The sequence below is a fragment of the Flavobacterium sp. UBA2787 genome, assembly GCA_002352205.1.
GTDB lineage: Bacteria > Bacteroidota > Bacteroidia > Flavobacteriales > Flavobacteriaceae > Flavobacterium.
In genome coordinates this window covers 1-57671 of sequence record DEHZ01000010.1, presented here as the reverse complement: position 1 = coordinate 57671, position 57671 = coordinate 1, and the positions used below count along the sequence as shown (strand labels likewise).

41 protein-coding genes (1 of these 41 running past the window's edge) are annotated in these 57671 nt (G+C 34.2%); 5 read left to right on the top strand and 36 right to left on the bottom strand.

The window, feature by feature from the left end:
- The 32 genes from B4N66_RS06900 to B4N66_RS06745 form a co-directional block, all read right to left on the bottom strand.
- A protein-coding gene (locus tag B4N66_RS06900; RefSeq protein WP_291093412.1) for a DegT/DnrJ/EryC1/StrS family aminotransferase crosses the window boundary here: on the bottom strand, positions 1 to 724 show its 5' portion. 416 nt of this gene lie to the left of the window's left edge; 724 of the gene's 1140 nt are visible here — the first part of the coding sequence; its start codon is at positions 722 to 724; the stop codon falls past the left edge of the window.
- The gene (locus B4N66_RS06895; RefSeq protein WP_291093411.1) at positions 717 to 1337 is read right to left on the bottom strand and encodes an acetyltransferase; all 621 of its coding nucleotides are present in this window, start codon (positions 1335 to 1337) and stop codon (positions 717 to 719) included. Before B4N66_RS06895 ends, B4N66_RS06900 begins: the two co-directional genes overlap by 8 nt.
- Entirely contained in the window at positions 1327 to 1929 is a 603-nt protein-coding gene (locus B4N66_RS06890) for a sugar transferase (RefSeq protein WP_291093410.1), read from the bottom strand. The genes B4N66_RS06895 and B4N66_RS06890 overlap by 11 nt, the downstream gene beginning before the upstream one ends.
- Positions 1930 to 2001: 72 nt before the next feature.
- Positions 2002 to 3153: a glycosyltransferase family 4 protein gene (locus tag B4N66_RS06885; RefSeq protein WP_291093408.1), complete on the bottom strand. Its 1152-nt coding sequence runs from the start codon at positions 3151 to 3153 to the stop codon at positions 2002 to 2004.
- Positions 3146 to 3724, bottom strand: a complete 579-nt coding sequence (locus tag B4N66_RS06880) for an acyltransferase (RefSeq protein ID WP_291093406.1) — start codon at positions 3722 to 3724, stop codon at positions 3146 to 3148. Before B4N66_RS06880 ends, B4N66_RS06885 begins: the two co-directional genes overlap by 8 nt.
- A 2-nt stretch (positions 3725 to 3726) precedes the next feature.
- Positions 3727 to 4620: a glycosyltransferase family 2 protein gene (locus B4N66_RS06875; protein ID WP_291093404.1), complete on the bottom strand. Its 894-nt coding sequence runs from the start codon at positions 4618 to 4620 to the stop codon at positions 3727 to 3729.
- 5 nt (positions 4621 to 4625) lie between these two features.
- Positions 4626 to 5729: an EpsG family protein gene (locus B4N66_RS06870; protein ID WP_291093403.1), complete on the bottom strand. Its 1104-nt coding sequence runs from the start codon at positions 5727 to 5729 to the stop codon at positions 4626 to 4628.
- Between the two features lie 9 nt (positions 5730 to 5738).
- The gene (locus B4N66_RS06865; protein ID WP_291093402.1) at positions 5739 to 6947 is read right to left on the bottom strand and encodes a glycosyltransferase; all 1209 of its coding nucleotides are present in this window, start codon (positions 6945 to 6947) and stop codon (positions 5739 to 5741) included.
- Between the two features lie 5 nt (positions 6948 to 6952).
- On the bottom strand, positions 6953 to 8056 hold the full coding sequence (locus tag B4N66_RS06860; RefSeq protein WP_291093401.1) for a glycosyltransferase family 4 protein: 1104 nt from the start codon (positions 8054 to 8056) through the stop codon (positions 6953 to 6955).
- Positions 8056 to 9606, bottom strand: coding sequence for a lipopolysaccharide biosynthesis protein (locus B4N66_RS06855; RefSeq protein WP_291093399.1), 1551 nt, complete (start codon positions 9604 to 9606; stop codon positions 8056 to 8058). Before B4N66_RS06855 ends, B4N66_RS06860 begins: the two co-directional genes overlap by 1 nt.
- Before the next feature lie 61 nt (positions 9607 to 9667).
- Complete coding sequence (locus tag B4N66_RS06850; protein ID WP_291093397.1) at positions 9668 to 10861, bottom strand: glycoside hydrolase family 88 protein; 1194 nt, start codon at positions 10859 to 10861, stop codon at positions 9668 to 9670.
- Positions 10861 to 11457: an acyltransferase gene (locus tag B4N66_RS06845; protein ID WP_291093395.1), complete on the bottom strand. Its 597-nt coding sequence runs from the start codon at positions 11455 to 11457 to the stop codon at positions 10861 to 10863. The genes B4N66_RS06850 and B4N66_RS06845 overlap by 1 nt, the downstream gene beginning before the upstream one ends.
- Positions 11458 to 11462: 5 nt before the next feature.
- Positions 11463 to 12491 carry an ATP-grasp domain-containing protein gene (locus tag B4N66_RS06840; RefSeq protein ID WP_291093393.1) on the bottom strand — a complete coding sequence of 343 codons (1029 nt, stop codon included), beginning with the start codon at positions 12489 to 12491 and terminating at the stop codon, positions 11463 to 11465.
- Positions 12492 to 12589: 98 nt separating this feature from the next.
- On the bottom strand, positions 12590 to 13165 hold the full coding sequence (locus B4N66_RS06835) for an acyltransferase (RefSeq protein ID WP_291093392.1): 576 nt from the start codon (positions 13163 to 13165) through the stop codon (positions 12590 to 12592).
- Positions 13155 to 14348, bottom strand: a complete 1194-nt coding sequence (locus B4N66_RS06830; RefSeq protein ID WP_291093391.1) for a glycosyltransferase — start codon at positions 14346 to 14348, stop codon at positions 13155 to 13157. Before B4N66_RS06830 ends, B4N66_RS06835 begins: the two co-directional genes overlap by 11 nt.
- On the bottom strand, positions 14341 to 15525 hold the full coding sequence (locus tag B4N66_RS06825) for a glycosyltransferase (RefSeq protein ID WP_291093389.1): 1185 nt from the start codon (positions 15523 to 15525) through the stop codon (positions 14341 to 14343). The genes B4N66_RS06830 and B4N66_RS06825 overlap by 8 nt, the downstream gene beginning before the upstream one ends.
- A gap of 1 nt (position 15526) precedes the next feature.
- Positions 15527 to 16684 carry a polysaccharide pyruvyl transferase family protein gene (locus B4N66_RS06820; protein WP_291093388.1) on the bottom strand — a complete coding sequence of 386 codons (1158 nt, stop codon included), beginning with the start codon at positions 16682 to 16684 and terminating at the stop codon, positions 15527 to 15529.
- Complete coding sequence (locus tag B4N66_RS06815; RefSeq protein ID WP_291093387.1) at positions 16681 to 17685, bottom strand: glycosyltransferase family 2 protein; 1005 nt, start codon at positions 17683 to 17685, stop codon at positions 16681 to 16683. The genes B4N66_RS06820 and B4N66_RS06815 overlap by 4 nt, the downstream gene beginning before the upstream one ends.
- A 4-nt stretch (positions 17686 to 17689) precedes the next feature.
- Complete coding sequence (locus B4N66_RS06810) at positions 17690 to 18709, bottom strand: NAD-dependent epimerase (RefSeq protein ID WP_291093386.1); 1020 nt, start codon at positions 18707 to 18709, stop codon at positions 17690 to 17692.
- A 12-nt stretch (positions 18710 to 18721) separates the two neighbouring features.
- Entirely contained in the window at positions 18722 to 19768 is a 1047-nt protein-coding gene (rfbB, locus tag B4N66_RS06805) for a dTDP-glucose 4,6-dehydratase (RefSeq protein WP_291093384.1), read from the bottom strand.
- Position 19769: 1 nt separating this feature from the next.
- On the bottom strand, positions 19770 to 21047 hold the full coding sequence (locus B4N66_RS06800; protein WP_291093383.1) for a nucleotide sugar dehydrogenase: 1278 nt from the start codon (positions 21045 to 21047) through the stop codon (positions 19770 to 19772).
- A 9-nt stretch (positions 21048 to 21056) separates the two neighbouring features.
- On the bottom strand, positions 21057 to 22448 hold the full coding sequence (locus B4N66_RS06795; protein WP_291093382.1) for a UDP-glucose 6-dehydrogenase: 1392 nt from the start codon (positions 22446 to 22448) through the stop codon (positions 21057 to 21059).
- A 13-nt stretch (positions 22449 to 22461) separates the two neighbouring features.
- Positions 22462 to 23445 (bottom strand): SDR family oxidoreductase, encoded by a 984-nt coding sequence (locus tag B4N66_RS06790; RefSeq protein ID WP_291093381.1) that lies wholly within the window; start codon positions 23443 to 23445, stop codon positions 22462 to 22464.
- Positions 23445 to 25916, bottom strand: coding sequence for an exopolysaccharide transport family protein (locus B4N66_RS06785; RefSeq protein ID WP_291093380.1), 2472 nt, complete (start codon positions 25914 to 25916; stop codon positions 23445 to 23447). The genes B4N66_RS06790 and B4N66_RS06785 overlap by 1 nt, the downstream gene beginning before the upstream one ends.
- Positions 25917 to 25928: 12 nt before the next feature.
- Positions 25929 to 26720 (bottom strand): polysaccharide biosynthesis/export family protein, encoded by a 792-nt coding sequence (locus B4N66_RS06780; RefSeq protein ID WP_291093378.1) that lies wholly within the window; start codon positions 26718 to 26720, stop codon positions 25929 to 25931.
- A gap of 64 nt (positions 26721 to 26784) precedes the next feature.
- Complete coding sequence (gene recR, locus B4N66_RS06775) at positions 26785 to 27405, bottom strand: recombination mediator RecR (RefSeq protein ID WP_291093376.1); 621 nt, start codon at positions 27403 to 27405, stop codon at positions 26785 to 26787.
- 198 nt (positions 27406 to 27603) lie between these two features.
- On the bottom strand, positions 27604 to 29400 hold the full coding sequence (typA, locus tag B4N66_RS06770) for a translational GTPase TypA (RefSeq protein WP_291093374.1): 1797 nt from the start codon (positions 29398 to 29400) through the stop codon (positions 27604 to 27606).
- Positions 29401 to 29790: 390 nt separating this feature from the next.
- Positions 29791 to 30183 (bottom strand): helix-turn-helix domain-containing protein, encoded by a 393-nt coding sequence (locus tag B4N66_RS06765; RefSeq protein ID WP_291093372.1) that lies wholly within the window; start codon positions 30181 to 30183, stop codon positions 29791 to 29793.
- A gap of 326 nt (positions 30184 to 30509) precedes the next feature.
- Complete coding sequence (locus B4N66_RS06760) at positions 30510 to 30878, bottom strand: GreA/GreB family elongation factor (protein WP_291093370.1); 369 nt, start codon at positions 30876 to 30878, stop codon at positions 30510 to 30512.
- Positions 30879 to 31564: 686 nt separating this feature from the next.
- The gene (locus B4N66_RS06755) at positions 31565 to 32389 is read right to left on the bottom strand and encodes a hypothetical protein (RefSeq protein ID WP_291093368.1); all 825 of its coding nucleotides are present in this window, start codon (positions 32387 to 32389) and stop codon (positions 31565 to 31567) included.
- 94 nt (positions 32390 to 32483) lie between these two features.
- Positions 32484 to 32888 (bottom strand): response regulator, encoded by a 405-nt coding sequence (locus B4N66_RS06750; RefSeq protein ID WP_291093367.1) that lies wholly within the window; start codon positions 32886 to 32888, stop codon positions 32484 to 32486.
- Positions 32889 to 32899: 11 nt separating this feature from the next.
- A complete protein-coding gene (locus B4N66_RS06745) occupies positions 32900 to 37081 on the bottom strand; it encodes a PAS domain S-box protein (protein ID WP_291093365.1) in 4182 nt (1393 codons plus the stop codon).
- Between the two features lie 837 nt (positions 37082 to 37918).
- Here B4N66_RS06745 and B4N66_RS06740 point away from each other — a divergent pair.
- The 3 genes from B4N66_RS06740 to B4N66_RS06730 all read left to right on the top strand — a co-directional run bounded on the left by B4N66_RS06740 (position 37919) and on the right by B4N66_RS06730 (position 46832).
- Entirely contained in the window at positions 37919 to 44866 is a 6948-nt protein-coding gene (locus tag B4N66_RS06740; RefSeq protein WP_291093363.1) for a hypothetical protein, read from the top strand.
- Between the two features lie 242 nt (positions 44867 to 45108).
- Positions 45109 to 46194, top strand: a complete 1086-nt coding sequence (gene dnaX / locus B4N66_RS06735; protein WP_291093362.1) for a DNA polymerase III subunit gamma/tau — start codon at positions 45109 to 45111, stop codon at positions 46192 to 46194.
- 41 nt (positions 46195 to 46235) lie between these two features.
- Positions 46236 to 46832, top strand: coding sequence for a DNA polymerase III subunit gamma/tau (locus B4N66_RS06730; protein WP_291093360.1), 597 nt, complete (start codon positions 46236 to 46238; stop codon positions 46830 to 46832).
- 205 nt (positions 46833 to 47037) lie between these two features.
- Here the strand turns inward: B4N66_RS06730 and B4N66_RS06725 are convergent, their stop codons facing one another.
- The 4 genes from B4N66_RS06725 to B4N66_RS06710 are packed head-to-tail and all read right to left on the bottom strand — an operon-like array spanning position 47038 to position 51565.
- Positions 47038 to 48042: a hypothetical protein gene (locus B4N66_RS06725; RefSeq protein ID WP_291093358.1), complete on the bottom strand. Its 1005-nt coding sequence runs from the start codon at positions 48040 to 48042 to the stop codon at positions 47038 to 47040.
- Between the two features lie 2 nt (positions 48043 to 48044).
- Positions 48045 to 48935, bottom strand: a complete 891-nt coding sequence (locus tag B4N66_RS06720; protein WP_291093355.1) for a Ppx/GppA phosphatase family protein — start codon at positions 48933 to 48935, stop codon at positions 48045 to 48047.
- 22 nt (positions 48936 to 48957) lie between these two features.
- Entirely contained in the window at positions 48958 to 51081 is a 2124-nt protein-coding gene (gene ppk1 / locus B4N66_RS06715) for a polyphosphate kinase 1 (protein WP_291093352.1), read from the bottom strand.
- Complete coding sequence (locus B4N66_RS06710; RefSeq protein ID WP_291093350.1) at positions 51074 to 51565, bottom strand: SixA phosphatase family protein; 492 nt, start codon at positions 51563 to 51565, stop codon at positions 51074 to 51076. Before B4N66_RS06710 ends, ppk1 begins: the two co-directional genes overlap by 8 nt.
- Before the next feature lie 611 nt (positions 51566 to 52176).
- Between B4N66_RS06710 and B4N66_RS06705 the strand changes: the two genes are divergently transcribed.
- Positions 52177 to 52728 carry a hypothetical protein gene (locus tag B4N66_RS06705; RefSeq protein ID WP_291093347.1) on the top strand — a complete coding sequence of 184 codons (552 nt, stop codon included), beginning with the start codon at positions 52177 to 52179 and terminating at the stop codon, positions 52726 to 52728.
- 40 nt (positions 52729 to 52768) lie between these two features.
- Positions 52769 to 57454, top strand: a complete 4686-nt coding sequence (locus B4N66_RS06700; RefSeq protein ID WP_291093345.1) for a hypothetical protein — start codon at positions 52769 to 52771, stop codon at positions 57452 to 57454.
- The last annotated feature ends 217 nt before the right edge of the window (positions 57455 to 57671 follow it).

Here is a 57671-nt window from a genome sequence, read left to right as displayed (position 1 = left end):
AAATATTACTCAATCGGTAGTTATAGCCAATTTCAGAATGTTGATAATGAGGAGCCGCATCGCGAGCTTGCGTAGCCAAAAAAACTGCTTTTTCTTTCAATTCTTTTGTTTTGGCAACCAAGGCACCTCCACCGGAAGTAGTAATGATTTTATTTCCGTTAAACGATAAAACACCAACAGCACCAAACGTTCCACATTTTTTTCCTTTATACGTACTTCCCAAAGCCTCTGCACTATCCTCCAAAACCGGAATGTCATAACGGTGAGCAATTTCAAGAATTGAATCAACCTGAAACGGCATACCATACAAATGCACAGCGATAATAGCTTTTGGTTTTTTTCCTTTACTCATTCGGTCTTTAATGGCCTCTTCTAGAGCATTTGGACAAATATTCCATGTTTGCGATTCACTATCCACAAAAATCGGGGTTGCTCCAAGATAGGCAATTGGATTGGCTGAGGCTGAAAACGTCATACTCTGGCAAATAACCTCATCACCGGGTTGCACACCTAAAAGCACTAATCCCAAATGGATGGCGGCTGTACCGGAACTCAAAGCTCCAACAAACACATTGTTATTTAAATACTTTTCTAAGTCGGTTTCAAAGCCAGTCACATTGGGTCCAAGTGGTGCTACCCAATTCGCATCAAAAGCTTCGTTAACAAACTTTTGCTCATTACCACCCATGTGTGGCGAAGAAAGCCATATTTTTGGTTTATTCATTTGCTGAATTATATTTTATTATTTTTCCGGGATTGCCAACCACCACTGCATAATCGGGCACATCTTTCAAAATAACTGCCCCTGCTCCTATGGTTGACCATTTTCCTATTTTTACTCCTTGAATTATACTTGCTCCAATACCTACATGTGCTCCTTCGGAAACCAGAACATTTCCGGCCAACGAAACATTAGGGGAGATATGCACAAAATCTTCGATAACACAATCATGTTCAATAACTGCTCCGGTATTAATGATGCAATGTTTACCAACAATTGTGTCCGGATTGATAACTACCCCAGCCATGACAACTGTTCCTTCATTCACTTTAGAATGATTTGAGATGATTGCTGTGGGATGAATGGCTTTTGCAAAAGCACAATTTATTTTTGCAGCAAGCATCTTTCTGATTTTATTATTTCCGATTGAAAATATTAAATTAGTATAGGCGTTATCCACAGTACTATTTGGTTTTACAGTAGGATAACTTAATAGTTCAGTGATGTTTGGATTGTCATCCAAAATAGATGCTATAGCAATACCTTGTGATTCAAGAATATCAATAATCACTTTTCCATGCCCACTGGCTCCGTATAAGGTAACTTTATTGTCCATCAAACGGTTCTATTGTAGCTGCATCGGCAGCATTGATTCCTTCACTTTTAACAACTTTCATAACTGTTTTCAGCAGTATTTTTATATCCAACCAAAATGATAGATGATCAACATACCAAACATCATACTCAAATTTTTTATCCCATGAAATAGCATTTCTTCCGTTTACTTGTGCCCATCCGGTGATGCCGGGTTTCACTTCATGACGACGGTTTTGAAAATCATTATATAAATGGAGGTAATGTGTTAACAAAGGTCTTGGTCCTATTAAACTCATATCGCCAAGCAACACATTGAGTAATTGCGGAATCTCGTCAAGTGATGTTTTGCGAACAAACGAACCTACTTTGGTTAATCGATCGGCATCGGGTAACAAATTGCCTGTTGCATCTTTTTTATCGTTCATGGTTTTGAACTTGATAATCTTGAAAATCTTCCCGTTTTTACCCGGCCGTTGTTGAAAAAAAAAGGGTTTACCTTGATTGGAAAAATATAAAAAAACTGTAATACTTATAAAAATGGGAGATAACAGCAGTAAACCTACAAGAGCTGCAACAAAATCCAAGAAAGGTTTGAGACCATTTTTATACATGAAAAACAACTATTACGAATTGCAAAAGTAAACAATATTTGTTAGAAGAAATGGATAAGCAAGATTAAGAAATTATTTCATTTTTTGATATTCCCCTAATAAAGCCCGCCAGACTACATTTTGCTCATAACGTTCAACAATCATGCCACGAGAATTGTTTTTCATTTTAAGTCGTAATGCTTCATCGTCTAAAATCAACTGTAGGGCATCCAAAAGTTGTTGTTCGGATTTGGGAGGAATAATAAGGCCGTTCTTATTTTGAATAATAATTTCATTACAACCATTGATATCGGAAACAATCGAAGGAAGTTCCATTGCACCGGCTTGCATCACCACATTCGGAAAGCCTTCTCGATAGCTGGGAAAAACCAAACAATCGGAAATAGCTAAATAAGGACGAACATCTTGTTGGTATCCAACCGAAATAATACCTGTACAATGATTAATTGCCTCCAATGTTTCAACATCCAGCGGATCTAATTCGCTTTCTAACGGACCCACCAACAAAAATTTAGCGTGCGGATAAGTTATTCTAATCTTTTTAAACGCACTAACCGCTTCGTTAATGCCTTTATCTGAAACCAATCTCCCTACAAAAACAAACACAAAATCAGTTTCGGCAATTTGCAACGATTCTTTTAAAGCGGTTTTTTGTGCAAAGGAAAAATGTTCTTTGGAAAAATAGTTTGTATCAATTCCGTTAGAACTTCCGTTAGCCAACACCATTATTTTATGAGGTGTGGTAAATTTAAGATCCAGTATAATTTTTTTTAGTCCAAAAGAGTTAGGTAAAACATGAGTAGCACACCGGTAAGTCAATTTTTCAACAATATCGAGTAGTTTTCTCTTTTTTCCTTCAGCTTCTAAAAGCGGTAATCCGGCAACTGTGTGAAGACGATATGGAACTCCGGCTAATTTAGCAGCTAACATGCCAACGATTCCGGCTTTGGGTGTGTGCGTATGCACAATATGGGGTTTAGTCTTTATAAAATAAAGCCACAACTTTAGTAATGCCCAAATATCTTTGTGTGGTGTAATTTTTCGCGTCATTTCAAGATGATGTGTGGCAACACCCTCTCGTTCGCCTATTCTTTCAAGGTATTCTTTCTCGGAAGAAACGGCTGTAACCTCAAAATAATCCCGCATAAAACGCAACTGACCTGACAATAACTTATCGAGAGAAAGTGGAATGGTGGTGATACGGATGAGTTTTGGTTTACTCATTTATTTTCTTGATTAATTTTGCAGGAATTCCTCCATAAACACTATGTGACTCAACATTTGTTGTTACTACTGCACCTGCTGCAATAACGGAACGTTGATGTAGTGTTACTCCGGCTAAAATTCTACATCCACATCCAATCCAAACATCATTTTCAATGGTAACTTTACTGAATGTTTCTTTGTTGTATTTTATGGGAACTGTCACATCGTTCCAAGTATGATTAGTGGATAAAATGGATGAAGAATGAGCAATAGAAACATCATTTCCGATTTCAATTTCTCCGGCACCATCTATGTAACACATGGGATGGATGCTAACATTATTTCCAAATTTAATTAAATGAATATTGAAAAGAAAAACATTAGGTTGAATAGAAACATTATCACCGCACGATTTAGCTAGATTACGAAGCAATAAATACCTTATCAACAATCCGCTTTTACCATTCATATTTCTAAAAAAAGTAAATAAAAAGCGAAGAATAAAGCGGGGTAACAGCGAAAAAAAGGCTGATAAAAAATTAATTATTCGATTGAATTTTCTAAACTTATCTCTTCCTGATTCTGCCATAATTATTTCATAACACCCGTTTTGGTAGTATAACGAACATACAAATGTAAAGCTATTCCAAATGGAATTGCAAAAAAAGTAAGCAATTTATTTGTTGAATCACTCAGAAATGAGGCGTTTTTAATAAAAATAGAACATGAAACATAATGTATTGAATTCATAAAACGTTCTTTTAAAGTAGAAGAATATTTCATTCTTATTTTTCGTTCAAATGCAAAACCTTTTGGATTTTTTCTATACTGTTTAAAAATATTTTTACTTGATCCATCTGGCATATATTCGACAATGCACAAAACGTTGTGTATCACACCAAGATTATAATCTTGATCAATTAAAAGGTATTTATATCCGAGCGGAACAAAACGCTCATCAGAAAAAACAGGGTATTCTGGGTATTTTTTTATCACATCAGTACGATAAACAAACTTTTTATCACCTACTACATTATACCTAGATTTCAATTCAAAATATTTACATTCTTTCATATCGGGCGGAAAAGGTGTGCCTACAATTTCTCCGTTTTTAAAAGCGTCTAACCCAATCATTCCTGCCAAACTTTCACTTTTATTTTCCTTCCAATAGTTCAATATAATATCAATAGAATCCGACGGAAGAAAATCGTCTGAATCAATACAAACATTTAACTCAGTAGTAATATGAGCATAAGCAACATTATGTCCTGTGTGCATACCTCCATTCTCTTTATAAATGTATTCAATGTCAATTTTATTTTCCTTTTGCCAAGCATCAATTAATTCTTTTGTATTATCTATAGAACCATCATCGATAACCAACCAAATAAAATCTTTGTTAGTTTGGTTAACTAAACTCTCATACAATTGATGTAAGCAATAGGCTCTATTGTAAGTCGGTGTAAATACAGTAATACTTTTCATAATTTTTATTTGCCTAACACAAAATTTAAAACATAAGTGAACATAAAATAAATAAATAGAATTTTTCCAATCAACAAATGTTGTTTTTTAAACATTGATACTTTCAGTAGCGGATAAATGACTAGCAAACCTAATAAAAACCATGACAAATAGGCAAATCGATTGGAGAAATTAGCTCTAATAACTAATATCCAAAGAGCATTACACATCAGATAAATGGCGAATAAACGGTTATAGAAAACATCTTCAAAATGTTTTTTATAGATGTAATAATAACCTGCAAATACTCCAATGGCACTATAGAGTAGAAAATCCCAACGAAAACCAACTTTAATTTCTACAATTTTATCTAAATAAGCATCATCGTCTGAAAAATAACCGATTACGCGATCTTGCTCTATAAAACCTAGATTTAAAAAGAAATTTTCCCAAAACCCCCCAAGTGCCAGCGATAAAGGAATGGCAACAAACCACGCTAACAAATACGTTTTCAAATTTTTATAAAATAATGAAATTGTATAGGCAATAGTAGGTATAATCAACGAAGTATGAATTGATACCGAAAGAGCGATAAAAGCTATAGTAGCTGCCTTTTTGTCTCTAGAAAGAGCATAAATAAAAATACTGGTAGCCAAACCATTACGAATTCCGTTGGTGCCATAGGCCCAAAATGAGAAAGAAATAACTAAAATAAAAAAAGAGTAAAACCAGTATTCTTTAAATATTTTTTTAGAAGCCAAATAGAGCGGAATCACATATAAAAAAGCACAGAGTAAGAAGAACATTTCAGCAGTCATGATACCCGAACAAAACTTCATAAATGTTCCAAAAAAAATCTCTTTATTAGTATTTAAAGGTGCTCCGTTGGCATAGTCTTTAAATTCTAAGGCATACACAGCCATGTCTGCAAAGGTAAAACTGATAGGTCGAGTACCCATGTATAAAACAATTAGCCAAAGAAAAAAGTTTCCAAGACTATTTTTACTACTTAAGTTATTTTTATCAAAAATCTCAGTGTTATTGGATTGTATAAAAACAAGTAAAACTATTAACAATAAAATATTGTAATAGAGAGAAGAATAATATTCTAATGGTATAATTGTATTCAATTCAATTTTTTAATCAATTTCTTGTAAATAATTCTCTGACACTTTCTTCAAATCAAATTTACTTAATAAATCAGATTTATTTTGATTTAAAATGATTTTATAATTTTCATTAGTCAATACTTCCAATAATGAATTACTAAAGACAACTTCCTTTTTAGTTATATCATAGGTACTTGGTAACCCCAATGAACCTTCAAAAAAATTAGGTGTGATGATTCCACTTTCAGTATAAATTAACTCATCACCTCCCGAAAAATCTTTATTAGACATCAATTCTATTATACCGTCTGTGCAATTAGAAACAACCATGGGAACTCCTAAAGCAATCGATTCTACAATAACATTGGGTGTTCCTTCATAATGAGATGATAAAGCTAAAACAGTAGCCTTGGTAAGGTACTTATAAGGATTGGCTTTTCTTCCTAAAAAAACTACTCGTTCATCTAATGCATAATTATGAATTAATTCTTTGCAATAGTTTTCAACCAAAGGATCACCATCTCCAACAAAAAGTAAAGAGATGTCTTTATTTTTAGTTGCTAATAATGAAAACGCCTTTATTAAATGCCATGGAGCTTTTTGCAAAGATAAACGGCCAAGAAATAAAATAGTTTTATTTCTAAAATAAATTAATTCATGATCATCAATTTCTTCTGTGCTTTTATCCAGAATTAGATTTATATTGTGAGGATTGTAAATTACTTCTAATTTATTCTTAAACTTAAATTCACAGTTTTCAATCAAATCTTTTTTTATCGCTTTACTAATACAAACCACTTTATCAAAGTAAAAGTAAGAAGATTTGAATCCAAGCTTAAAAAGCTTATTTAAATATGTTTTGTTTGAAAATTCAACACTTTTGAGAGCATGAATACTGGCGATTTTAAATTCGTTTGTAAAAGTTAAAGATGAAAACATATTGGCCATGTCGCCAAAAGCAATAGAATGAGTAATTTTATTTGCCTTTATTATTTTTCTAAGTAAAATGGGTGCTTTAAGATAAAATAATGCTCTATTATACTTTGTCATTTGAGCAAAATCAAGCCTGCTCATAAACAATTCATCTTCACCAAAATTAATAATATCTGTGGGTAATTTAATTATTTTAACTGCTTTCACCGTATAACCAATACTTTTGTAATAATCATAAAAAGTTAAGGCTAATCGCTCCATTCCTCCAACACTGCCATAAGGCATAATCAACAAAATATTTTTCATTTGTTTTAATCTTTAAAAAGTGCATCCCACTGGGGCATAACGACCTCAGGCAAATAGCGTTTCACATTTTGTTTAGCTGCTTTTCCCATTACCATACGTTGTTCTTCATCTTCTATGAGTTGACTAATAGCATTGGCAAAAGGTTGGATTGCATCATTGGGAACTACTATGCCATCTTGTTGATGCGTTACAATATCAGCCGGGCCATACGGGCAATCAAAGGTAACACAAGGAACACCACAAGCCATCGCTTCAATCAGAACCATACCAAAACCTTCAAATCGAGACGACAAAACAAAAATAGAGCTATCGAGGTATTTGGACTGAATGTCTGCTACCGGCGGAAAAAAAGTGACTGTTTTATCTACTTGTAATGTGCGGGAAAGGTCAGCAAGTCGATATTTCTCATCAATTTTACCGTAAATTTCCAATTGCCAATCGGGATGGGCTTTTTGTACGGTGACCCAACTTTGCAACAATCGATCATAGCCTTTTTGCAAACTATGCTTGCCCACTGCAATTACTTTTTTTTGGGTTAGCGTAGAAGAGTCCGTGGGATAAAAAGATAGGGGATTAGGAATCACCATCACATTATGCATTGGCCACTCTTTGGTATTATCAGGTGTCAATACGATAAATTTGTCAAAGGTTTTGCCGAGTTGTTTCATTAAATAAAACTTGGCTCCTACTTTTACTTTTTTTAGAAATGATGGTTTTTCACCTAACTCAACGACTTTGGAAACATGACGTTCATAAAACATCGGACACGGTTTTTGAAGTAAAAGCGGTAGAAAAAATCCTTTTAAACCATCATCACAAACTAAAATAATGTCAGGTTGAATGGTTTTTATTTTTGATTTTAATCCGCCAAGGTAACTTTTGAAATAGTGAATTGGGTTTCTGCCTACAATAATATCATGATGAATTATTTTTTTACTAAACGTATAAAAAGGAACAGCTCCGTTATTGTTTAAGGTTAAAATATGCACTTCATACGCTAATTCATCAGCCAAATAGGATGCTTTTACTGACAAAACCCGTTCGAGTCCTGCCGGATCTTTAATGCCGTTGGTAATGTAAAGAAGTTTTATTTTAGAATTTTGGAGCATTACTTTTTAATTTTGGCTTTTAAATTAACAATCATTCCGGTAACAACGTTTAAAATATAATGTAGTTCAATTGATTTTCGATAAAAAACATAAAGAACTCCGTTAAAAATTAGCAACGACAAAAATAGTTTAATTACCAACCCTAACCAACCTGATAACGGAATTAAATAAAATAATCCGAATAATAGGACTAAAACGAGTAGAAGTACCGCTATGTATGAAATGTATTTTGTGAAGTATAATTTTGGATTAAGTTCTAATGCTTTCGAAAACACTACATACGGATCATACCAAGCATTTGTTACTGCTCTTGCGATGGCCATTGAAATTAAAATTCCGAATAAGCCATAGTAGTTTCCTAAAATAAAAGATAATATTACATTAATGATTGCAGTTCCTAAAATAAACCAACGCCCTTCTTTAAATAAACCAAAAGTAGATTTAAAGGTCCAGACAGCATTTTGCATTCCCACCATGTAAAAATTCAGTGCTAACACACCTACCACTGGAAGTGAAAGAGTGTACTCATTACCAATCCAAACAGTAATAAAATCATTAACCAATAAAATGATAAGTGTGGTTGCCATACCAAATATCCAAAAATTTGCAAAGTTTACGATAAAAAAAACTTCTCGTTTTTTTTCAATTGTTTCTTTCACATTTACATTAGCTATACTACCGGTAAGACCTGAAAAAACTTGCATAATTAAACCAGAAGCTAAACCAATTAATAAGGTATAATTTGATAAAAGCCCTACTGCTTTAAGTCCGGAAAAGTAGTTTAAAACTATATTACTGGTATTGTTTACTAATAATCCTCCCACTTTTACTATGGCGGTAGATTTTAAATTGGAAAATATTTTTGCCTTAACCGTTGTTTCTACTTCTTCGTTTTTGTAAAGAGCTAAAAAAGGATAATATTTTTTGACAAGTTGTGATAAATATAAATTTCCGCCTAGCTGACAAATTAATTGAATTGATAGGTATAGTAAGAAATTTTGGAAGACAACTAACGATAAGATTTGTAAACTATTTTGAATAATAAAAACAACAATATTCCTTTTGGCTATTACATAACTCTTTTGATCAGCATGAAATAAACTTATTTTATAGTAAAAGAAATACGAAGCAACAGTATTGAATAAAAAAAGTAAATAAATTAAATGTAAATCAGCTGCAAGTTGTTGTGGTGGGTTATCTACAATTTGAGAAAGAAATGGCAAAACTAGTAAGCCTAATCCGGCAACCACTCCCGCAATAATAAGGTAAATCTTTTTGAAGAATCGAATTAATGCAGCAATTTGTGCTTCGTTTTTATCGGCTAATGGTTTGAATAGTGCATAAAGAATGGCACTGGTTATACCCAATTCAGCCAACGAAAGAAGCGTTAATATGCTAGAAAACAACCCATTTACCCCTAAATATTCAATGGCTAAGTATTGTATGAAAATGGTACGACTTACGAACCCCAAAATCATCTGCACTACTTGCGTGAGTAATCCAAAGGATATGTTTTTTACGGAATTACTGATTCGGGAATTGTTGTTCATTTATTTTTACTAATCCTGCGTTAAATCTGGAAGCAAATATAAACTTTTGAATTTTAAATTATTATTTGATTTGAAGAATTGATTTATCATTACCTTCAACCACACTCCGCAAGGCAAACCCCTGCGTAAACGGTAAAATATCAAATTCTTGTGAATGCACTCCTATGGCTTTCGTATCGCCTTGCGAAAAATCGATGGCTCCATCACGGCGGGTTACTTTCATAAGGTAGTGAAGTGCTTTTTCAGTGGCTTGTTTGCATTCGTTTTGTATTGACGGAATACCAGCAGCATTTGTTAAAAACCAAGCTAATGTCGCCGTAGTTGAAGAATCACTTCGGGTACTATCCTGCATTATAATCCAACCCCAACTTCCGTTTTCACGTTGATATTGCATCGCCATACGGGCAAATTGCTCCACCCATTGTGTCATTTCCTGTTTTTTGGGATGAGTATTGCTTAAAGCTCTCCAAGCATCAATTAAGCCAATAGCATACCAGCCTAATCCTCTTCCCCATCCGAACAAACCAACAGGAAGTTTGGTCTTGTTTATATAGGTATGACATGGAATAAATAAATCACCCAGCATGGCATGAGTATTAAATTCTTCTATCTGTTTAATGCCTAAATTTAAAGCCTCACTATTATTATACATTTGACCGTATTCTACCAAAAAAGGACAAATAAAACCTATGGTATCAACAAATCGGTATTTTTTACTTTGCTTTTTATAAGCAACCGTACTATCGTCTCCTTTAAGATTTTGAATGAGATTCCATAACGCATCATAAGCCGGCTTTAATTTTTGGTGGTCAATCCATGTTAACTGAATAAAAGCATAACCTAAAATAACACCGTCACTTTCCAAGATAGGGTTTACCCAATTGCCATCGGGTTTTATTTTACGGTCAATAAGCCGTTGTATTTCTATTTTTATCTTCTCATCTTTTGTTTGCTGATACTGAGCAGACAACCCTAAAACTAATGCCGCCTCCTGCCAATATTGAATGGCGTCTCGTTTATAGTTACCGCGAAGAATATCAATTATAATCAATCGGTGATTATCCGTAAGCTTTATTGTAGGAGTACTTTTCAACCATTTTATAGAACAGTTTTGAACAGCCATCTTCCATGACTCTTTGTTTTTCCATTGGCCAATCTTAATCCTTGAAAACCAAGTTTTAAAACTCACAAAAAAGTCCGGAATAAAAAGACAAAAAAACAGAACTAATAAAAACAAAATTATTGCAGTACTCATCATGGTTTTATTTGCTTAATAATTTGCAATGGATTGCCCCCGGCAACACACATTGGTGGAACATCACAATTTACAACACTATTGGCTGATATAACAGAACCCCTCCCTATAGTTACTCCGGGAAGCACTACAACGCCAGTTCCCAGCCATACAGAATTTTCAATAACAACCGCTTTAGCATGGCCGTGTGTGTTAATTCGATTGTCAACATTATCAAAAGATAAATCATGACCATTACAATCTATAATTTGGCAATTGGCAGCTATCAAACAATTATCTCCAATACTTATGCTCTTATAAGCATGAATAGCAGATCCATGTATTCGGGTGTTACTACCAATTGTAATAATAGCATCTTCCCTATCAGCCATTAACTTACATTGTGAGAACATGTTAACATGATAACCATAATTATCAGAATTTATAGTAGTGTTATCGCCAATAATTAATTTTGCTTTTGGATGTAATTGAATAATAGGCTCTTTTTTAAAAAGAACCCTTTCCCCCAATTGAATGGGCATTTTAGCAAGTTTTTTTCTAAACCGGAACTTTATCCAATACCCCCACAATGCCCTTAGATAGTTAAAAACTTTCATAATTATTATTTTAAACTTTTTATCAAATCTTCAATAATCCAATGCTGTGGAGTGACTTTTTCGTTATGCCAATTCAAATTTTCGTCCCAAAACCCTTCACAGTAGTCATAAGCTGAAATAGAATATCCATAGGAAATCTCAATAATTAAAGGATTATTATCTTTATCAAATACAAAATCATAAGCAATACTTTGTGTTTCAAGTTTATTGTTAATTTCAAAAGCAATTTTGATACAACGTAAATCAATTTGGTTTTTATCATAAACTATTTTTCCACTTCCTGATGCTCTAAAATCATTCTCTCTTACAAGGCGTTTAAGTGCAAATGCTTTATTACCTACCACTACCACACGAATATCAAATAAATTATTTGGAATAAAATCCTGAAAGTAAACGTATCCCTTTTCACGTTGATGCAATTCTCCTAACTGTCCAAACTTTGGAAATACAAATCTGTAAAAAGCCTTTAATAGTCCTAAAAAATTTCCTTGTCCATCTTTAAAATTTTTAATTCTATAGTTTAAAAGCGTTAATCTAGACTCCTTAAACGGCTCAAACCCATTTTTAAATGCTCTCTTTACGACACTTTTAGATTCTTTAAAACTATGTAACAAACGAACGTTAGATGAGCCTGCTCCCCGCTTAAGTTTAAAAACAACCGGATACTTCTGTTCTTTAAGCCAATTTAAGGCTTCTATTTCATCATAAAATACATAGCTCGCTACCATTGGAGCTTTAATCGCTTCTAATAAATATTTTTGAGCGACTTTATCATCAAAATGCCAAGTCGTTTTAAAATTAGGAAATACAGTAATTCCTGCATGTTCTAAAGAAAAAATAACATTTTTAGCGGTTAATGCATCTTTGTGTAAATGTTGAGCATGATTCCACATAAAAACGTCACAATCGTCAACTTCTGCAATTATATCAGAGCTATAAGCATTAACAAGCTTATAACTTATATTATTTTTTTCGCAGTATTCTACCCATCTTTCTGAATAACTATCTATTCTTTTATGAATGGCAATTTTCATTTTTTTTATTTTAATTTGTAAAAGGAAAACCTTAAAACTATTGAGTTTACCTAATTCTTATTTATATATTTTTCAAGTATCTAAAATTAACTCTATTTTTAAAATCTAAAACCCATTTGATCTTTTAAATCTTCGCTCATTTGCATTCTCTTTTCAAAAGAAACATTTTTTTGAATTGAATAGGAATCATCATAGTTAGGAAGTACTTTCATTAATTCTTTCTGCTTATTCAAATAATCTTCAACGGTACAAATAAACTTGGCAGGATTACCTCCTACTACAGTATTTTCAGGAACACTTTTAGTTACAACACTTCCTGCAGCAACAATTGAATTTTTGCCAACTCTAACACCGGGCATAATCAGTGCACGGGCACCAATAAAACAATAGTCCTCCAAAACTATTTTACCAATTTTAGTGCCTCCTAAAGGAATTTTTGTACTGGCATCATGAGCTAAAAGATAAGCTTGGGGAGCTATGGTTACATAATCACCAATTTCGATTAACCAAGCGTTAGAATTATCTACCATTAAGCCGGGTTGTATTTTACATCCTTTGCCAATTTTTAATCCATTTTTAATATCATCTTTTAACCAAACTTCTTGGTTAATATATTTTCTTAATCGTGATCTTAAAAAATTAATAATTTTCATAAGTAAATTTTTATTTTTCAATTATATCATAAAGAATTTTTAACTCTTGATCGTTGTTAATTTGAGAAATGCTTAGATTCTGTTTAAGTTGTTCTCCAATTTCTTTATTTTCAATTAGTTGTATTATACCTTCTGCAATGGCTTCTTCATTTAAATCAACAATATAACCGTTTTCAAGATGAGTAAGTTGGTCTGAAACCGTTGGGAAATTAGTAGCTAAAATAATTTTTTGAAGAATTTTTGCTTCTTCAGTAGCACGTGATTTTCCTTCAAATCTTGACGTTTGAGCATAAATTGATGCTTTTTGCAAATAAGGATAGGGGTTTTCTTTTGCTCCGATCAAAAAGAAATGATCCGTTAGTTGCAAATTATTAATTTGGTTTTGCAATTCGTTTCTCAAATTACCTTCTCCTAAGATATACCATTTAACAGCATAACCTTTTTGAACCAAAAGAGAACATGCTTTAATGGCTAAATCAAAACCTTTTTGGGGATCTAATCGTCCGACAGAAACAATAGTGTGACCTGAAAAATCTTCTTGTATTGGTTCTGCAGCCATAACTTTAATAGTTTCTAATGAAAAAACACTTTGCATGGTTCCGATTTGAATGGGTAGATCTGAAAAAAGTCGTTGCAAAATGGCTTCACAGGATTTAGAAACAGTTAACAAAGCGGTTAATTGTTTAAAATAAGGTCGATCCAATTCCGGATCCATACCTAACTTTTCATAGTCATTTCGGATAAACGCAATTTTTTTGGTCGAAGTCACTTTATCAACATTGTAGCAATTCGGAATATTTTCGAGGAAGCTGATCGATACATCATACTTTTGAGGTAGCTTAGGTAAGCAAATACGCATAGCTCTCCACAATTTTTGATCTTTGATAGTAGGCACTGGTTCGTTTCTGGCATAGAATAAATAAACCAGTCGGGCTAAAATTATATCCCATCGAAATGTAGCTAAACTTCTTAAAACCGCTGTTTTAAAAGACATGTCAAAAAAGGGAATCTCTTTGGGAGCCGGCAAAAGTTGAACTTCCTTGGGTAATTTTTTTAAAAAAACACCTTCGCTTTTCATCAATAACAAATCAACATCATACTTCTGATAATCAAACACTTGAAGCAATGAAACAAGTGCATTTTCTGCACCGCCACAACTTAAATTATTAATGATAAAAAGTATTTTTTTCTTGGTATTATTCATGAATTAATGTATATAATTTTTCAATTTCTGTAGCTGTATCCAATTGTAAAAATTGCAATTGTTGACTCAATTGTAATCGAAGCTCAGCATCCAATAGCATTTTTTCAATTCCTTCGGCTAAACTTTCAGGATTCATTTTAGTAATATACCCGGTTTGTAAATGTTCAATTTGATCACCAACAGTAGAAAAATCTGTAACAAGAATTGGTTTACATAAAATTTTTGCCTCATCTATTGCAATGGATTTACCTTCAAATCGGGAAGGTTGAACGTAAATAAGTGCATTTTTCAAGTAAGGATACGGATTCTTTTTTAAACCCAATAGAGAAACATGATTGGAAAGTCCAAGAGTTAGTAGTAACGTTTCTAAATTTTTTCGTTCCGGTCCTTCACCAATAATATACCATTTAATAGCTACTCCTTTATCAACCAATAGTTTAACGGCATGAATCGCCATATCAAATCCCTTTTGAGTATCTAACCGACCGATGGAAAGCAAATAGTTTTCATCTTTTGAAACTTTCATATCAGCTTGAGCCATCTGATTGATTAAGTCAACGGAAACAATGTTATACATTATTTTAAATTTTGAACTCAGTTCGGGAAAAGTATGTTGCAATACTTCTAAACATTGCTCAGAAATGGTCAAAACAGCATTCAATTGTTTGAAATAGGTAAAATCAAACTCTTTATTTACTTGGAGCTTTGTATAATCGTTATGTATAAAACCAATTTTTCGATCGGCTTTAATACAATCTACAACTAAGTAGTTAGACGTTTTTTCCAAGAAACCAATGGCAGCATCATACGTTTTGTTGACAGAGCCAATAATAGGCTGAAGGTATTTCCATTGCTGTTGTTCATTTACACCTATAGTTCTTTTTTTTCTGCCTTGCCAAAAAAACATAAATCTGCAGAAAGCCAATTTGATTTCTAACCGTAGTAAAAAAAATAAAACTGCCTTGAGAAGCGGTAATGAAAAAGTATCATAGGCTTTCCCGAGCTGAACAAGATTTACTTGGTGAGGCAAACTATCAAAAAAAATACCCTCATTCTTTAGAAGCAACAAATCAACGGCATACAAATCATAGTTTATGGTATGCAATAAATTTACAAGGCTTTTTTCAGCCCCACCTGCATCAACTGATGGAATGATAAATATGATTTTTTTTTTCATTTTAAACTATTGATGCCAAATACTCACCTGCTTTAAAAGACATTGATTTAGTTTGCGGCATTTGTTTGTTTAGAATTTCACGAAGTTCTGCTTCGTCACGTTTTAATTCTTCGAATTTTTCAATTAATTTGGTTGTGTCTGAAATTTCACTTAAATCCAAAACTAGTCTTTCACTACCAAAAATATCTTTTGCAATTCCTTTAGATTTTACACTATAACCTAAAACCATCGTTGGAACCATATTAGAATAAGCTGCAATGGTTGCATGAGTCCTAGCCCCAATAAAAAATCGCATACGAGCAATATACCCTTTGTATTGAATAGCATTCAAATTATCTGGTAACAGAATGATACGATTACTAGATTTAAATTGGTTATAAAACTCCTTCAAAATTTCATAATCGTTATTGCCATTAATCATGACATGAGGGGTTAGAGCCACAGTCATATCAGTGGTATCCAGAATATGTTGAATTAATTTTAAAGAAGCTTCTTTTGACGATTTATTTTTTTTCCAAACCAATGGACTATAATTAAATCCCAGGGTATTACCTTCTTGCCAGCCTGCCGGAAGTGGAAGCTCTTCTTTTTCCATCGTAAAAGCACCATCTGCACAAAGTTTTACATTGGTAATTCCGTTATTTTTTAATATTGTCTCTGTGAGTGTCTCTCTTACTAATAATAAATCAAATTGTTTTAAATCTTCAATTTTAGCTGGTGATAAATCTTCTTCTCCAATGGAAGCACCCCAAAGGACTATTTTTTTTCCTGCATTTTTAATGCATTTATCAACAACATAAAGCCAAGGTTGTTCTCCGTAACAATAGTTATCTCCTCCTACTGATAAAAAAACATCATGCTGTGGAATCAAATCTAAAAGCTTTTTGTTCATTGCTTTATGTGCAAATTCATCAGAATGATGAAATTTGACATAATACAAACTTTTAAACCAATCTAAACTGTATTTTTTTATTGGCCTAGAGAGGGTGTCAAATACTTTATTAATTCCAGGTATATCTCTATCAGATTCAGGATCAAAAGATGCTAAATTAATTGTTGCAGTGGGGTTGCTCTTCTTTATAATTGGTATTGCAGATCTTATTATTGCTTCGCATCCTCTATTTAAACTTCCGCCGTGTAAAAAAAGTAATATTCTCATTTGTTTCTGTAATAACTAAAAAGTGTTAATATATATATATAAAATATGTTTTTATTCCTAATCCCATCAAATATAGCACCCTTGTATCTAGTAAGATTAAGTTCATTTTTAAGGCTAATATCCGAAAAAACATCAGATACCTCCTGATTGTTTATGATTTCTTTTAATTTAAATAATCTTTTCTTTAAAGAAAGTCCGCTTTTGGGATTTGCATAAATATAGGTTAGCGAAATAATTTTTTTTACAAAAGTAACTTTTTTTAAATGTTGAATTTCTTTAGAACTGATAACATCACCTAATATAGGTGTCCAATCGATCATATAGTTCTCAACTGCTTTTTGAATATAATTATGTTTAAAAATATTTCGTGTTGCACTTTCATCAACCTCTCTATATTGATAACCACAATAATCAAAAAAGAAAACTTTTTCACTACAAATCAAAAACTGTATATTAAAATGACCGTCTTCTCCTAATTTAACTCCTTGTGGAAATCGTATTTGATTTCTTTGAATTATACTATTTGAGAAAAGTTTATTGCAAACAGAATAAAACTGAGCATCTTTAATAAAGAAACGAAGTAATGTATTTCTTATCTCTTCTCTATGTAGAACATTGAAAAATTGATTAAAACTTTCGTGGTCAAATAGCTTAGAAAATACAACATCTACTTCATGTATTTCAATTATGTTATATAAATTTTGTAAAAAATCTTTATCAATAGTATCATCTCCGTCAACAAAACTAACATATTTTCCTTTAGCAACTTCAAGTCCGGCATTTCTTGCAACAGAAACACCTTGGTTTGCTTGTGATAGTATCTTTAATCTAAAATCAGTTTCAGCATATTGTTTTAAAATTGTTAATGAATCATCTTCACTACCATCATCGATACAAATTACTTCAATATCAGATAAGCTTTGATTTAATACAGAATCAAGGCACTCTGCTAAATGATTTTCAGCATTGTAAACCGGTATCACAACAGAAATTTTAATCATAGTATTAAAGTGAATAATATTCTTTATACCATTTAACAAAAGCGGCTACACCAACTTTTATATCAGTGTTGGGATTATAATTGAAATCGTTTTTTAAATCTTCAACATCGGCCCATGTTTTTTCTACATCGCCTGGCTGCATGGGTAATAGTTCTTTGATGGCTTTTTTTTGTGTAACCTCTTCAATGGCCTCAATAAAATCGAGTAATTTTACAGGTTTACTGTTTCCTATGTTATACAATTTATAGGTTGTTTTAAAGGTGTCTTCTTGAAAAGCCTTGGCAATTTTTAACATTCCGCCTACAATATCATCAATATAAGTAAAATCCCTTGACAAATTACCGTGATTAAACACTTGTATAGGTTTATTATTTAAGATAGCGTCTGTAAACAAGAACATGGCCATATCAGGTCTTCCCCAAGGTCCGTAAACGGTAAAAAACCGTAAACCAACCGTTTGAATTCCAAATAGATGACTATAGGTGTGAGCCATTAATTCGTTGGCCTTTTTGGTAGCTGCGTACAAACTAATCGGATGATCTACTGCATCTTCGGTAGAAAAGGGAATCTTCTCGTTTAGTCCATATACACTGGAACTGCTGGCATAAATCAGTTTTTTCACGTGATGATTTCTACAACCCTCCAAAATGGATAAAAATCCACTCACATTACTTTCTACATATTTAAAAGGTTTTTCTAGACTATAACGAACACCCGCTTGTGCGGCTAAATTGCAAACTAAATCAAATTGTTGATTTTTAAATAGTTGATTTACAGCGTCATGATCTTCCAAATTGAGCTTAATAAAACTGAACTTTTCATTATGCTTTAAACCCAAATACAATTGATTATAATTCAAAGTAACTTCGGTGATTCCAAGTTCATTTAATCTACCTAATTTAAGCTGAACATCATAATAATCGTTGAGATTATCCAATCCAACCACTATATGCCCCTCTGAAAGTAATTTTTCAGACAAATGATAGCCAATAAATCCGGCTGCTCCTGTTACTAATACTTTCATACCATTTGTTTTTTATGAATATTGCTTATCGTAGTAACGCTGATAGTCACCAGACGTAACACTAGTAAGCCATTTTTCGTTACTTAAAAACCACTCAATGGTAGCTTCCAAACCTTCCTCAAAGGTAACCGAAGGTTTCCACCCGAGTTCTTTATTAATTTTAGTTGCATCAATAGCATAGCGTAAGTCATGACCCGGACGATCTTTCACGAATGTGATTAACTGCTCGGAAGTTCCGGTTGGTCTGTTTAATGTAGCATCCATCTTTTGACACAAAAGACGTACTAAATCAATATTCTTCCATTCGTTGAAACCGCCAATGTTATATGTTTCATGATTGCGACCTTTATGAAAAACCAAATCTATGGCAATAGCGTGATCAATTACATATAGCCAATCTCTGGTATAATTTCCATCGCCATAAACAGGCAAAGGTTTATTGTTTATAATATTGTTGATGAACAACGGAATTAATTTTTCAGGAAAATGATTAGGTCCATAATTATTAGAACAATTGGTAATAACATAGGGCAAACCATACGTTTCGCCATAAGCACGAACAAAATGATCAGAAGCGGCTTTGGAAGCCGAATAAGGCGAATTGGGTTCATAAGGAGTTTCTTCTGTAAACAAACCGGTTGTTCCCAACGTACCGTAAACTTCATCGGTTGAAATGTGATAAAAACGCTTTCCGTCTGTATTCTTTTTCCAAATTTCTCTTGCGGCGTTCAGCAAATTCATTGTACCAATAACATTGGTTTTCACAAATGCCAACGGATCGGTTATGGACCGATCTACATGTGATTCGGCTGCCAAGTGAATCACACCATCAAATTGTTCTTTTACAAATAAAGCTGTTATAAAATCAGCATCCGTAATATCCCCTTTCACAAAAGTATAATTGGGAAGTTGATCAATATCTGTAATATTCTCTAAATTTCCGGCATAGGTTAAGGCATCCAAATTATAGATGCTATACTGTGGATAGTTGGTAACAAAACGTCTCACAACATGTGACCCAATAAATCCTGCACCTCCGGTGATTAGAATTTTTTTCATACTATAATTTTCCGTCTGCTTGTGTAGTTAATATCCCTTTTACATCATAAACAATAGCGTGCTCATTTTTTAATTCCTCAAAATCAAGTGTCAAAAATTCTTTGTGAGCTACACCCAAAACAATACCATCAAATTGTTCGTTTACCAATTCATTAGACATTGTTAAATTATATTCATGTTTCACTTCATTCGGGTTAGCCCAAGGATCGTAAATAGATACAGCGATGCCATAATCAGCTAAAGCTTTGATTACATCAACAATTTTTGTATTGCGAACATCAGGACAGTTTTCTTTAAAAGTGATACCCAACATCAAAACTTTCGCTTTGTTAATCGTAATACCCTTTTTAATCATAAGCTTAACAACCTGTGAGGCTACATATTCACCCATACTGTCGTTCAAACGTCTTCCCGCCAAAATTATTTCTGGATGATAGCCCGCTTCTTGGGCTTTTTGGGCTAAATAGTAAGGATCAACTCCAATACAATGTCCGCCCACCAATCCAGGTTTAAAAGGAAGAAAATTCCATTTTGTCCCAGCTGCTTCAAGCACAGCGTGGGTATCTATATCCAGCATGTTAAAAATCTTAGCTAATTCATTCACAAAGGCAATATTAATATCACGTTGCGAATTTTCAATAACTTTAGCAGCTTCGGCCACTTTGATCGTAGGAGCCAAATGGGTTCCTGCCGTGATAACTGATTTATAAAGTTCATTAACTTTAATACCGATTTCGGGAGTTGAACCAGCAGTTACTTTTAATATTTTATCTACCGTATGTTCTTTGTCACCCGGGTTAATTCTTTCAGGAGAATAGCCGGCAAAAAAGTCAACATTAAATTGCAAACCGCTTACGCGTTCCAAAACAGGCACGCATTCATCTTCAGTAACACCAGGATAAACCGTTGATTCATAGATAACGATGTCACCTTTTTTTAGCACTTTTCCAACGGTTTCACTGGATTTGTATAAAGGAGTTAAATCAGGTCTGTTATTTTTATCAACCGGAGTAGGCACAGTAACAATATAATAAGTACAATCGTGAATGTCTTCCAAATTCGAAGAACAAAACAGTCCGTTCTTCGTAAGTGGTTCGTCAGTCAAAACAGCTTTCAATAGTTGTTCATCTACCTCTAGTGTATTGTCTAATCCTTGATTAAGCTCTTCAATACGTTTTTGATTAATATCAAACCCCACTACAGGATATTTAGTAGCAAATAGACGAGCTAGAGGCAATCCTACATATCCTAAACCGATAACAGCAATTTTTATATTCATTTTTTTTATTTAAGAACCAATGGCTTGGTATTTAAAACCAATTTTGGTTAATTTTTCTTTGTCTAATAAGTTTCTACCATCAAAAACAAAGGCGGGTTTGTTCATATTGGTAAATATTCTTTCCCAATCATAATTTTTAAATTCATCCCATTCCGTAAGTATAGCAATGGCATGAGCTCCCGCACAAGCCTCATAAGGATCGGAAGTAGCTGAAATATGTCCACTATTTTCATCCTCCGATCGAGAACACAAATAATTTAAATCGGATAAAATTTGGTTGTAACTCACTTTAGGATCAAAAACAACTATATTGGCTTGTTCAAACAGTAAATTATCCGCCACATAAATAGCGGCTGATTCACGAGTATCATTGGTATCTTTTTTGAAAGCCCAACCTAAAAAAGTAATTTTTTTATCGGCAACTGTATTATAAAGGGTGGTAACAATTTTTTTAGAGAATCGGGTTTTTTGATGATCATTCATAATAATCACCTGCTCCCAATAATCAGCCACTTCATTCAATCCATACGATTTGGCAATATAAACTAAGTTTAATATGTCTTTTTGAAAACACGATCCGCCAAAACCTACAGAGGCTTTCAAAAATTTCGAACCAATTCGGCTATCCATTCCAATGGCTTTGGAAACTTCATTTACATCAGCACCTGTTTTTTCACATAATTCAGAAATGGCATTAATAGACGATACACGCTGTGCTAAAAAAGCATTAGCAACTAATTTTGATAACTCTGAAGACCATACATTAGTAGTTAATATCCTTTCTTTAGGCACCCAATTGGCATAAACTTCAACCAAAGCTTGAATAGCATGTTCACCTTCCGGCGTTGTTTCACCACCAATCAAAACTCTGTCAGGACTAAATAAATCTTCCACGGCAGTTCCCTCTGCCAAAAATTCAGGATTAGAGAGTATTTGATATTTAACACCGTTTCCGGTATTCTGCAAAATGCTTTTAATTGCCTCAGCCGTTCTAACCGGTAAAGTAGATTTTTCTACCACAATTTTATCCGTTTTTGAAACGCGAGCAATTTGACGAGCACACAACTCGATATATTTTAAGTCAGCCGCCAAACCTTTACCGGAACCATAAGTTTTGGTAGGAGTGTTAACAGAAATAAAAATCATTTCGGCTTCGTCAATGGCTTGGTCTACATTGGTAGAGAAAAATAAATTTCTACCACGAGCTTCAGCAACCACCTCACTTAGCCCAGGTTCATAAATAGGTATGTTTTCTACATTGGGATCATTCCATAACTTGATTCTTTGTTCATTCAAATCGACTACAGTTACTTGGATATGGGGACATTTTTGAGCAATAACGGCCATTGTAGGACCTCCTACATAACCAGCTCCAATGCAACAAATTTTTGTAATTTTCATGCTAATAATAGTATTATAGATTTTTCCAATACCAATCAACCGCTTCTTTAAGTCCTTCACTAAAAGAAAAGCGAGGTTGATAATGGAGTAATTGTTTTGCTTTTTCAACACTAGCTAAGGAATGCGGGATATCACCTGCACGACTGGGACCATATATAACGTCAACGTTAGCAATTTGTTCGTCGTATACTGATAAGTATTCTCTAAGCAAGGTCACCATCTGATTTAAGGTAGTCCGATCACCATATGCCGTATTATAAACTGTATTTACAGCAGAAGGATTTTGCGTTAACATAGCAAGTTCATTCATTTGAATCACATTATCAATATAGGTAAAATCCCTGGAAAAAAGTCCATCTCCGTTAATAACCGGACTTTCGTGCTTGATTAATAATTTTACGAATTTTGGAATTACGGCTGCATAAGCTCCGTCTGGATCTTGCCTTCTTCCAAAAACGTTAAAATACCGCAAGCCAATAGTTTCCAACCCATAGGTTTTACTAAATATTTCAGCATACAGTTCATTCACATATTTGGTAATGGCATAAGGGGAAAGAGGTTTGCCGATAATCTCTTCCACTTTTGGAAGTGATTCAGAATCACCATACGTAGAAGAACTGGCAGCATATATAAATCGTTTCACTTTGGCATCCCTAGCAGCTACTAGCATATTCAAGAAACCGGATACATTTACATCATTGGATGTTATAGGATCATGAATCGATCTTGGCACAGAGCCTAAAGCTGCTTGATGTAACACATAATCAATCCCTATCACAGCAGAGTGACAAGTATTCAAATCCCTTATATCGCCTTCAATTAGTGTAAAATTGGAATTGGTTAAAAAGGGTGCTACGTTATGACGATGTCCTGTTGCAAAATTGTCTAAACAGGTAACACGATGTCCTTTCTCTAAAAAATAGTGACAAAGATTAGAACCGATAAATCCGGCACCTCCCGTAACCAAAATAGAATATTGCTGTATTGAATTGTTCATTATCTTTTTCTGATTGCTTTTTTAACTTTATCTAAAAAAGTTTTTGGTTTATCATCCTCTCCGTATGCATTTGTATAATTGCCATAAATATAACTATAGCCATAACCATAACCATAGCCGTAACCATAGCCTGTTCCATATTTAGCTCTATTTTCGAATCCGTTAAATACAATACTCACATTTTTCAACTCTTCGCGTTGCATTCTATTGTTCAAAAGGTTAATCATCTCTTTTTTGGTATAATTCTGACGTATAACATACAATGTTACATCTGCATACGGTGCTAATTCAATCGCATCGGCTACTAAACCAACAGGTGGTGTATCCAAAATAATGTAATCATATCGCTCTCGCAAACTAGCCATCAATTGATCCATCGATTCACCTATAAGTAGTTCGGAAGGATTTGGAGGAACAGGACCGGAAGTAATAACATCTAGATAGGGAATATGGGTATTTTGAATTACTTCATCTAATGTTTTTTGACCAATTAAAAAATTTACGACTCCAATATCGTTCTTAATTTTAAAATCATCAAAAATCTTCGGCTTTCGTAAATCTAAACCAACAATTACTGTTTTTTTCTCACTTAAAGCAAATACAGTGGCAATGTTGATAGAACAAAATGTTTTTCCTTCTCCACTAATAGATGAAGTAAGCATTAATGTTTTGGTGCCTTCAATTTTTTGTTTTTTATACATAAATTGTAGCGAAGAACGAATAGCTCGAATCGACTCTGAAAGTGACGACTTTTGTTTTTCAAATACAGCTAAATTTGACTTGGTTTGCTTAACACCCACTATACCAATAATGGGAATGGTTGTAAGCTTACTAATATCTTCCGCATTTAAAATGGTGTTTTCTAAAAAGAAAATTATCAAAACCGCAATAAGCGGTATAAGTAAACCTAGAAAAAAGGCCAATACATAATTAACTTTCGTATTGGGTCCAATCTGTCCTCCACCAATGTCTTTGGCAGGATCAATAAAGTGTACGTCTGCTAAATTAGCCGCTTTGACAATGTTTGCTTCATTTCGTTTACTGAGAAAATTAGTAAATATGGCGTTGTTTAAATCGTATTTCCTAGTTATTTTCAAAATTTCTTGCTCATCTTCGGGCAATTTGCTTATTTCTGATTCAGCTTGATTTAATTTTGAATTAACCATTGACAAATCATATTCTAAAGAAGATTTTGCTGTAGTAATATTTTCTAATAAAACATTTTTTAATGCTTCTATTTGAACATCAAAATCTTTAAACATTTTTTTATTTTTAACCAAATAAGGCTTTTGGGCTCTTTCTGTCGATAAATCAATAATTTTAGAGACGTTTTGTGCTATATTTGGATCATCAATTCCTGCAACAGAAGGTGCTGGTAACTTAGAAAAATCAACACTGTTTACCAAATAATTACGCAAAGAATTGTAATAGGCAATTTTTCTGACTATGCCATCTTTCTCAACTTCATAGGTTAAAATCTTACCTGAAATTTGACTTCCTCCCGTGTTAATTTGATAATAGTTTTTATTTTTACTGAAGTTTTTTAATTCATTTTCATTTTCTTTTAATTTACCTTCCATAGCTAACAAAGTACTATCGATAAAAGCAATAGTATTGGTTGCAAATTGATTTTTTCTATCTAATTGAGCTTTAATAATTGTTTTAACGGTTTCATTCAAATAAGTAACCAATCTGTTTTTATTGGTACCTTCCAAACTAAGTTTAATTAAAGAAAGAGCATTTTTGTCAATCGCTGTTTTTATATTACGATATTTGGATACCGTTTCATCAAACTTATTAAACTTAATAAAATATTCTTGTCCAATATAGTTCCCAAAATACTCTGCTTTTTCTAATTTTATGTTTAAAAAAGGTAAATTAGTAGCTTGATTAAGTTTAAATTTCTTTTTTAAAATGCCATTATTCACGCCTGTTTGACTGGAAGTATTTGTTTTGTATACAAATGTTTCAGCCTGATCGTTTTCAAAAGTTATTCCTAACTCATATTCATTTTCCGAAATAAATTTTATACTTATTAAAGACCTAACTAATTGATTTTTAGATTTATCAATAACAACTTTAAAGGGAACTGATCCATATACATCCTTCATGTAATATTTATCTTTCTTAAGGTAGTCTAGATAAAAATCTAAACGGTCAACAACAACTTCATTATGCGACCTTGATTTAAGTGTAGAGGCCAAACTTTGAACCTGATCAGAAGTGCCTCCCCAATTAAATACTAAACTTGTATTAGTGGTAAAAAAAGGATTATTTTCCTCTTTTACTGCAACAGTGGTGTCTAATTCATAAATTTTCTCTTTTCTGATATTTACATTATAAGCAATTAAAAAACCGACTATCCAGCTAACCAAAAACCACCTCCAGTAACCGGCTGTTTTTATAATAAAACCTTTAAAATCAAACTTAATTTGATTTTCAAAAAGTGTAAAATCTTTAGATTCAAGCATAATTGTAAAAAATTATAATCGTGACAATACTATAATCGACGTAACAAGCGATAGAGCAGAAATGATAGTGGTCAACGTTTGAATACCAGTTGTTCCCGTTCCCCAAGATTTCTGTTTTAATGGATTAACTAAAATAAAATCATTGGGTTGAATGTAATAATAAGGGGATTCTAAAGCCTTTTTATCAAGAAGATTAATCGTATGCATTTCAACACCGTGAGGATACTGTCTAACAATAAGTACATTTTTTCGATCACCAGTCATCGTTATATCACCGGAATTGGAAATAGCATCCATGATGGTCGCTCTTTCATTATAAATAATATTTGTTCCCGGATTTCGTATTTCTCCATTGATCGTATAGCGAATACCGGCCAACTTTACAGTCACAAATAAACTTGCTTCTGCATTAAAATACTCTTCTAATAATCGTTTTTCAATTGTTAAACGTACTTCCTCAGTGGTAAGTCCCAATACTTTTACCTCATCCAAAATTGGAATTCTAATGTTACCGTGGTCATCAACATTAAAACCTTCAAAAAACATATTTTGCTCAGTAACAATATTTCTGTTTCCTTCAGTTATCTTGAACATCTGTGTTAGTTCGGGATCAATTGTTTTTATGTTAATTACCAAAATATCATTACTCTGAATTCTATACGGCTTCTTAACAATTTCGCTCATGATCAGAGTATCATTGCTGTTTTTACTATCCTGAAGATACTTTAAATCTTTTGTAGGAACACAAGATGACACAGTTAAAAGTACAAGAGAAAGAAATAGAAATATATGGTTTTTATTCATTTTAAAATTTTTAGCCAACAAATATAGTTTTTCCATTAGAATATAAAAATATGTAGACCCATAATTAACTGCTTTTCATAGTGTTTTCAAATGGAATGCGATTTAAAATGCTTCTTCCTAACGTAATTTCGTCTGCATACTCCAATTCGTCACCCACCGAAATTCCTCTCGCAATGGTAGAAGTCTTGATTTCATACTGTTGAATTTGTCTGTAAATGTAAAAGTTTGTCGTATCGCCTTCCATCGTAGAACTTAACGCAAAGATAACTTCAGCGACTTTTCCTGAACTCACTTTTTCAACTAAGGTGGATATGTTTAACTGACTTGGCCCTACTCCATCAATCGGAGAAATCTTTCCTCCCAACACATGATACACGCCTTTAAACTGACCTGTGTTTTCAATTGCCATCACATCCCGAATATCTTCTACTACACAAACAATTTGGTGATTTCGTTTCTCGTTGGCACAAATCTCACAGAGCTCAACATCGGAAATATTATGACAACTTTTGCAATACTTCACATCATTTCGCATCGTTTGCAACGATTCTGCCAAAAATTGTGTTTGTTCTTTGGGTTGTTTCAGCAAATGCAATACTAAACGAAGGGCTGTACGCTTACCTATTCCGGGTAATTGTGCCATTTCGTTCACTGCTTTTTCCAATAATTTTGAAGAAAATTCCATTGCAACAAAAATACATTTTTCAATCGTATTGCTTTAACAATTCTCTCGAAAGTTTCTTTAATAACGTAGGATTGCTATAAAAATTCATTTAAAGCAACAAATTACACGAATTGACACTAATCAATTCGTGTAAATTCGTGCAATTCGTGGCTAAAATAAACATAAAAAAATCCCGATTTTCATCGGGATTCAAATCAATTATATTTTAAAACGTTTTCTATCGTTTTCCGTCAAATAAATTTTTCTTAAACGAATAGATTTTGGTGTAACCTCAACATATTCATCTTTTTGAATGTATTCTAACGCTTCTTCCAAAGAGAAAATAATCGGCGGAATAATTCTTGCTTTATCATCATTTCCGGATGAACGAACGTTAGATAGTTTTTTCTCTTTGGTTACGTTTATACTCATATCATCGCTACGAGAATTTTCTCCAATTACCTGACCTTCATAAATTTCAGCATTTGGTTCAACAAAAAACTTACCACGATCTTGCAATTTATCGATTGAATAAGGAATAGCTTTTCCTTTTTCCATAGAAATTAACGAACCTTTGTTACGTCCGGCAATTTCTCCTTTGTAAGGTTGGTAACCAATGAAACGGTGTGCCATAATGGCTTCTCCGGCAGTTGCGGTTAACAATTGGTTACGTAATCCAATAATTCCACGTGATGGAATGTTGAATTTTACAATCATACGCTCACCTTTTGTTTCCATAGAAAGCATTTCACCTTTACGCAAGGTAACAAACTCAACGGCTCTTCCGGAAACACTTTCCGGTAAATCGATGGTTAGTTCTTCAATTGGCTCACATTTAACACCATCAATTTCTTTGATGATTACTTGTGGCTGACCAATTTGCAACTCATACCCTTCTCTTCTCATGGTTTCAATAAGAACAGATAAGTGAAGTACGCCACGACCAAAAACCATAAACTTATCAGCTGAATCAGTTTCACCTAACTTCATTGCTAAGTTTTTCTCTAATTCTTTTGTTAAACGATCTCTAATATGACGCGATGTTACAAATTTACCTTCTTTTCCAAAGAAAGGAGAGTCATTAATGGTAAACAACATACTCATTGTAGGCTCATCGATTGCGATAGTTTGCAACGCTTCCGGATTTTCAAAATCAGCAATAGTATCGCCAATTTCAAATCCTTCAACACCTACAATCGCACAAATATCTCCGGCGATAACTTCGGTTACTTTTTTACGTCCAAGACCTTCAAAAGTGTGTATTTCTTTAATTCTTGATTTAAGTATTTTACCATCTCTTTTTACCAAAGAAATCGGCATTCCTTCTTTTAAAACACCTCTTTCTAAACGACCAATCGCAATACGACCGGTGAATGAAGAGAAATCTAACGAAGTAATTAACATTTGAGGCGTTCCTTCTGATACTTTAGGAGCAGGTACATTTTCAACAACCATATCCAATAATGCTTCCACATTATCCGTTACGTTTTCCCAATGATCAGACATCCAGTTGTTCTTAGCAGAACCATACACGGTTGGAAAATCCAACTGCCATTCTTGAGCACCTAATTCGTACATTAAGTCGAATACTTTTTCGTGTACTTCTTCCGGAGTACAGTTTTCTTTATCTACTTTATTGATTACGACACATGGTTTTAAACCTAAATCGATAGCTTTTTGCAATACGAAACGCGTTTGTGGCATTGGTCCTTCAAAAGCATCTACTAACAAGCAAACACCGTCTGCCATGTTCAATACACGCTCTACTTCACCACCAAAATCGGCGTGACCCGGGGTGTCTATAATGTTGATTTTGGTGCCTTTATACTGAACCGAAACATTCTTTGAAGTAATAGTAATTCCACGTTCACGTTCTAAATCGTTGTTGTCTAAGATTAAATCACCGGTGTTTTCGTTTTCACGAAAAAGCTGACAGTGATACATAATTTTGTCAACCAAAGTAGTTTTACCGTGGTCAACGTGGGCAATAATTGCAATGTTTCTAATTGATTCCATCTGTTATTTTTTCAGGGTGCAAAGGTACACATTATTTCTACATAAAAAATTTTTAGTTAAAACATTGAGAGATTTAACGTTAGGGTAATAATGAGGGTGATGGGTGATGGGTAATGGGTTAAAGATAATTTATTAACGATTTTTGATTTTTGAACAATGTGAACAGAAAATTCACCTATCGCCCATTACCAATTACCCATTACCCATTACCTTCTTTTAAAGGCACACGGATGGGATGGATGAAACTAATTTCCCTGATTTTTTTTGTTCGCTTAGCGAAAAAGGATACAAAAGGATTCATGACTCCCAAAATAGCAGTCATTTCAACATCTCATCTTCCCCTCCTTCAGAGGGGGCTGGGGGGAGGAAAAAAATCTAAAAAATCCTAAATTATTTATTCAACAACTTCTCCAAATAAGCAACCTTATCCTTTTCTGCCTGAACTAAACGTTCATAGAGTTCAACTACTTTGTCCAATGGATTAAATGTTGGTTGAATATTAATAGCATTTAAAGTAGAAGTATCATTACTAGTAAAATTATTTGAAACAATATTGAGAATGCTATCCTCACTAAAATTCTTAATTGCCTCTGCACTTACATTTAGTGCTTCAGCAATCTTTTGTAATTTTTCATCTTCAACGACTTCGCTATTTTCAATATTAGAAATCGTCTGCTGGCTCACGCCAATTGCAATAGCCAACGCTTCTTGCTTCATTCCACGTAATTCTCTAATCCGGCTAATGTTGCGGCCTATATGTTTCGGTTTTGTTGTCGTGCTCATAATACAAAAATATAAAAATTAGTCGTTAAGTCCCGCTAGTAAAATACAAAGAGTGCTTGTAAAAAACAAAATTACACCAACACAAATTTTCATCACAAAACAAATCGGTACAATTATACAAAAATAAACTTTTTTAAATCACCACAAATTTTTAACTAACCAAAATGCTAAAAACAATAAAAGACGGGTCAAACGACTCACCGTATCAGCATCCCCCTATCCCAAGTATGGATAGTGTATGAGTAATGTATGAAAAACATTATGTAAAATAGGGTCAAAGTTAGTTTAAAAAAGCCTCTAATTAGAGGCTTTTTATGTTATAAAAGTTATTGTACTTTTATAATTTCTAATTTTAAAGCTCCTTTTCGAGCTGGCCATTCGATGATGTCTCCTTCTTTGTGTCCAACAATGGCAATGCCCTCATCAGATAAAATTGAAATTTTGTTCTTACTTTGCTTGGCTCTGGTTGGCCCAACAAAAGTTACAGTTCTGTCTTGGTTAGTTTGATGGTCTTTATAGGTAACCAATTTGTTCACCGTAACCACTTCTTTGGGCAAATCTCTTCTTAAAACTTGTGAAGCAGTTTTTAGTTCTTTCAAAAGAATCTCTTCTTCTTGAAAGCTTACTCTTTTTCTTCGTACGTGTTCTTTAATTAAATCGTAAATTCCTGTTGTTAAAATTATTCTTTGTGACATAATAGGCAATAATGCTCAATTACATAAAGTCAGAGTAAAAGACTCCCATTAAATAGTGCGACATAAAATTACATCGTCATAATTTAATGCTATCCTGATTGCTATATGAAAATTGAAATTTTAAAAAATATAATTACTTTGCGTAGAGGTGTCCCTGTATGGAGTCCTTACAGGGCAGAAGTAATAAATTCTTTGGAATTTTGAAGAAATGCGTCATCGTGCAAATAGAATAACGAACCAACTAATCGTATCAATCTGCTATTAGATAAATAAAAGTTTGAAATGGTCATTATTTATTTGTTTTTGTAGGTCACAAAGGTAGGGATTATTAATGGATTAAAAAATTTACAGTCGCCCATTAGATCATAGTATAGCTATTTTAGCACGGGTCAGAACTATAACAGAATTTTTTATGACCAAAAACAGTATTAATCTAAAACTGTAAACTAAAACCAGTATGAAACAAACTGTACAATTATTTCAGAACATAGCAACTGTTTATAGATATTCTTCGTTTTTTGAGATAAAAAGATTGTGAGGTATTCTCTTCAAAAATAAATAGTCATTATTTTTCATCCATTGCCTATCATCTTTTTCAAGGATATACGAATGATTTATACAAAAAATCCCGTTTAAACTGTTGTTAAAACGGGATTTAAAAAAACAATTTAGTATATATGGACTCTTTAGAACAAGGTTACATTGTATTGGTTTCCGTTGGAATGGGTGTAAATGGCTTGGTTATCGCAGGTGTTGTCGCCATAATCTAAGATGCCATCGAGAACAGCTCCTTGCAGTGCTAATTTTCCTTGTGAGATATTCATACAAGCGTATTTTTTTATCAAAGGTTCAACAATGGTAAGGTTTATAGTGGCTCCATTGGCCAGATTACTAATCGTGTGTGTGCCGGCTGAGATTTCATAGACGTTGTCTGCCAAAGTGGTTGTGCCTACTCCTTCTGTCATGGTTACTACTCGTTCGCCGGAGAAGTTATAATAATTTCCGTTTAAGGTGATAATTCCGCCATTTACAATGGTTCTTTCCCATTGTGGCGTGGTTGGATTGGACGTAGTGTTGGTGTAGGTAATTGTTCCTTCTAATTTTCTTCCGTTAATGTAATAATCATCACCTCTTTCGACGGTCATGACTGAGCCGGTGTTCATTAAATAATCGGTAAGTGTAATGGTTAAAGTTCCGGACCGGGTAATGCCGTTAAAGGTGCAGCCTGTTCCATAATCTAACACAAAAGTTTTAGGAAAAACGCCTAACCCGGGATTGTCTACTGTGATGGTGAGACAGTCGTTGCTTATAGTATTTTCAGATGGTCTGGCCGAGTAAGAGGAATTGGTTGTGGTTATATCGATACCTGCATTAAAATCTAATTCGTTGGTAACGTCGATTTCTGAAGAAGATTTGAGCAATTGTTGGTCTACATTTCGTTCCTCTTCTTTGGAACAGGAAACTGCCACTAAAAGGAATAAACCAAGTGCAAAAATGGATGTGTTTTTCATAATCTGTTTTTTTTAAAGGTTTAGACTATGACTTAATTTTTAGTAAAAGGTTTAATTGTTACTAATTGTTTTTAACAAATTCACCAATAACACATTACTCCCTCCCAAACAAACGCTCCAAAGCCTCACGATTAATTGGTTTTTCAATAAAATCTGTCACCAGCGGATTTAATTTAGCTCGCTCAATATCTGCCGGGTCAATAGACGACGAAAGCATATAGATATCAAACTGTTTTTTGATAGAATCCGGAAGTGAATTAAATGAGTGAAGGAATTCCCAGCCGGAAAGGGTTGGCATATTGATGTCTAGAAACAACATTGTTTTTTCGGTGGTTTCACGGTATTTAAATTCTGCTTTGATGTAATCAAGGGCTAATTCAGGAACTAAAAAATCCTTTATCTCCACACCTTCAAATAATTTTCCCAATACTATTTTGGATAGTAAATTACTAAATCGGTCGTCGTCAACGATGATAAATTGTTTCGCTATTTTTGTCATAGTGGACTTTTTTAGTTATCAAATACAATTGTGAATTCGGTTCCTTTATTTACTTCACTCGCAACGGTTATGATTCCGCCTATTGCCTCTACTTGTGTTTTTACCATAAATAAGCCGACTCCTTTTCCTTCCACATGGGAGTGAAAACGTTTATAGAGTCCGAACACTTTATTGCCTTTTGTTGTCATATCAAAACCTAACCCGTTATCTTTAAAGACTAGGATTACTTTTCCCTTTTCTATTTTACTGCTTATTTCAATCACGGTCTGCACATCAGCCATACTGTATTTGATGCTGTTGCTAATTAAATTATAGAAAATACTATGCATGTAAACTTTGAGAGAAAAGAATTGATCTACTTCTTTAAAGTCTATTTTTAATTGAACTTTTTGTTTGTAGAGTAAGTGTTCAAGGTTACTCATTATATCATCAACCAGTTTTGTGAAAAATATTATTTCCTTCTTTTCGTTAATTGCTCGGTTTACTTGCAATATGGAGTTAATATCTTTAATGATAGAGTCTAGACCTGCCACTGAAGAAGAAAGTCCGTATAACAATTCTTTTTGTTCAGGTTGTGTGAGTGTTTCGTCTTTCAAGATTTCGGTGAATCCGATAATGTTGGCGGTGGGTGCACGCAAATTGTGCGAAATAATAAAAGTGAATTGTTCTAAATCTCTGTTTCGTTGAAGCAGATCGCTGGTTATTTTTGCACGTTCCAGTTCATATTCTTTGCGTTCGGATATGTCGTTAGAAACACCAATAATTCCTATTTGTTTTCCGAATTCATCAAAAACAGGTGAATTATAAACGAAGGCAGGAAAATAACTGCCGCTTTTTCTTTTCATATAAAATTCGCCTGACCATGTTTCGCCTTTGGCTAATTTTTTCATGATTATTTCGCCCTCCTCTTTAGTTTGTATGGAAGGTGTTAATTCTATAATATCAGTTCCATAAGCCTCTTCATAGGTCCAACCGTAAATTTCTACGGCTGCTTTATTCCAAAAAGTGACTTTGCCGTCTAAGTCAGTGGCAATTACCGCTTGACCGATGGTATCTAAAAGTTCGGCTTTGAATTTATTTTCATGGTCCGATTTTTTTCTATCGGTGATATCTTGGCAGGTTCCTACTGCTTTTACAGGCACACCTTGTTTATCTCGTATGATTTGCCAACGTTCTTCTAAAAATTTCACATCGCCCTTTTGGGAAATGATACGATGTTCGAGTAGATTAACTGTGGTAGTGTCAAATGAATTTTTAAAAGCTGCATCCACTTTTTTGCGATCGTCCGGATGAACATAGTCGAGAAAATCTTGGTGAATGGTTTTAAAATCGTTTGGTGGACAGTCAAATAGTTGATAGGTTTGTTCAGACCAGTACATATTATCCGTAAGTAATTCTGTTTCCCAATGGCCCATTTTGGCTAACGATTGGGCTTCTGCCAATCTGGTTTCGCTTGCACGCAATTCGAGTTCAATTTTTTTCCGTTCCGTTATATTTCGGGAATAGCAGGCAACGCCAAATAGTTGATTATTAATAAAAATAGGGCTAAAACTTGTTTCGGTCCAAGATTCATCTCTTTTTTCTCCAGATGGTGTGAATATTTCAACTTTAAAAGATTCTCCGGTGAATGCTCTAGTGTAGAGGTCTCTCCAATAATTTAAATACTCCGCAGGGTAAATATCGTGTTTAAAAAGATCATCGCCTTGTTGAATTTCAACATGGGTATATTTTCTTAATTCTTCAATAAAGGAATTATTGGCTGCAATTAATTTAAAATCTTTAGAAACACTCCAAATTAAATCATCGGTACTATTGATAAGAGCTTCTTTATTTCTTCTTTCAAATTCTTTTTGTACTTCTGCTGTTCTTTTTTCGGTGATATCAGATGCTGTCACAAATACACCAAAAATGTTTCCGGATTCATCTTTGGCGGGATTGTATTTTAAGCAAAAATAAAGTGTTGAATTATTAGCATCTTGAAATGTAAGTTCAGACTCTTCTACATTGCCTCCCAATACTTTTTTGTAGATGGACGCAACATATTCTCTTCTTTCAGGTAATGTATAATCCAAAATATAATGCCCTTTTTGTACATTTAATTTAAAATATTTTTCATACAAATTTTTAAATTGTGCATTAAAGGAAACGATTTGGAGATTATTATTGAGTAGTAAAAATGATTCTTCAGTATTATTAATGAGAAGCAACATTTCAGCTTCTGCTTTTTTTCGTTCAGAAATATTAATGTGCATGACAACTGCACCGGTATGGTTATTCGTTTTAAAAGGTCTGACTTCAGCTTTAAACCATCTTTTTTCAGTAACTGAATCACATTGATATTCCATTGTAAAATATTCGCGTTCACCACGCAATACTTCTTGTAAACCTTTCGACATTTGCTTACCATTTTTAGCTTCTCTACCTATCGATCTTTCGGATATTTCAATGTAGTTTTTTCCAAGTTGCTGATAAGTGTTAGGCATCCCATTAGATAAACCAAAATTAATCCATTCATCATTTAATTTGACGATGGTTCCGTCTTGATCCAGCAAAGCTATACTAGCCGGTAAAGTATTTAAAATAGTTGATTGTTCTTTGGAAAGTGCTTCTAACTCAATTAAGTTTTGTTGCAATTTTATTTCAGCTTCTTTCTTTTCAGATATATCTCTGAAATTTGATACTAGAGCTTCGATGCCTGGTTCATGAAGTAGGTTGGTAAACGTTCCTTCACACCAAATCCATTCTCCGTTTTTATGAAGAATTCGATGCTGATTTAAGAAAGATTTGCCCGGTATTTCTAGTACCGAACGTATTTCATGCACCAACTCTGTAATGTCATCCGGATGAATAAGATCATAAGCTGATGTGTTTAAAATTTCCTCCAATGTATAACCAAATAATTTTGGAACAGAAGGACTGCCATAGATGATTTTCCCTTCTAAAGTGGTCAGTGTAATCATGTCTGATCCATCTTCAATCAATGCTCTAAAACGTTTTTCGTTTTTGAGTATGATTTCTTCTGCTTCTTTGTGTCGTTCTGCTTTATCAAAATGGTCTAAGGCAAATGATATATCTCCGGTTACTTCCATAAGTGAAGTAATATCATCTTGATCAAAATAATTGGATTCAGTGGCATACAAATTTAAGGTTCCAAAAATTTCACCTCCTCTTTTAATGGGCAGTATAATACAGGAACCAATGTTGTGCTTTTCGGCAAACGGTTTCCAACTAACAATTTCGTGCTCTTGTTCTATATCATTACACAAGAAATAATTACCTGTTTTTAAAACAAAATCCATAGAACCATTTGTTTCATAAGGCACATCTATGAATGATTTAATTTCATCTGGACATATACCACACGAATCAACCAGAATAATTTTTTGATGTTCTCGATCAAAAGTACTTATCCAAGCTTTTTTATATTGACCGTACTCAGTGGCGATGTTACATGCTTTTGAAAAAAGTGTTTTAGCATCTTTCACGTGAACAATAGCTTGATTAATCTGGCTAATCAACTGATAAAGACGGTTTGCTTTTTCAAGTTTGGCCTCAGAAGTTTTATTGTTTTTTAATGCTTTAGACAACCCTACAAGTAATAAATCTAAACATTTAGCAGAGGTAAAACTCACAAAAACCAAATTGGAAGATACTGCAATCCATGCACCAAAATTATACTCAACAAAGAAAGGGGATTTTATATCGAAATAAAATAACAAAGCAAAACCAATACAAATTAATGTATTTGCCCATGCGGAAAAATAGGCCGCAGAAGAAGAATAAATAAGGGATGAAAAAATTGTAATGGTCAATAAAAATAATAGTCCAGGACTAGGCAATGGCAAAAAATAAAGTAGAATTATTGATAGAAAGTAAAAAATAAATATAAAAATTGCCTTCCTAACTTCGAGTTTAATACCCGGAACAACTGCTATGATTACCACAATAATAAAGGTAACCAAATCGATATAACCCACAACAGGAACCCCATGCATAAAAGACATTATTACACTCGGAACCAAAGCAATGACACTTAGAGGCGTTAGGTAAGTTATGATTTTACAAAAAACTGTATTTCTCCAATAATCTACTTTCTTGGCATCATCAGAATCATTATATAAAATAACTTCATGAACATGATTTTTGTAAAGTGTCCACCAATGACGTGTATAGTTATTATTTACTTTTTGCATAAATAAACTATAGTTTAGATGGGTTTAAAGCATAAGGAAAAAGTATCGCACTTTTAAGTCCGAAGGTAGTGGTAGGAAATTGAGTTGCCGTTTTTTCATTTTTTTTAAAATGAAAAATAGTTGAAGAGAAGGCAATAGTCAATACTGTAGGTCTTGTTCGTTTATCCATTTCGTTCAGTATAAAAATTGCTTATTTACGAATCGAATGTCCAACAAAGTGGATAAATGATTTTTTTTATTTTCAATAGCTATTCTACTTAAAGAGGTTAATTAGCTACTTAAAAATGATTGTTTTTATGTAAATGAGGCATACAAAGGTAGAATTTTTAATTAACATGACTTTTACACTTGTTCATTTGATTTTGTCAAATAAATGTTTTTTAACATTTAAAAGTTTGTAAAACAAGCTATTCTATAAGTTAATATAATAATCATTAATGTGTTGTTATAAAACTATAATGAAAAAATGCAGCGTTGCTTTTTATCTCACAAATGTGATTGAGAAGTGGAGGTGACATATTCTCCAAATGTGTTATTTTTTGATGAAGTAGCCTTAATTCTTTCACAAGTCTGATCTATAAATAACTTAAAGAATTTTACAAATAAACCGAACTATTTATAAGAATTTTACACTTGAAATTAATTTTCATTTTTATCCTTATTGACAGAAAAAGAATACTAAAAAGCATCGACTAACTGTAACACTATGTTAAATACTTAAAGTTTAACAAATTAATTTAGCAGATACGGCGATGTTAACAATACTTTTGTAGTGTATTTACTTTAGTTTACTAATTTAAGTACGTAACCCCACCCCCAAATCTAAATTGCAATAGTATGAAAACAAATTTACTATTGACATACCTACGTGTGTCCCTAATTTTCTATTTTTTATTTCTCAATTTTTTAACCAAAGCTCAAGATGTAGTTTTCTCTGAAGATTTCAACACCTCTGCCGGAAGTACGTACACAATCACAAACGGTCCGATTGGTACCAACAATTTATGGTCGATGAATCGAAGCGGTGCCGATTTTGGAGGCGGAATTCATTTAGGCAACTTGAATCTTTCCAACGACGGTAGTGGTGCGGCTAATCAAAGCGGATGGATTTTTGCTTCAACTCAAACTAGTGGATTTGCTTCACCTTATAACCAAACCTTATTGGCTAATTCAGGTTTACTAACTTGGACTTTCAATATGCGACAAACCCAATCTAATCCGTCGGGATTTGCAGCCGGTGGTTATGGAGCAGCATTTATTTTGGCAGGAAGTAATGGCACTACCAATCTTTCAGGTACAGGTTATGCCGTTATGTTAGGTAATTCCGGAACTACTGACCCGATAAGATTAGTGCGGTATAATGCTGGTATTCGAAATTTTACTTCATTACTTACGTCAAATACTACCGGTTTAACCGATTTTGGTACACACTTTCTAAGTGTAAAAGTTACTTATAATCCCGTAAATTCTACTTGGCAATTATTCGTTAGAAATGACGGAACTACTGCTTTTCAAGATCCTTCGGGAAATGGATTAACGTTACAAGGATCTGTGGTTAATAATACCTATACAAACACACCTTTATCTTTAATTGGTGGATTTTGGAATGCCGGAACTGCAACTTCACAAAGAGCCTTTTTTGATAATGTAAAAGTAACTATAGCAAAACCTACACTTATTAATTTAACGCCAAGTTCTGCAATTGCAGGAACCGGTGCTTTTAGTTTAGGATTGACGGGTACAAATTTTACACCCTCTAGTGTCGTACGTTGGAATGGAAGTAATCGAACAACAACGTATATTTCGCCAACACAATTAACAGCTGCTATAGCTGCCACTGACTTACAATTACCGGGCGATTTTCCGATAACTGTGGCAAATGGTTTATCGATTTCAAATTCTCAGATTTTTGAAGTTGATCCGGCTGGTGTTCCTAATTTAGTATTATCAACCAATTCACTTGCTGCTTTTTCAACAACATCAGGAACGGCTTCCAGCTTTTTGAGTTATACTATTTCAGGTGAGAATTTAACTGCCAATGCAGTCGTAACAGCTCCTGCAAATTTTGAACTTTCTTCGAATGGAGGTGTAAGTTATGCGGATAATTTAACGTTAATTAGAAACGGTTTGCAATTAACCGGACAACCGATAACCATTCGTTGCCGATTAAAAGCTTCTGCACCATCAGGAAATTATAGTGGTTCTATTTCACATACAACAACCGGTGGTGTTTCAAAATTTGTTGCAGTCTCCGGTAAAGTCATTGCTGCACAACCTACTGTTCAAACAACAGCGGTAGTTTTTACAAATGTTACCTCAACCAGTTATACCATTCAATTTACAGCAGGAAACGGTGCAAACCGAATGGTTGTAATGAGAGCTGGCGGTGCTGTAAATTCAGCTCCCGTTGATGGTGTCACTTACACTGCTACTGCATCATTTGGAACCGGAAGTCAGTTAGGAACAGGGAATTTTGTGGTGTATCGCGGTTCAGGTTCTTCAGTAAATGTTACCAATCTTTCTCCTGCAACTACCTATCACGTTGCCATTTATGAATATAATGGTGGTGTTGAGTTAGAAAATTATTTAACTACTACTCCTGCTTTAGGCAACAGAACAACGTTGAATGCTCCCGTGGGATGGCAAATTGGTGCTGTAAATACCGTAAATACAATTAATTTTGATACAAGTGTCGATGGTGTAAATGCCGAAGCTTTTCAAGGTGATGGTTTTTCAACAATAGCTACTTCAGGATTATTAAATTCTAATGCTTGGGCAGTAAATGGATTTAGTAGTGGTAATTTAGCTTTTGGTGCTAACAGTGCAGAAGATAGCGATTTTGACAGAGGTACTTCAGATGTTCCGGGTTCAGATGGTGGTATTTATGCGTATGAAGTTGCTCCTGATAACTTCAGTTTGGGACTTCAGTCAGCTCCGGGTGATTTTACTCCCGGAAATGTGACGCTTCGTTTTCAAAACCAAACCGGTTCTGCTTTAAACTCAATAAACATTGGTTATACGGTTTATGTTTATAATAATCAACCTTCCTCAAGTAGTTTAAATTTTAGTTATTCGGCAGATAATTCATCCTATACACAAGTGCCGGGCTTGTCAGTCGTTTCAACAGAAACAGTTGATGTAACACCAACTTGGAAAGCGTATTATCGCGTAGTTACGTTGACTGGATTATCCATCCCAACTAACAATTATTATTATTTACGATGGAATGGAGCTACCGTTTCAGGAGCCACCAATTTTGATGGTTTTGCCATTGATGATATTGTAATGGTAGCCAATCCTACAACTACTTTTGTTCCGTTTTCAGGAAATGCAGAAAGTTTTGTTTTACAAGGAAATGCAAGAATAAATGGTGCTACAAGTATTGCAAATGAAATCACATTCAACGGTGGTAGACTTGATTTTTCGAATCAATCACTTACGCTTAGTGGCTCAATTAATAATACAACGGCTCAAGGTTTAAGAGGGAATAATGGAAGTTCACTTATTGTGAATAGTTCAGTAAACAATTCCCTTAGTTTTGATCAAACTACAGTAGGAACAACTAATGTTTTGAATTCGTTAGAAATTAATACAACCAATTCAAATACGACTACATTAGTAAACCCAATTGTTTTAAACGGAAGTTTAGCAATAGCCGAAAATCAGTCGTTCAATTTAGGAACGAATGCTTTGACGGCTTCAGTAAATTCAATTACAAACAACGGAACTTTATTCACTCAAAATACAACGGCTACTCCACTGCCATCAGGCAGAAATTGGGGCGGTATGGGTACAGTTCATTACAATGCAGCTGCTTCAGGTCAAACTGTTGTTTCGGGTACTTATGAAAATCTTACTTTATCATCTACTGGTGGTTCAGTGGCAAGTGGTGCTTTTACGGTTAATAAGGTTTTGAATTTACCTTCAGCAAATCCATCAGCAACATTGGGAAGCCTGTCGATGGGAAGTTTTACGCTAACAATGGGCGGATTAGCATCTCATAATGGTATTGGAGATGTGACCGGAGTTATCACACGAAATTCAATTGTTCCGAACGTGAATTATTCTTTTGGTCATAAAGACACTTCGATTATCTTTCCAAATGTCGGTACTTTACCAACTTCTATGAGTTTAAAAGTAAATATTGGTGCAGCACCTTCTTGGCGTGCAGGAGCCATTCTTCGTGAATATGATTTCATTCAAACAGGAGGTTCCGGAACAAAAGCAATCATTAGAGCTCGTTATTTAGATTCTGAACTAAACGGAAATGTTGAAAATAAATTAGTTGACTGGGCTAATTTGACAACTGTTCCTGCTATTCTGGAACAAGGAAGGTCTAATTTTAATATTACTGAAAATTGGGTAGAGTTAACTAATGTGAATGTAGGTGTCTTTTTTACACCAAATTTCGGCGACGTTTTATTAACATTAGATCAATCGGAAGCAGAAATGTTGGTTTGGAACGGTTCTGTGAGTACGTCTTGGACTACTGCGACGAATTGGACTCCCAACGCAACTCCTTCTGATAATACATCGGTTTTGATACCGAATGCAACCACGACCACTTTTGATCCGGATTTGAATCCGTTGGTTTTGTTAGGAAAAATAACCATTGAAGCAGGTGGAATTTTGAACTCACCAACCAATGCTCAATTTACTATTAATGGTTCTGCCGGAGCTTGGATAAACAATGGAACTTTCAATCCGGGAAGTGGAACCAGTCGTGTGATTTTCACGAATGCTGATGCAACTATTTCAGGTTCAACTACATTCAATAATGTTAGAATTAATACAAATGCAGGTTTGCGACCGGTCAGCGGTGCAGTGATGGATATTGGTGGTGAATTTGTCAACTTAGGTGATTTGTATTCAGGTCCAATTTCAAATACAATTATTTATTCGGGCACAAATCAAACGCTTGCAATTCCAACTGGAGCTTTATCTGCTTATAATAATTTGATTATTAATGGAACGGGAGCTATATTTCCTTCAAGTTTAAACATCTCAGGAAATTTAACTTTAAATCAACCGGTTGACTTTTCAGGAAAAGCACTTGTAATGAATGGTGTTGCTACACAAACTATTGGAGGAACGGTTTCGCCGGTATTCTCCAACTTAACATTAAATAATAGTTTTGGAGAAGTAGCATTAAACACATCTGCTACTGTTAATGGAACATTATCCCTAACACAAGGGATACTCGATATTGGAAATTATAATTTAACGGTTGGAACCAATCCAATTGCCGGAAGTTTCAGTACTTCAAATATGATTATAACAAGTGGAACAGGAAAAGTTCGAAGAATTTTTGAACAGATTGACTCGTACACTTTCCCAATTGGAGAACGAACTTTCGGTGGGCTTAAATACACACCAATTACTGCTACAATTTCTTCAGGTACATTTTCAAATGCTTACATTGGTTTTTCTGTTGTAAATGCGGTTCATCCAAATAATAGCAGTCTTACAAATTCATTAAGCAGATATTGGGAAATGGAACATTCAGGAATCACTTCAGGAATAATTTCGGTCGTAGCAAATTATGAAACAAACGATGTTATTGGTACAGAATCTACTATTATAGGAGCATTATTGCAAGGCACATACAATCAATTTTCAAACCCTTGGATAACTTTCGATAATTTAGGATCATCTCAAATTGTTATTGATGATGCTATGTTGGAAACAAACTCCACAATGATTATTTCAGGAATTGAAGGTACTGTTTTGGACGTTTCAATTTCAGGTTTTGGTTCTTTTTGTATCGATGCTGATATTGAATTAATCGCAAACGTTCAAGGTGGAACACCTCCTTACTCCTACTCTTGGAGCGAAAGTTTAGGAAGTGAAGTCACGGCAACACCTCCAAGCACAACCCCAAGTACAGTAATGTATGAAGTAACTGTAACAGACAATAATGGTATTGAAACAACGGCTTCTGCAGAAGTGACAATTTTACCAACTACTGAGGGAGGAACGTTAACCAGTCAAAATATTTGTGCGGCATCAGAACCGGAAATGTTGGTTTTAGTTGGATCGGTTGGAACGATTATTTATTGGGAAAGTGACACGGATATCTCTTTTGCATCCCCAACAAATTACAGTATAACGGGTACAGTATTGTTTCCTGATGTTGTTGGGCCGTTAACCGAAACCACTTATTTTAGAGCCGTTTTACAAGATGCTGGCTGTGATGTAGTATATTCTAACATTGCAACCATTTCATTTACATCTACAACTTGGAATGGAACTTCATGGAGTAATGGTGTTCCTAACCCTTCTTCATTTGTATTATTCACCGGAAACTATTCTTCTACGGGCGATTTATATGCTTGTTCAATGGTAGTGCAAAGTCCGGCAATTGTAACTGTGAACCCAACACACACTTTCTATTTATCCAAAGAATTGACAGTAGAAACTGGAGCTCAATATATTTTAGAAAATAATGCAAATTTGATTCAAATTGATGATGTTGACAACACTGGTTCGATTGTGGTGAAAAGATTTACTTCAAATGAAGTGCGACGTTTAGATTACAACTTATGGTCGGCACCGGTTTCAGGTCAAAACCTATTGGCTTTTTCTCCACAAACGGTTGCAAACCGTTTTTATGAATACAATCCTTCCACGAATATTTATACAATGGTAACACCAACTATAACAACTTTTTCTCAAGCAAAAGGATATTTAATTCGTATGCCAAATAATTTCACAACATGGCCAGGTCAGTGGTTAGGAACTTTTTCAGGAATTCCTAACAATGGAAATTATAACGTTGCCGTTACACCGGAAACTTTTAATGCGGTTGGTAATCCTTATCCTTCAACGATTGATGCAGATCTATTTATTTCAGAAAACTATCTTGACGAACCATTATACTTTTGGCGTAAAGTAAATAATTCAGAGAATAGTTCATACGCAACTTATACAACTGCGGGTGGTGTTGAAAATGCTGGTGGCGGTAGTGCCATTGTTCCAAATGGAATTTTACAAGTGGGTCAAGGGTTTATTGTGAAAGCAACCTCTTCCAATTTAGTATTTACTAATTCGATGCGTCTTGGCAACACCGATAATCAATTTTTACGATCATCTAATCTTGAAACAGGAAGTTTTGAGCGTCACCGTGTTTGGTTAAATATGTCGAATCCAAGTGGAGACATGGGGCAATTAATGGTGGCTTATATGACTGGAGCAACTCACAGTATTGATCCGGCTATCGACGGGAAATATATTAATGACAGTGCAAATTACTTTTCAACAGTTTTAGATGATGAAGCGTATATTATCCAAGGAAGAAGTTTACCATTTACATCAACTGATGTAGTTCCATTAGTATTTGGTTCAACACAGTCAGGAACTTTCACAATTTCTTTAGCACAATTTGATGGCTTATTTGAAGACTCAAGTGTTGGGATTTTTATAAAAGATAATCAAACAGGAATTACTCATGACATTCGAATGAGTTCTTATTCTTTTGAAAGTGCTTCTGGGGTTCATAATGCTCGTTTTGAATTAGTATTCCAAGATACTCTTTCAGATGATGACTATTTATTCAACAATGAGATAACAGTTTATGCTTCACAAAAAGTTCTTCACATCAATACCTATAACCAAGAAATACAGAATATTAAAGTGTATGACATTAGCGGAAGATTAATTTTTACTCAAAATAATATCAACAAAAACGAGTTCAGCACTCCATTTTATCAAGTTGCCGATCAAATCGTTTTGGTGCAAGTGACTACAATAAATGGCACAATAACTAAAAAAATCTTTTTGTTATAAGATTCGCGACAATAATGAATTAAAAAGAGGCTGACCTTTGATGGTTAGCCTCTTTTTTTCCAATCAAGTTAACCTATAATCCTGAGATAAAACATACATATTATGTGACAAGTTTATGAAAAATTATATAATAGAGAATCTAATCCAAACAGAAAATTGTTCACCATTAACCAATAACTAATTTTCCTCCTCCCCTTGCCAATCAACAATTAAATTTTATATTTGTCATCCAATCATTTTTTATGGAACAATTTGTTGTATCAGCCCGAAAATACAGACCCCAGACGTTTATTGACGTGGTGGGTCAGCAGGCTATTACGAACACATTGCTTAATGCCATCGAAAACAATCATTTAGCTCAGGCTTTGCTTTTTACCGGTCCTCGTGGTGTGGGAAAAACGACTTGTGCGAGAATTTTGGCTCGAAAGATTAACCAACCCGGTTATGATGATCCGAATGAGGATTTTGCGTTTAATGTTTTTGAATTGGATGCGGCTTCCAACAATTCGGTGGACGATATTCGGAATTTGATTGACCAAGTTCGCATACCGCCACAAACCGGACAATATAAGGTGTATATTATTGACGAGGTGCATATGCTTTCGTCTGCGGCTTTCAATGCGTTTTTGAAAACGTTGGAAGAACCACCAAAACACGCCATATTTATATTGGCTACGACCGAAAAACACAAAATTATTCCGACCATCTTGTCTCGTTGTCAGATTTTTGATTTTAAACGGATTACGGTGAAAGATGCCAAAGAACATTTGGCGTATGTTGCCGAAAGTCAAGGTATTCAATTTGAAGACGATGCGTTACACATTATTGCTCAGAAAGCAGATGGTGCGATGCGGGATGCGTTATCGATTTTTGATCGAGTGGTTTCCTATTGCGGAAATAATTTGACTCGTCAGGCGGTTACGGAGAATTTGAATGTATTAGATTATGAATCGTATATTAATGTAACCGATTTACTTCTGGAAAATAAATTGCCGGAATTGTTGATGGCATTTAATGATATTTTGGCTCGCGGTTTTGATGCTCATCATTTTATTCAAGGTTTGGCTTCGCACTTTAGGGATTTATTGGTTTGTAAAAACCCTGCTACTTTAGTGTTGTTGGAAGCCGGCGAACAAGCTCAGAAGTTATATGGTATTCAGGCTCAAAAATGCAGTCAGGAGTTTTTGTTGAAAGCAATTGAACTGGCGAATGATACTGATTTGAAATATAAAGTTAGCCAAAACCAACGTTTGCTCATCGAACTTTGTTTGATGCAATTAGGCTCTATCACTTTTGATGGAGAAAAAAAAAAGTTAACGGCTATATAATTCCACCCTTTCATTTTCTTGGAAAATTAGGAGCTATTGAAGTGGCGACTGCTTCTGTAGAAGTAGTTCCGAATGTGCCAAAAGAAATTCAAAAAGTTGAAACTCCTTCTTCCAACGAATCTGTTGTGGAAGAAACACCAAAACCCATAATTGATATTCCGACTACTTCTACTGGCGAACCAAAGGTTTCTGCTTTTTCGTTGGCGAGTATTAAACAGAAAAAAGAGTTAGCAGAAGCTCAAAAATTGGTTACCAAAGAAGTTATTCAATACCCTACTGAGCCTTTTAATGAAACGGATATGTTGTTGCAATGGAACAAATTTGCGTTGAAATTAGAGGAAAAAGGGCAAATGATTATGCATTCGCTGATGTTGATCAATGATCCAAAATTAGACGGAGCTAAAATCACTCACGAACTACCCAACGAAGGAACGCGTTTAGAATTTGAACGAACTAAAAACGAGGTTTTAGGTTATTTGCGTGGAATGCTTCATAACCACGATATTGAAATTGAGTTGGTTGTGAATGAAAAAATGGAGAACAAACGGGCTTTTACTCCGCAGGATAAATTTAATCGGTTGAATGAGATTAATCCGAATTTGGAGTTGTTGCGGAAGACGTTTGATTTGGATGTTTAGGAAATTGGTCAATTTGGTTGAACTATACTTTTAATGGAACACGGATTGGACAGATTAAACAGATTGGCACGGATTTTTTTTGATTTGCTTTGCAAAAGCGGATTGGCAAGGATTTATGAGTGCTAGATTGGTGGTTTTAAGTGATGAGGACTTTTCCTATTTTTGTCCTTTTGATTTGAAAGGATTTTTTGTTTGGATGTTTAGATTATCGATAATAGAAATCAACTTCAATAGAAGTAATAAGACCTTCTTTTAGGTAAAAAATAACGTATCCTTTTTTATCAATAAATTTTACTTCTACTAAATAAATCCCTTTTGCATTTCTAAAATACTCTCTTGAATAATCAATGTAATTACAAGATAATGGAAATTTTTCTTTTAGTTTTTGTTCATTATCTCCAATTTTGATATCTAAAACATAAAAAAAATCTCTATTAATGAACCTTTCATCTTTATCAATAATTTCCTTTATCTCAATTTTGTCAATTAAATAGTTTTGATTAAAATAGAAATTATTCGTTGAATTTTTACTAACACTAAAACTTTCATAGTTTTTATTGATTTCAATTTTTTCATTGAATCTTCGTTCCTCTTCTGTATAAGTAAGTGATTCAAATTTCGCTATTGAATCTAATTTCTTTACATTCTGATTATAAACAATCTGATTATCTATTTTAATCTCGTTAACGTTGATTGAATCAATTACAAAATATCCAGAATCGAGAATCATCTCGTAAAAGTACTTTCTAATTGGTGCATCAAAAAAGTCTTTTAGTTCTTTATTTTTAGATAAGATTTTATAAATTTTTCCTTTTGTATCAATATAGGAATATCCATTGTAATCAATCAGAAGTTGATGATAATCATTAAGATTAAAGTAAATCGTATCTAAATAAGTGTTCGATTTTAAGACAAGTTGATTCTCTATCCTCATCATACCTATCCATCCTTGTCTACAACTTTCTGAACTCTTCTTCCACTTGAAAGAGCTTTCTTTTAATTTCTTAAATTCCTGAATCAAATCTGAAGAACATTTGACTTTTTTGGATGCTATTTCTGTGTGAACATCATATAAAAACAAATTACAAGGGCCGTCATCTGGTTCATTATAAATTCTATTTAAAATAATATAGGAATCGTCCTTTTGTTTCGTTTGAGCAGAAACAAATAATTGAAAGAAGCTAAATAATATGATTACTATTTTTCTCAAATTTAAATTCTCCCATAATACATCGCCTTTACAATTCCGTCTGAAAGTCCAATTTTGGGAACGTAGAGATGGCGGGCTCCACTCCACTTCATGGCGTTTAAGTAGATTTTTGTGGCGGGAATGATTACGTCGGCACGATCGGGGTTTAAGGCTAATTCGGAGATGCGTTGGTCATAGGTCATTTTATTTAACATGGCATATTGAGCATTTAGACTCAAATAGGTCAACGGTTTATCTTGCTGTTTTCCGGTCATTTTGAAAAGTTTATTGATGTTTCCACCGGAGCCAATCATCGTTACATCTTCAAACGGAGCGGTATTGAGTTTGATCCACTTTTCAATTTCCACCCAAACAATTTCGTTGACCATATTATTCAACATACGAACGGTTCCGTTTTTGAAGGATTTGGAAGCGATGATTTTTCCGTTGGAGAACAAAGAGAATTCAGTACTTCCACCACCTACATCTACATATAAATAGGTTTTATCTGTAGCGATATATTCTTTTAAATCGGAAGAAGCGATGATGGCTGCTTCTTTTTTACCATCAATGATATCAATTTGAATATCGGCTTCTTGTTGAATAATTTCTACAATATCACGGTTATTATCGGCTTCACGCATCGCAGAAGTTGCACAAGCTTTGTAACGTTCTACTTTGTGGACTTTCATCAACAATTTGTAGGCTTTCATTGCATCAATCATTCGCTCTATATTTGCATCGGATATTTCGCCTACGGTAAAAACATCTTGTCCTAAACGAATTGGCACACGCACCAACGAACTTTTGTTGAATTGTGTATCTTTTCCGTCTTGCTCCACGATGTTAGACACCAACAATCGCATGGCATTGGAACCAATATCGATGGCGGCGTAACTTTTTATAGTAATCATTTGTATTCTTTTAATTTGGGGGTTATAAATTTTCTGTAATTACTTCCAATTGATTTCGGTAGTAATTGTAGGTTTCAAGTTGTGCTCTGAAAACACGGTCGTTTTCGTTGCGAACACGGTATTTATTGTCTAATTTTTCGGAATGGTAACGGGCTTTTACATTTCCTTTCCAACCCACATCAAAACTTTCAATGAGTTCTAATTTGATGTTTTCGTCATAAATCGGACAAGTAACTTCTACTCGAGCATCGATGTTTCGGGTCATAAAATCGGCAGAAGAAATAAAAACTTCCGGTTTACCGTGATTTCCAAAGATAAAAATTCGGGAATGTTCAAGAAAATTATCGACAATACTGATGGCTTCTATGTTTTCGCTCATTCCTTTCACACCCGGAATCAAACAACAAATTCCGCGAATAATCAATTGAACTTTTACACCGGCTCGACTGGCATCATATAGTTTATCAATCATTCTAGTGTCAGATAAACTATTCATTTTTAACTTAATATACGTTTCTTTTCCTGAAAGAGCATGCATAATTTCTCGATCAATGAGTTTATACATTTTATTTCGGGTATAATGCGGTGAAACGACCAAATGCTTGTAGCGATGCACGCGGTAATTGACTTCAAAGAAATCAAAGACTTTGTCTGCATCTTTTAAAATTTGTTGATGGCTGGTGAACAAGGTAACATCGGTATAAACTTTTGCGGTTGATTCGTTGAAGTTTCCGGTAGAAATGAATCCGTAACGTTTGATTTTTTTGTCTTCTACTCTATCTATGACACAAATTTTGCTGTGAACTTTTAATCCTTTTACACCAAAAATTAAATTGATTCCTTCGGTTTGCATTTGTTCTGCATACGAAATATTGCTGGCTTCGTCAAAACGAGCTTGTAATTCAATTTGAACTGTTACTTTTTTTCCGTTTTTGGCTGCATTTATCAACGAACTAATGATTTGAGAATTTTTAGCTAATCGATATAATGTGATTTTAATACTGATGACTTTTGGATCAAGAGCTGCTTCACGAAGAAATTTGATTAAATAGGAAAACGATTGGTATGGTGCATTGACTAAATAATCTTTTTCGCTTATCTTTTTGATGATGCTTCCTTCTAATCCTAAACCGTCTACCGGAAGAGGTGTTTTTGGTTGGTATAATAAATCATATCGACCTAAATTTGGAAAATCCATGTAATCACGGCGGTTGTGGTATCTTCCACCGGGAATGATACTATCGGTCGAATCGATACCCATCTTTTCTAAGAAAAACTTTAGTGTATCTTTATCAATCGATTGATCATATACAAATCGAACCGGCTCACCAATTCTTCGGTCGCGAACACTTTCGGAAATTTTTTCTGCAAAACTTTTACTGATGTCACTATCTATTTCCAACTGAGCATCACGTGTAATTTTGATCATGTGGGCCGAAACACTTTCGTATTCAAAAATATTGAAAATGCTTTGAAGATTGTATCGAATTACATCATCTAACAAAATAATATATTGTTTTTCGCCATTGGAAGGGAGCTCTACAAATCGGTTGACTGTTTTTGGAATTTCAACAACTGCGTAGCGAATATCTTTTTTAGCTTTTTTAAAACCTAAGAATGATGATTTCTCCTCTAATTCGTTTTTCATAACGAGTTTCACTGCCAAATAACCGGAAGTGTCTCGCAGCAGCGGAAATTCTGCCAAGTCATTTAAGATAATTGTCACCAAAGCCGGACTGACTTTTTGGATAAAGAAATCGCGGATGAAGTTTTCCTGATCTTTTGAAATTTCTTTTTCGTTGATAATATAAACACCTTCTTTCTCTAATTCTTTTTCAATAATATTAAGAATGCGTAAACTTTCCGATTGTTGTTTAATCACAACATCTGTAATATCTTTTAATAATTGTTGCGATGAGATTCCGCCCAAAAGCTTTTCTCCGGTTTGTCCGGAAAGCGATAACCGTCTGATTGCTGCAAAACGAACTCTGAAAAACTCATCTAAATTATTGGAAAAAATTCCTAAAAATCTTAATCTATCTAATAATGGAACTGTTGGGTCTGCCGCTTCTTGAAGCACTCTTGCGTTAAAACATAACCAACTTTTTTCTCTATCAACATAACGGTATTCTATTGCTTTAATCATCTTTTAAATCTCTTGGAAAAAGTATCTTTTTGGTTTTGCCGTTACTGATGTTTGCCCAACTATCACTAGTAAATGAAAGTGAGACAAATCCAGCAGTAGGCACATTGTCTATAAAAATATCTCCAAATTTATTAACAAAATCTGTGATTGCCTCATTATGACCGAAAAGAATAACATTTTCATAACTATCATCGCATGATTTTATTACTTTTTCAAGTTTTGAGGCATCAAAAGTGTATAATTCATCTTTAAAAATTATACTTTCTAAAGGCCACATTTGATTTTGAGCAAAAATTATTGCTGTTTCTGAAGCTCGTTTTGCTGTACTACTCCATATTAAATTGAGTTTCGGAATAAATTCTGAAATATTTTGAGCCATTAAATGTGCATCACGAACACCTCGTTGTGCCAAAACTCTCTCTTTATCGTGAACAGGTGCATCCCAACTGGATTTTGCATGCCTGATTAGTATTAAGTTTTTCATTAAAAAACAAATTTGTGATACTTAGTTGAAAATTCCATTACAATTTAAGATAATTTTTTAATAAATAGAACTAATATGAAACAAAGTTCAAGAATAAATCACCATATTTGAGAATTGTTATATAAATAACATAGAAATGATTATTTGTGATAAATACTTAATCAACAGTTGAAATAAAAGTAATGCTAGAATTTATTTATCAACAGCTATTGTTAATAAGTAATATTTAAAGTTTTTTCTTACTGATATTTTATTTTAACACCTTTTATCGATAAAAAAATGCATTTTATCGACAAAATATTTTTTTTTATCAAAACAACTTTATACATTCGACGAGAATTTAAGAATAAATTAACGCATAAAGGTGTCTAAATTTATGAAAAATATAAGAAAAAAGAGAGGTTACTCATCGACAAAAAACTCCACGAACTGCATTTTGTGTGCTACTTATCGAGTTTTTTGGTTAGTTACAGACGAAATGAACAAAAATTTCATATAGTATATAGATTAGCCGTCCGATAAATGAGTAAACTGTAAAAGTCTCTCAAATTTTATCTGCCCAAATAACCAAATAGTAAAATGAAAAAACTTAACCCAAAATGTCAAAAATCATGAATTCAAAATTTAAATTTAAAATTATGGGAAATCAAGCTATCGCCAAGAGGGGAAATAATTCTCTGGTATTGATTGTAATGATCTCATTGCTAATTCCTTTCTTAGGTTTTTCGCAAGACTTTAAAATTATTGAAGTTAAAGAATACTTAAAGAATGAACAAAAAATGGAATCGGCTAAAGCTAAAGTTGATAAAACAACTTCAGTTAAATCACTAATTAAGGATTTACATCCTTCAATTTATGTAAAAAACGGTTCGGTGAACACCTATGGCAAACCCGCCAAAGTGATGTTTATTGACACACAGTCTATTTCAAAAGTAAGAGACTTGAATCTAGACATGAGCCAAGTTGAACTTGTCACAGTGAAAATTAACAGTAAAGAAGATCTTTCTACTCCGATTGATTTATCAATATTTTCAAATTATCCAGCTGTCAAAATTATCCATTTATCTGTAAGTTTCGACTGTACGGTAGACATGCTTAATAATCTGATTAAGAACAACAAAACTGATTTTACGATTTTATATTCAGTTGAAAAACCATCCTAACAGTATTTCTGTTCAGAACTTAATTTGTTAAAGAAATATCATGAAGAATATGTACTCAAATTTCAAACTAAACCTAAAATCAAATTATCTGATAGTACTTTTAATGGTATTATTAGGTAATTCATTTTATGTAAATGCTCAGGTGCGAGTTCCTTTTACACAGAGAACATCGATTTACACACCTCAAAAGACCGTTTATAATGTAAAAGGTGATTTTACCATGATTGGTAATGCTAACCTTACACTTGTAAATTATGAAGATGGTGGATCAAATGCCAATGATATGCGTTATATCGACATTGATGGCGATTCAAATACTTGGAACTCATCTTCTGCCAACTTAACATTTTCTACTGAAAATGGAGCAAATCCAGAATGTTCAAGAATTGTTTACGCAGGATTATATTGGACCGGTAGAGCCTCTGATGCTTCTACAAGTCCAAATATTTTTACTGTAAACAGAACTGTTCCTGGCGGTACAGAATCAATTAACCAAAGTTCTGTAGTTGGACACAATCAAACTATTAATAACACAAGTTATACTTTGAGTGTAAGTAGAGACAATCCATCAGGAAGTAATAGAAGTCCTATCTATACTTTTTCAGGTGGTGGAAATAGTTATGTTTTTAGATTTACTAACAATACCGGTGCTAATAGAGTAACACTCTCAGTAAATGGCGGCACTGCTGTTAATATTCCTGTAAGTTATACTACTTCTGGTTCAACCGGAACAGCTACTTTAACTACTCCATATGTAATTGCAAACGGAACTGTTAACTTAACAATAAACAGTTTAGTGAGAAGTACTGCTACAAACCTAAGTACAGGAGATACACAGAGTACATCTTTTGCAAATGTAAATGTTGCCGGTACAATTGTAGGAACCATTACTCAATCCAAAACTTTTGATAAAAGAAAAGTATCTATTAAAGGACCAAGTTCTGCTACCTATACAGAATTGACAGCTGATGATGATGACATTTATTATCCTATAAATTCTGATGGTTTTATGTACTCCGGATACATTGAAGTAACCGATTATGTGAGAACAAATGGATTGGGAGCCTACACAGTTGCCGATGTTGCCTTGATTGAAGGTAATGGAGGCGGTACAGGATATTATGGTGGATGGGGAATGGTTGTTATCTATGAAAATGACAACATGAAATGGAGAGATGTAACCGTTTTTGACGGACATTCATACGTTGCAGGTAGTGTTGTTGCCGATTTTGAAATTCCTGTTTCAGGATTCAATACCGTTCAAGCTGGTCCGGTAAATATGAAGTTAGGTATGATGGCCGGTGAAGGCGATCGAGCTATTGCAGGAGATTATTTTCAAATCAGAAATCACCCTGATACAAACTGGGTAACACTGAATCACGGAGGTAATGGAACAAATAATTTCTTCAATTCTTCTATTTTTACAGGAGGAAATACTCGCAACCCAGAACTATTGAATAATACCGGTTTAGATATCAGTATGTTCGATATACCTAATGCAAACAATAGTGTAATCACTAATAATCAAACGTCAACTCGTTTTAGATATGGTACGACACAAGATACGTTTGTAATTTTCAATATTACCATGTCGGTAGATGCATACATCCCAGAAACAGAGGGAATTTTATCTACAGTGAGTTTAAATAATGTTCCTGCTGCACCGGTTGGTCCATATTCCATTCAGCCTGGTCAGGAAATTGAATATGGTTTAGAGATAAAAAATCTTGGTACCGAGGCGGTAAATAATTATAAAATAGTTCTACCAATTCCATTTACTGCAAGTTTTGTTCCTGGAAGTTTATCGAGCACTATTTTATTTTCTCCAAACCCAACCCCAAACAACTTGTACTTTGATCCTGCTTTAGGAGCTACCGGTTCTATTGTTTGGGATTTTGGAACGCTCCCTCTTCCCGCAGACCCACAAACGTTATTAGCTTCATTGCGTTTTAGATTAAAAGCAACAGAGAATTGCGCTATTTTATCTAATCCGGAATGTGTAAATGATATTGTAGTTAATGGATTTACAAGCGGTGTTGGTGCAATAACAGGTACAATGTTCAAAGATCGTGGATTAATCCTCGGATATGATGATGCTAACGGTGATTGTCTTGGACAACCAATTCCTCAACCATTAGCGGTTAGTATCAATGCCGAAAATTATGTAACTGAAAATTGTGAGGACGTTCCTTTAATTAGAAACTTTACGTTTTGTGATGTAACAGGACCAATACCTGCTTCACAATTAACCTCTGCATTTCCTCCTGGAACTAAATTTTATACAACATACCCGGTTACAACTCCCGAAATAACTTCTTTTCCAATTTCTGCCGGAGATACCGTAAATTATTTTGCAGTTCCTTTTAATGGAAATGGATGTTACTTTCAATTTACTGTTTCATTTTGTGGCGAAATTATTGCTGAAGATGATACTCTAAATTCAATTAGTTGTGCAACGACAGGAATTATTGGAAATGCTTTATTAAATGATACTGTTGATGGAAATCAAGCCACATCAAGCAATGTAACTTTTGAAATTACATCAGGAAATCATCCAAATATTTCATTTGATGCACAAGGAAATATTACTGTAGTTGCAGGAATTCCTGCCGGTCAATACATATTTGGTTACTCTATTTGCGAAACATCAAATTTAACAAATTGTGATTCTGCTACAATAACTATTAATATAGTAGACTCTACTCCACCTGTATTTGCTTCATTACCAAGTGAAACGACAATAAATTGTCCTGATACACCTGCTTTTGAACAAGCAACTGCAACAGATTCTTGTGGAACAGTAACATTAACTTTTGAAGATGTTACAACAACCGGTGCTTGTGCAGGTTCGTATTCTATCACTAGAACTTGGACGGCTACTGACGCTTCAGGAAACACTTCAACTGCAACGCAAACAATCATTGTTGTTGATGATTCTGCTCCGGTAATCAATGATTTACCAACAGAATCAACTATTAGTTGTCCTGAAACTCCTCAATTTGCTCAAGCAACTGCTACTGATGTGTGTGGATCTGATTTTACACTTACTTATGTAGATACAACAACCAATGGTCAATGTGCAGGTTCATACTCTGTTACTAGAACTTGGACAGCAACTGATGTTTGTGGAAATAGTTCAACTGCTTCTCAAACAATTAATGTTGAAGATAATACAGCTCCTGTAATTAATCCTCTTCCTGGTGAAAGCACAATTAGTTGTGTTCCTTCTCCCACTAGTAGAATTAATTTGAGCTTTGATCAAGCAGTTGCAATTGATGAATGTGGTTCAGATTTTACACTTACATTTATTGATTCAACAGTGGAAGGTGATTGTGAAGGTTCTTATTCTGTAACACGAACTTGGACGGCTACTGATACTTGTGGAAATTCATCAACAGCTACCCAAACAATCAACGTAATAGACACCACAGCTCCGGTAATTGATGCTTTGCCATCTGTTACAACAATTAGCTGTCAGGATGTTCCGCAATTTACACAAGCTACTGCTATTGATGAGTGTGATTCTGCATTTACGTTAACTTTTGAAGACGTTACTACAAATGGAAGTTGTGCTGGTTCATATTCTGTAACAAGAACATGGACGGCTATCGACGACTGTGGAAATAGTTCAACAGCTAGTCAAACGATAAATGTTCAAGATACTACAGCTCCTGTTCTAAGTGGACAAGGACCTGACTCTACAATAAGCTGTCCAGCAACTCCTGAATTTACTGCTCCAACTGCAACTGATACTTGTGATTTAGCTCCAGTAATTTCCTTTACGGATGCAACAGTGCCTGGTGCATGTGTTGGTACTTCTATTGTAACTAGAACTTGGACGGCTATTGATGCTTGTGGAAACCAATCCGCTTCCGTTAGTCAGTCAATCACAATTCAAGATGATACGGCTCCAATTTTAGTTGGTCAAGGTGCTGACTCTACCATAAGCTGTCCAGCAACTCCGGAATTTACTGCACCAACTGCAAATGACACATGTGATTTAGCTCCTGTTGTTTCTTTTACGGATGTAACTGTACCGGGTTCATGTGCAGGAACTTCAATAGTAACCAGAACTTGGACTGCTGTTGATGCTTGTGGAAACCAATCTGCCCCGGTTAGTCAATCAATTACTATTCAAGATAATACTGCTCCAGAGATTACTACGCAAGCAACTAGCTTAACCGTAGAATGTGACGGTTCAGGAAACGAAGGTGCTGTAGAAGCTTGGTTAGCATCCAATGGTGGTGCTGTGGCTTCTGACTCCTGTTCTGATGTAACGTGGACTAATGATTTCAATGCATTGTCTAACGATTGTTCAACGGCTATAACTGTTATTTTCACCGCTACTGATGCCTGTGGAAATACAGCTACAACAACAGCCACTTTTGCTGTACAAGACATTACTGCTCCTGTAGCTCCTGAGGCTCCTGCTGCTGTAACTGTAGCTTGTGCTTCTGAAGTTCCTGCTACTGTTTCTTTAACAGCTACCGATAATTGTGCCGGTGAAATTGTTGCCCAAGGTGTTGACACTATCACCCCTGGAGACTGTCCGAACTCGTATGTAATTACAAGAACGTGGACTTTCACTGACGCATGTAGTAATTCTTCTGAAATTACTCAAACAATTACCGTTAACGATACTATTGCTCCTACTTTCGTAGAAGAACTTCCTGCTAATCTAACTGTAGAATGTAGTGCTNNGATAACTGTGGAGATGCAAGCGTAACTTTTGCTGAATCAATTCAGCAAGGTCAATGCCCTAGTGCTTATGTAGTAACCAGAACTTGGACGGCTACCGACGCTTGTAACAACGAAACTGTTCATACTCAAATTATAACTGTTCAGGATACAACACCTCCTACTTTTGTAGAAGAACTTCCTGGAGATGTAACTGTAGAATGTAGTGCTGTACCAACTGCCGCTACACTAACAGCTACGGATAA

Excerpts from the sequence above, each read along its gene's own strand:
- B4N66_RS06895 (WP_291093411.1), bottom strand. The coding sequence starts at position 1,337 with ATGGACAATAAAGTTACCTTATACGGAGCCAGTGGGCATGGAAAAGTG.
- B4N66_RS06890 (WP_291093410.1), bottom strand. The coding sequence starts at position 1,929 with ATGTATAAAAATGGTCTCAAACCTTTCTTGGATTTTGTTGCAGCTCTT.
- B4N66_RS06885 (WP_291093408.1), bottom strand. The coding sequence starts at position 3,153 with ATGAGTAAACCAAAACTCATCCGTATCACCACCATTCCACTTTCTCTC.
- B4N66_RS06880 (WP_291093406.1), bottom strand. The coding sequence starts at position 3,724 with ATGGCAGAATCAGGAAGAGATAAGTTTAGAAAATTCAATCGAATAATT.
- B4N66_RS06875 (WP_291093404.1), bottom strand. The coding sequence starts at position 4,620 with ATGAAAAGTATTACTGTATTTACACCGACTTACAATAGAGCCTATTGC.
- B4N66_RS06865 (WP_291093402.1), bottom strand. The coding sequence starts at position 6,947 with ATGAAAAATATTTTGTTGATTATGCCTTATGGCAGTGTTGGAGGAATG.
- B4N66_RS06860 (WP_291093401.1), bottom strand. The coding sequence starts at position 8,056 with ATGCTCCAAAATTCTAAAATAAAACTTCTTTACATTACCAACGGCATT.
- B4N66_RS06855 (WP_291093399.1), bottom strand. The coding sequence starts at position 9,606 with ATGAACAACAATTCCCGAATCAGTAATTCCGTAAAAAACATATCCTTT.
- B4N66_RS06850 (WP_291093397.1), bottom strand. The coding sequence starts at position 10,861 with ATGAGTACTGCAATAATTTTGTTTTTATTAGTTCTGTTTTTTTGTCTT.
- B4N66_RS06845 (WP_291093395.1), bottom strand. The coding sequence starts at position 11,457 with ATGAAAGTTTTTAACTATCTAAGGGCATTGTGGGGGTATTGGATAAAG.
- B4N66_RS06840 (WP_291093393.1), bottom strand. The coding sequence starts at position 12,491 with ATGAAAATTGCCATTCATAAAAGAATAGATAGTTATTCAGAAAGATGG.
- B4N66_RS06830 (WP_291093391.1), bottom strand. The coding sequence starts at position 14,348 with ATGAATAATACCAAGAAAAAAATACTTTTTATCATTAATAATTTAAGT.
- B4N66_RS06825 (WP_291093389.1), bottom strand. The coding sequence starts at position 15,525 with ATGAAAAAAAAAATCATATTTATCATTCCATCAGTTGATGCAGGTGGG.
- B4N66_RS06820 (WP_291093388.1), bottom strand. The coding sequence starts at position 16,684 with ATGAGAATATTACTTTTTTTACACGGCGGAAGTTTAAATAGAGGATGC.
- B4N66_RS06815 (WP_291093387.1), bottom strand. The coding sequence starts at position 17,685 with ATGATTAAAATTTCTGTTGTGATACCGGTTTACAATGCTGAAAATCAT.
- B4N66_RS06810 (WP_291093386.1), bottom strand. The coding sequence starts at position 18,709 with ATGAAAGTATTAGTAACAGGAGCAGCCGGATTTATTGGCTATCATTTG.
- rfbB (WP_291093384.1), bottom strand. The coding sequence starts at position 19,768 with ATGAAAAAAATTCTAATCACCGGAGGTGCAGGATTTATTGGGTCACAT.
- B4N66_RS06800 (WP_291093383.1), bottom strand. The coding sequence starts at position 21,047 with ATGAATATAAAAATTGCTGTTATCGGTTTAGGATATGTAGGATTGCCT.
- B4N66_RS06795 (WP_291093382.1), bottom strand. The coding sequence starts at position 22,448 with ATGAAAATTACAAAAATTTGTTGCATTGGAGCTGGTTATGTAGGAGGT.
- B4N66_RS06790 (WP_291093381.1), bottom strand. The coding sequence starts at position 23,445 with ATGAACAATTCAATACAGCAATATTCTATTTTGGTTACGGGAGGTGCC.
- B4N66_RS06785 (WP_291093380.1), bottom strand. The coding sequence starts at position 25,916 with ATGCTTGAATCTAAAGATTTTACACTTTTTGAAAATCAAATTAAGTTT.
- B4N66_RS06780 (WP_291093378.1), bottom strand. The coding sequence starts at position 26,720 with ATGAATAAAAACCATATATTTCTATTTCTTTCTCTTGTACTTTTAACT.
- recR (WP_291093376.1), bottom strand. The coding sequence starts at position 27,405 with ATGGAATTTTCTTCAAAATTATTGGAAAAAGCAGTGAACGAAATGGCA.
- typA (WP_291093374.1), bottom strand. The coding sequence starts at position 29,400 with ATGGAATCAATTAGAAACATTGCAATTATTGCCCACGTTGACCACGGT.
- B4N66_RS06765 (WP_291093372.1), bottom strand. The coding sequence starts at position 30,183 with ATGAGCACGACAACAAAACCGAAACATATAGGCCGCAACATTAGCCGG.
- B4N66_RS06760 (WP_291093370.1), bottom strand. The coding sequence starts at position 30,878 with ATGTCACAAAGAATAATTTTAACAACAGGAATTTACGATTTAATTAAA.
- B4N66_RS06755 (WP_291093368.1), bottom strand. The coding sequence starts at position 32,389 with ATGAAAAACACATCCATTTTTGCACTTGGTTTATTCCTTTTAGTGGCA.
- B4N66_RS06750 (WP_291093367.1), bottom strand. The coding sequence starts at position 32,888 with ATGACAAAAATAGCGAAACAATTTATCATCGTTGACGACGACCGATTT.
- B4N66_RS06745 (WP_291093365.1), bottom strand. The coding sequence starts at position 37,081 with ATGCAAAAAGTAAATAATAACTATACACGTCATTGGTGGACACTTTAC.
- B4N66_RS06740 (WP_291093363.1), top strand. The coding sequence starts at position 37,919 with ATGAAAACAAATTTACTATTGACATACCTACGTGTGTCCCTAATTTTC.
- dnaX (WP_291093362.1), top strand. The coding sequence starts at position 45,109 with ATGGAACAATTTGTTGTATCAGCCCGAAAATACAGACCCCAGACGTTT.
- B4N66_RS06720 (WP_291093355.1), bottom strand. The coding sequence starts at position 48,935 with ATGATTACTATAAAAAGTTACGCCGCCATCGATATTGGTTCCAATGCC.
- ppk1 (WP_291093352.1), bottom strand. The coding sequence starts at position 51,081 with ATGATTAAAGCAATAGAATACCGTTATGTTGATAGAGAAAAAAGTTGG.
- B4N66_RS06710 (WP_291093350.1), bottom strand. The coding sequence starts at position 51,565 with ATGAAAAACTTAATACTAATCAGGCATGCAAAATCCAGTTGGGATGCA.
- B4N66_RS06705 (WP_291093347.1), top strand. The coding sequence starts at position 52,177 with ATGAATTCAAAATTTAAATTTAAAATTATGGGAAATCAAGCTATCGCC.